The sequence below is a fragment of the Pseudomonas sp. SWRI154 genome (assembly GCF_014268645.1).
Lineage (GTDB): Bacteria > Pseudomonadota > Gammaproteobacteria > Pseudomonadales > Pseudomonadaceae > Aquipseudomonas > Aquipseudomonas marvdashtae.
Genome location: NZ_JABWQW010000013.1, coordinates 1 through 56,637, shown reverse-complemented (window position 1 = coordinate 56,637; position 56,637 = coordinate 1). Strand labels below are relative to the sequence as shown.

The window sequence follows — 56,637 nt, the reverse complement described above, 5'->3', positions numbered from 1 at the left end:
AGCGGTTCGCCGCCGACAGCCTCAACCCAACATCAGCAACTGCCGGATCAGCTTCGGCGTACTACCCGTCCAGCGCTTGAACGAGCGGCGGAAATTGGCCGTGTCGTTGAAGCTCAGGTACTGCGCCACTTCCTCATTGCTAAAGCCCTTGACCTGATACAGGTACAGCGCCACGTGGGTATGCACCCGGTCCACTTGCTGTTGGAAACCGGTGCGATGTTTTTGCAGCTTGCGCTTGAGGGTCGCCGGGCTCATGGCAAAGGCCTGGGCGGTCTGCTCAAGGCTGGGGGTCTGTTGCACGTTTGAGCGTAGGTAGTCGTAGAGACAATCGAGAAAACTGGCGGTAAACCCCAGTTCATCGAGTCGATCCCGGGCTTCGCTCCGTGCGACCTGGCCGGCGGTGGCCGAGACGTTGGGCCAGGGTTGCGCCAGGCAATGGCGGGGCAGGCGCATCAAGTCCAGCGGGCGATTGAATTGGCTGTGCTCGCCCAGGTGAACCCAATACTGCTCGACGTAACGCGGCTCGTCATGACGAAAGCTGCACTGCCAGGGCAAGCGCTCGCCGCTGAGCCAGGCGCTCATCGCCACCATCGACGTCATGCTCGCCTCCAGCACGAAGCGCCATTGCTCATCGGCCCCGCAGCTGTCCAGCCAGTGCACGTAGGCATAATGCTCATCCAGCATCAGGCGCGGCGCAGCCAAGGGGCAGAGCAGGGCTTGTTGCTCGATCAAGGTTTCCAGCGCCTGGTGCAGATTCTGCGCGTGGCGCAAGGCATGGCTGGCCGGCCCGTAATGCCCGGGCAGGAGCCGCTGGCCGAAGAGAAAACTGCTGTCGCTGGCGTCCAGCAGGCGCCGGCTGTTGTCGATCAAACCGAGGAACTGCTGGGGACTGATGCGGCTCTGGCCCGCCAGGATGTCCTCGTGGAACAGCCCGGTTCCGCGCAGCAAACGGTGGCTGTCGATGTCCCGCGACAACGCCAGGTCGATCAACGCGGCCGGTTGATAGTGGCCCGGAATGAAGCGGCTGTCGGTTTCGTACCAGCAGGTCTTGACGGTCATGGGCGGCCTCAGGCGCTTTTCGCCAGGGTTTGCCGGGACTGGGCCAACCTCAGGTTCAGGCGCTTGAGCAGGGCTTGGGGGCTTTCGTCGAACGCCATGACCACCGCCGTGCCGGCACTCAGTTGCAAGCGCTCACCGTGTTGCCGGGTCTTGTGGGCCAAGCTGCGAATCGCCTGTTCAAGCTCCACAGCCAGGCGTTGCGCCTGGCTTTCGCCGGTATCGGGCAACAGCACCACAAAACGATCGCCGGCCAGGCGGCAGAGCAGGTCCTGGCGCCGCAAATTGAGCACCAGCAGCTGGCTGACGGCCTGCAACACCGCATCGCCTTCGCCATGACCGAAGCGCTGGTTGATGGCGCTGAAGTTGTCCAGGTCCAGCGCAAGCAATGACAACGGTTGCTGACGACGTCGACTGTCCTCCAGGCTGGCGGTCAATTCGTGCTTGAGGAAATCCGCGCCGCCCAAGGGAGTGAGTTTGTCGAACAGACGGTGCTCGCGAAACAGTCGCTCGCGCTTTTCCATCTGCCCGTTGATTGCCAATTGCTCGCGGTGCCAATGATAAATCCCCAGCGTCAGCAAGATCATGCCCACCGGCATCGGTCCCGATTCCAGCCAGTGATCCCAAGTGATGCTTTCGGGCAGGCGAATGAACTCATCCAGGCTATCGATCCACCATGAAAAAAAGATACAGCCCAGGCCCATGACCAGGTAGTTGGTCACGCGCCCGGCCGGGCGGCTTTTGAGCACCAGGCCCAGCCAGACCAACGCCAGCAACGCCGAGCCGCCTTCACCGAGGATGTCCAGCCAGACCCATTCCTCCAGCGGCTTGAGCGTTCCGCTGGCCAAGTGCAGGAGCAATCCGAGGTTGGCGGCCAGCAGGAGCAAGGCCAGTTTCAAACGATGAGGGCGGAGCACGGAGAACATGGCCGGAATCCTTTGCCAGAAGCGGAATGCAGCCCAGCACAGCAGATGGATGTGACAGTGCGGTGAAGGCGGGTGAATGAAGTCGAGGGGTCGAATCAGCTCATCGGTCATGCGGATTTTTTCTCAGGCAACCCGATTCCCGTGGCGAGGGAGCTTGCTCCCGCTCGGCTGCGCAGCAGTCGTAAAACCGCTGCCTACGGTGTGCCTGGCGAAACGGGTTGGCTGGGTTGGGGCTGCTTCAACCCAGCGGGAGCGAGCTCCCTCGCCACTAGAACCTCGTATCGCCGGCACGTAGGTCAGGTCACTTCAGCTCATTCCAGTTCCCCACCCCTTGTAAACCAGCCCATTACAGGCCCTACGCCCAAACCCTGTCACAGAACCGTCATTGCCCACCCCTAGCGTGCCCTTCCAATTGCCGGGCGGTTGCCTGGCGGATTTTCGGATTCCTGGGGGAGGACCACTATGCATCACCGCACCAGCACTGCCGGATTCGTCGGCTTCACCTTCACCGCGCTGGCATTGGCCATTGCCAGTGAACGGCTGAGCGCCGCCGAGCAAGCGGCCACGGAGCACGTCGAAGTGGTTGGCCAGGCGGCCAGCATCGATCAGGCGCTGAAGGAACAGCGCAGTTCCGACAGCATCAAGAGTGTGGTGCATGCTGACGGCGTGGCTCAATTGCCGGACGAGAACGTCGCCGAAGCAGTGCAGCGCTTGCCCGGGGTGAGCGTCGAGCGCGACCAGGGCGAAGGCCGATTTGTCAGCGTGCGCGGCTTAGGCCCGGACCTCAACAGTGTGACCATCAACGGCACCCTCGTGCCGGCCCCTGAAAGCGAGCGCCGCGCCGTTGCCCTGGATGTTTTGCCCTCGGAACTGGTGCAGTCGCTCTCGGTGATCAAAACCCTGACGCCGGACATGGACGCCAATTCCCTCGGCGGCACGGTGGACGTCAAAAGCCTCTCGGCTTTCGACCACAAGGGCCTGTTCTACACCGGCAGCAGCGAAGCCAGCTACGACAAGAATACCGGCCAGACCAGTCCGAAATTTTCCGGGGCCATCAGCGACCGCTTCAGCCTCGGCGACGGCATCGACAATTTCGGCGTGGCCGCGGCGCTGAGCTGGCAGAAGCGTGACTTCGGTTCGGACAACGTCGAAACGGGCGGCGCCTGGGACTTCGAGCAGGGCCCACGCCTCGAAGAACTGGAGATGCGTGACTATGACATTCGCCGGGAACGCGCCGGTGGCGGGCTGAACTTCGACTACAAACCCGACGACTTGAGCAGCTATTACCTGCGCACGCTCTACAGCCGCTACAAGGACAGCGAAACCCGCAACGCCGCCAGCATCGCCTTCGACGACCCGCAGGCGGCGGGGGAGCTGGGTGCTGCCGAGGGCGAACGCAAACTCAAGCAACGTGAAGAAACCCAGGAAATCCAATCCTACGTGCTCGGCGGCGAACGCCTGTTCGGCCTCTGGACCTTGAGCGGCCAGGGCGGCTACAGCAAGTCCAGCGAAGACAGCCCCGGACACATCGCCGGCGCCACGTTCAAAGGCATCGATGGATTCGACGGTGGTTTCTACGACAGCGACAAGCCGCGCCCGATCATTGCCCCAGGTTTTTACGACCCGGCCAACTTCAGCCTCGACAAGGTCGATTGGGAACAGCAGAAAACCACCGACACCGAAAAGAACCTGCGCCTCGATTTGGCCCGGGACTACGACCTGAATGGCTACGCCTCCCAGGTCAAATTCGGCGGTAAGGTCAGCCGCCGCGACAAGGACAACGATCTCGAGGCTTGGGTCTACGAGGACTTTGGTGACCTGGGCTTCACCGATGAACAGCTCAATCTCGGCCAATTTCAGAAGGGCAATGTGGATTACCGCCTCGGCCGGTTTGGCCCGGGCATCAGCGCCGACGCCATCAAGCAGTTGCTCGGTGGCCTTGACCGCGACCAGTTCTACGACGCGCAGGAATCGCGGGTCAACGATTTCACCATGAGCGAAGACATCAACGCTGCCTACCTGATGAACACCGTTGATATTGACGACTGGCGCTTCATCGCCGGCATGCGCTACGAGGGCACCGAGTTCGAGGCCAAGGGCACCGGCGCCACCGATGGGGTGTTCACCGACACACAAACCCGTCGTAAGTACCACCATTGGCTGCCAGGCCTGCACGCCCGCTACCAGCTGGACAAGAATACCCAGGTGCGCGCGGCCTGGACCAAGTCCGTGGTGCGCCCGACCTTCGGCCAGCTGGCACCGGGATTTGTCATTGATGATGACGAAGCGACTTTCGGCAACCCGGACCTCAAGCCCCTGGAATCGAGCAACCTGGACCTGGGGATCGAGCATTTCATGGGCCACGCCGGCACCGTTTCGGCCTTTGTGTTCTACAAGGACATCAAGAACTTCGTCTACAACACCGATCTGGCCGGCACCGGGGCCTGGACCGATTTTGCCGAGGCGCACAGTTTCGCCAACGGCGACAGCGCCAAGCTATACGGCCTGGAACTGGCCTATTCGCAGAAGTTCGATTGGCTGCCGGCACCCTGGAACGGGCTGTTGCTGGGCGCCAACACCACCTTCAGTCGATCCGATGCCGAGATCGAGGGTTTCGACCAGGCCAGCGGCACCCAGCGCAAGCGCAGCATCGACCTGCCGAACCAGTCGGACACCGTCGGCAACCTCATGCTCGGTTGGGAAAACGACAAGCTGAGCCTGCGCTTGTCGGCCAACTACAAGTCGGCGTACCTCTACGAGCTGGCATCCATCAGCGACCGAGACCACGACCTGCATGTCGACGCCCAGACCTTCGTCGACTTCAGCGCCCGGTATTCGCTGACCAAGAACCTGCAAGTCAGTCTTGAGGCGCAGAACCTCACCGACGAGTCGTATTTCGTCTACACCGGCCATCGCTCCTATAACGGCCAGTACGAAGAGTACGGGCCGACGTACAAGCTAGGGCTGACGTTTACCCATTTTTGAATACACCACCGACCCTGTGGTGAGGAAGCTTGCTCCGCTTGGCGGGTTGGCGCGCCAGTGCGCAGCGCCTGGAAGGAGGGGCTGCTGCGCAGCCCAGCGGGAGCAAGCTCCCTCGCCACGGGAACGGTGAACACGACTCTATGACAAGGATTTTTTCCGTTGAATACAAAGCTGTCGTTTCCCAAGCGTTATCTTCTGACGATGTGGCTCAGCCTGCTGGCCGGCCAAGCCTTGGCGGCCCCGAGCCTGAAACTGCAACCCTGGGCGCAGGCTTTCCCAGCGACTGCCATGGCATTCCTGCCTGGCAACGGGGCGACCGAACGTTTGGCGGCCGGTCGTGATGGCTTGCTGTTGCTCGATGCCAACGGCCGCGAACTGACGCGCCTGAAGGGCGGCTTTGAGGGCCTCGACACCCGCGCCCTTGGTCGCAACGTGCTGGTCGCCAGCCTCGACAGTCGCCGCCAACAAGCGCTATTGGTCAGCCTCGATCCACAAAAACGTCAGTGGAGCACGCCGCTGTACCTGCCGACACGGGACTTTCCGGTGAACGGGTTGTGCCTGTACCGCGACGAAGCAAGCAACCTGTTCGTGTTTCTCGTGGGGGAAGAGGGCAAGGGTGAACAATGGCTGGTCGGCGCCGACGAGCGGCTGAGCGAAACTGCCCAGCGCGTGCGCGGCCTGCCGCTGCCACCGGATGCCACGACGTGCCAGGTCGAGGACGGCGCGGGCCAGCTATTCGTCAACGAAGAACGCGTCGGTTGGTGGGCCTATCCGGCGGCGGCGGAAGCCGATGCGGTGCGTATCCCAGTGGCGATGCGCAAGCCGTTCGGTGACATCGAGCACGCCGCCGGCGCGATGGCGACACTGCCCGGCGGCATGCTCGGACTCGACCCAGACGCGGCGCAACTTCACCTGTTCCAGCAAGAAGGCACGGCCTGGATTGCGCAGGCCAAGCTACCGCTGACGGGCCTGAAGGAGCCGGAAAGCCTGGCCCTGCGTAAAACCGCAACCGGCGTTGAACTGCTGCTGCGTGACGATGACAACGGTCAGCTGTACCAAGGCCTGATCGACTGGCAACCGACGCCGCTGGCCGTGTCGCCGAAGTTGCCCAGCGTGCCCGCCGCTGCCCAGAGCGAACCCGTGGCGCGCCAGGGCGACGCCGCCGATGACCCGGCGATCTGGGTTCACCCGACCACGCCGGCGTTGAGCCGGGTCTTGGGCACCAACAAGAAGCAAGGCCTGCTGGCCTATGACCTGCAGGGCAAGCTGTTGCAGGAATTGCCGGTGGGGCGCCTGAACAACGTCGATGTCCGCTCGGGTTTCAAACTGGGCACACAGACCGTCGACCTCGCCGTCGCCAGCAACCGTGACCGCAACAGCCTCAGCCTGTTCAGCATCGACCGCGCCAGCGGAGAACTGCGCGAAGCCGGCGAAATACCCACGTCGCTCAAGGAAATCTATGGGATCTGCCTGTTCCAGCCCGCCGAAGGCGAGCTGTACGCCTTCGCCAATGGCAAGGATGGTGGTTATCTGCAATACCGCCTGAGTGCTATGCACGACAGAGTCACGGGTGAGCTGGTGCGCCAGTTCAACGTCGACAGCCAGCCCGAGGGCTGCGTTGCCGACGACCAGCGCCAGCGTCTGTTTCTCGGTGAGGAAGACGTCGGTGTCTGGACCATGGACGCCCGTGCCGATCAGCCGAGCACCTTGACCAGTGTGATCAAGGTCGGCCCGCAGTTGCATGCCGACGTCGAAGGCATCGCCCTGTACCACAACGTCGGGCACGACTACCTCGTGGTGTCCAGCCAGGGCAACGACAGCTATGTGGTGCTCGATGCCGAGCCGCCTTACGCCGTGCGCGGTGCCTTCCGGGTCGGCTTGAACGCGACCGGCGGAATTGACGGGGCTTCGGAAACCGATGGCCTGGAAGTCACCTCGGTGAACCTCGGTGGGCCTTGGAACCAGGGAATGCTGGTGGTCCAGGACGGGCGCAAGCGCATGCCCGAGCAAGCCCAGAATTTCAAGTTCGTGCCGTGGGCCGACGTGGCAAAAGCCCTGGACCTGCCTTGAACGGCGCTGTCATCAACCGGTCACGAACATCTCATGCAATAGCCGCCAGACAGGAGTTCAACCATGCAAGCGACACTGGAACACATGACCATCTGGAGCCTGATCAGCGACGCGAGCCTGCTGGTCAAGGCCGTCATGCTCACACTGCTGCTGGCCTCGCTGCTGAGCTGGTATCTGATCATCCAGCGCACCGCGGTGCTGCAACGCAGTGAGCGTCAGTTCAACGCCTTCATCCAGCGTTTTCGCAGCAGCGCCGATTTGCTGCCGTTGTACCGCGAGTCTGCCCAGGCGCGCGAAGAGGACGGCGGCGTCGCGCCGATTTTCCATGCCGGCTATCAGGCGTTCACCCAGCTGAACCTGCCTTCCGGCAACCCGGCGGTGGTGCTCGAAGGGGTCGAGCGTTCGCTGCACGTGGCGATCAGCGAGCAGGAAGTCCAGCTGGAAAAAGGCCTGCAAGTTCTCGCCACCGTCGGCTCCGTCAGCCCCTACATCGGCTTGTTCGGCACCGTCTGGGGAATCATGAACGCCTTCCTCGGCTTGTCCCAAGTGCAGCAGGCCAGCCTGTCCACCGTCGCGCCGGGTATCGCCGAAGCGTTGATTGCCACCGCCATCGGCCTGTTCGCGGCGATCCCGGCGGTGGTTGCCTATAACCGCTTCGCGGCCCGTGGGCAAACCCTGCTGACCCGCTATTACGCCTTTGGCAACGAGCTGCAGGCGCGTCTGCACCGCAAGCTCCACGGTGCCCCGCTGAACCTGGCCACGGCCGCTTGAGAGGAGAGGGCAGATGCTAGTCAAGCCGCAACGCAAGCACGGGCCGAAGGCCGAAATGAACGTGGTGCCCTACATCGATGTGATGATGGTGCTGCTGGTGATTTTCATGGTCACCGCCCCCATGCTGACCCAAGGCGTGAAAATCGAATTGCCCAGAATCGCCAGCGAAGCCTTGGCCAATGACAGCCAACAGCAGATCCTGACCCTGTCGGTGAAGGCTGAAGGTGGTTATTACTGGAACCTGGGCGGCGAGCTGGACACCCACCACCAGACCGACAGTGCCGTCGACCTGGACCAGATGCGCGTCAAAGTGGCTCAGGTGGTTGCACAGCGCAGCGACACCCAGGTGTATATCCGCGCCGACGATCACGCCGATTACGGTCGAGTGGTGGCAGCGATGGCGGCTTTGCAGCAGGGCGGGGTGAGCAACCTGGGACTGGTGACCGAGGCACCGCGATGACCGCCATGACATTTGACCGGGCTCCCCTGGGTTTTGCGTCGATGCCCGGTCCCGGGCTCTGGCGGAACACGCTGTCGGCGGGCTTCGCCGTGGCGCTGCACGCGGCGGTGGCGGCCTTGCTGATACTGGGGTGGACGGTGGAAAAAACCCAGGTCGAGACGCCTCGGGTATTGCGCACGCAACTGGTCATGCTGCCCTCGGCACCCGTGCCCGAAGCGCCTGCGCCAGCCCCCGTCCAGGACAGACGGGTGGCGCCAGAGCCGACGCCGGCACCGCTGGAAACACCGAGCCCCGCGCCAACCAAACCTGCGATTGACCCTCGGATCCAGGCTCAGAAGTTGGAGCAGGCCGCCCTTGCGCGCAAACGGCTAGAAGCGCAAAAGCAAGAGCAACAGGCTGAACAGCAACGCGAACGCCTGCAAAGCGAGCGGCGCCAGTTGGAAGCCGAGCAACAAGCTGCCGAGCACCAACGCCAGGCGCAAGCGGCGCAAGCACTGGCCCAGCAACGTCGCGCCGAGCAGGCCCGTGCGGCGGCGGCCGACAGTCGCAGCTATCTGCCCTTGAACAAGGAAGCGCCGGACTACCCGCAACGGGCCCTGGACAAAGGTCTCGAAGGCGATTGCACCGTGGAATACAGCGTGACCCCGGACGGACGCATCGATAACCCGAAGGTGCTTGACGGCTGCCACCCGTTATTCATCCGACCGTCATTGGCCGCCGCCCAGACCTTTCGCTACCAGCCGCGAATCGTCGATGGCAAGGCTGTCACGGTGCCAGCGGTGCGCAACACCTTTCACTTCCGGATCAAATAACCACGACTACCCAGGGCGTATACCTGGATCCCCGACGTGGGTGTTTCCGCAAGGATTGGCGTCAGCGGTGGGTCGATGCTGGCGCAATAGTTCGATTTGCTGGGATGGAACCAGGGTTCGCAACGCCTTGTAGAGCGCCCGGGTTTCCAACAGGTTCCAGACGCGCAACATGGTCTCCAGGGCGTCGAGCGGCTTGCTGATGAAATCCCGCGCGCCGAGTGCCAAGGCCCGCAAGCGGGTGTCGCGGGTAGCGTCGGCGGTCAGGACCAGGATCGGCAGGTAGTCGTTGGCCGGAATGCGTCGGTTGAGTTGCTCCAGCACGGCAAAGCCGTCGAAGGCAGGCATGTGCAGGTCGAGGATGACCAGGTCCGGCTCGAAACTGTTGAACAGGTCCAGCGTGCGCAGGGGTTCGGTGCTGCTCAGTACGTTGTGCAGCCCTTCACGGGCCAGCAATTGCTCCATCAGTTCCAGGTTGGGGCGCTGATCGTCGATGATCAGGATGCGCAAATCGTGGTTCATGCAGGCTCCGGTAAATAACGTTCGAGATGGCCCAGGAAGGCCTGGATATGAATAGGCTTGGTCAGGATCGCCGTGGCTCCGGCATCTTGCAGCGCGCGGTGGGCCAGGGCGCTGGTGTCAGCGGTGATCATCAGCACTGGCGTGGACGCGGTGGCTGGGGACTGGCGCAGGCGGCGCAAAACTTCCAGGCCTTCGAGGTCGGGCAAGGTCACGTCCAGCAGGATCAGTTGCGGCGCATGCTGGCGAGCCAGGTCCAGGCCCATCTGGCCTTGCATGCTCGACAACAGTTGGATGCCCGGACGGCGCTGCATCAAGGTCTCGATCAAGGCGAGGCTCGACAGGTTGTCTTCGATGCACAGGACTTTGCCGTCGAACTCGGTGCGCGGACGCGTCACTTCCAGCGCCACCCTGGGCGGCAGGTTGGAGCCGCTGACATGGGCACTGGGCAACCGCAGCGTGAAACAGCAACCGTGTCCCGGTTCGCTGTGCACTTGCAGGCTGCCCTGCATCATTTCCAGCAGGCTCTTGCTCAGGGACAGGCCGAGGCCGGTGCCCTCGACCTGGGGATCCGCGCCGAGGCGTTCGAAAGGCTTGAACAGTTGGCCCAACAGTTCCGGGGCGATGCCATGCCCGGTGTCGCTGATGGCAACGTTTACCGCCGTGCCCTCGACGACGACTTCAATGCGCACCTCGCCACCCGGCTTGTTGTACTTGATGGCGTTGGACAGCAAGTTGAGCAGCACTTGGACCAGGCGCTGGCGGTCGGCAAGCACGCCGCTGCCCTCCGGCAATGGCGCAATTGCGGCCAAGTGGATACCGGCATCGGCGGCCATGGGTGAAACCAGCGTCAAGGCTTCATGGAGCACAGCCGGTAGCGCGATCGGTTCAATGTTCAGCGGCAGCCGGCCGGCCTCGATCCGGGCGATGTCGAGGACCTCGTTGATCAACGCCAACAAGTGCTGGCCGGCGCGCAGGATGTGGCTGACCTGCGGCCGCTGGCCGGCGATGGAATCCATGTCCAGCAATTGCGCGAAGCCAAGGATGGAATTCAGCGGCGTGCGCAATTCATGGCTCATGCGCGATAGAAATTCACTCTTGGCCCGACTGGCGCTTTCCGCTTCTTCGCGGGCGGTGCGCAGGGCGATCTCGGCGGTACGCCGGTCGGTGATGTCCCGGGTAATCTTGGAAAAACCGCGCAAGGCGCCAGTGCCGTCGTACTGCGCGGTGATGACCACGCTGGCCCAGAAGCGGCTGCCGTCCTTGCGACAACGCCAGCCTTCCTCCATGTAGTGGCCGTCGCGTGTGGCCTCGCGCAGGGCCATGTCCGGGTGCTCGGGACACTCTTCTGCCAGGTAGAACAGCGAAAAGTGCCGGCCGAGCACTTCCTGTTCGGTGTAGCCCTTGATCCGCTCGGCGCCAGCGTTCCAGGTGATCACGTGGCCCTTTGCGTCCAGGGCGAAAATCCCATAGTCCTTCACGCCATCGATGATCAGCCGCAGGCGTTCTTCGTTGTCGCGCAAGGCGCGCTCGCGCTCGGCCAGCAACTGCCCGGCTTCCACCAGGCGGGTGCCGAGTTGGCCGATTTCGTCCCGCTCCGGCGGTTGTGGCAACAAGGGTTGACCCAACGCCAGGCGCTGGGCGTTGCCCTGTACTTGCTGGACCCGGGCAACGATGCCCTTGGACAGGAACAGCACGGCGACCACTGCACCGAACAATCCACACACCGCCGCCAGCAGCGTGGCGAACAACAGCCGCATGCGGGTGGCCGAGGCGGCAGCGCTGCGGTCGGCGAGCAGGGCATCTTCGCGGATGCGCATGGCGCTGATCTGTTCGCGCAATACATCCAGCACCTGTTTGTTCTCGATCAAGATCGCAGTAATGGCTGCGGTGTCGTCGGCCTTGCCGGTGCGCAGGGCAAGCAGCCCTTGGAGTTTCTCGCCGATCAGCGGCGTGATGGTCTCGAGGTGCTCGCGCATCCTGGCGTCGCGGATGTTGTGATCCAGGCGCTGCAACGCGGCCTGAATCTTCGGCGTGGCCTGTTCATAGCCGGGCAGGAAGTCTTCGCGCCGGGTCAGCAGGTAGCCGCGCACGCTGGCCGCGGCTTCGGCCAGCAAGGTGTGCACGGCCTGGATATCACCCTGGACCAGCAGCACCCGGCGAACGTCTTCCTCGGCGCGGGCGGTCTGGCGTTCCGTGATGTAGATCAGCACCAGCGACAGCAGCAGGACCACCAGCGGCAGCGAGATCACTACCAATGCTTTGCCACGCAACGGCAGGTCGGCCCAACGGCGGGCAGCGAGAAACCTCATGGCCATTGTCCGCAGGGTTGGGCGACCAGCCCCAGGGCGACACCGCGCACCGCTGCCTGGGTGCGGTCGGCGGCGCCGAGCTTGCCGATGACTCGCTCGACGTGGGCTTTCGCCGTACCGGGAGCGATGCCGAGCTTCTCGCCGATCTCGCGATTGCTGAAGCCACTGGCGACCAGCCCCAGCACCTGGCGTTCACGGGTCGTCAGGGCCTGGACTTGGTTGGTGCCGCTGGCGCCGCGCTCGGCCATGCGCCGCAGGAGGCGCGCGCTGACCGAACTGTTCAGCGCTTCCTCGCCCTGGGCGACCCGTTTCAAGGCATCGAGCATCTCGGCGCGGCTGGCATCCTTGAGCAGATAACCAACGGCGCCGGCGCTGATGGCCGCTTCGAGGTGATCGGGGCTGTCGTCCATCGTGAAGATGATCACTTTGATTTGCGGCTGGCGTTGACGCAGGATCCGCGCCGCACCAAGACCATTGAACACCGGCATGCGGATGTCGAGAATGGCGATGTCCGGTTGCAGCCGTTCGCACAGATCCAGCGCCTCCTGACCGTCGCTGGCCTGGCCGACGACCTCGAACCCCTCGGTGCCGGCCAGCATCGAGATGAATCCGGTGCGGGTGACTTCGTGATCATCGGCCAATAGCAGGCGCAGGGGGCGGTTCATGATTGGGCTCCTTGGGCCGGCAGCGGCACGCTGGCCAACAATCGAGTGCCGCCACCGGGTTCGCTGCAACAGCTCAGCTGGCCGCCGAGCAGACTGGCGCGTTCCTGCATGGCTGCCAGCCCGAGGTGAGAGGTGCCCTGGGTCTCGACAGGTGTTTGCAGGGCAAACCCCCGGCCATCGTCCTCGACCCGCAGCGAGACGTGATCGTCGCGCACCGCCAACCCCAGGACAACATGGCTGGCCTGGGCATGCTTGAGAATATTGTTGATGCCTTCCTGGGCAATGCGGAACAGTGCGATTTCCGCGTTCGGCGACAGGCGCGCCGCGCTGTGCTCGGCCCATTCCACCTCCAGCCCGGCGTCGCGCAGGCGATCGGCCTCCTTGTCGACGGCGGTAAACAAACCGAAATCATCCAGCACATGGGGACGCAGGCCACCGATCAGCTGTCGACTTTCACCGACGCAGCCTTGCGCCAAAGCCAGGATGGCTTGCAGCGCCTCGTCCAGCGCCGGCGGCAGAGGCGGGCAGCGACCGGCAAACCCTTGCAGACGCTGGTGCAGTCCGGCCAGATTCTGCGCCAGGCCATCGTGCAGGTCATACGCGACGCGTTTGCGTTCGTCTTCCTGGGCGCTGAACAATCGATGGACCAGCTCGGACATGGTCCGCTCCCGAGCCTGGAGTGTCTGGAGCAGCCGGCCGTTCTCCAAGTGCGCCGCCAACAGCGTTGCGAGCAATTGCAGTGATTCGATGTCTTCGGCGTCGGGCGCGCCCAGCGGCACGCTGTTGCCCAGCAGCAGCGCGCCGAACACCGCGCCATCGGCACCGCGCAGCGGGATTCGCAAGACTTGCGGCAACGCGCTGCCCGGGCAATCGAGCCATTGCGGGCTGGGCGAGGGCGGATGAGCCAGGTTGGCGAGCACGTCCAGGCCATCGCTACTGCCGTGGCTGGCGACCGTCTGCAGCGGCGTATACGGCGTCCACTCCAGCAGCAGGCCGTGGTCCATGGCGACGAACGCGCACGCGCGTTGCACCGCGCGCTGGCGCATCTGCGCCAATGGCAGCCGGGTCAGTTCATGGCCGGTGCCCAGCAACAGGCCCAGGCGTGCCGCCCGGCTTTGCGATTGGCGGTACTGGCTGCGGATCGCCAGGGCACTGCCAGGGTCATGGGGTGGGCTTTGCATGGGGAAACTCCAGCGTGGAAAGGAACCGGCCCTGTTCGTGATGGGCTCATTAGACCTTGTGATCGACACCGGGCCTATCTGCCGAACGGCATAGGCGATTGGCACCGGTTGGCCGATGGCGAGCACAGCGAACGCCGGCAAAGTGGGCTCATTGAAACCCAAAGGAACGCAACGATGAAAATGAAAACCTGTGCCCTGGCTGCTTTTTTCCTGTTGGCTGCGCCATTTGTCCATGCCGTGGAGACCACGCCCTTCGTCTATCGCACCGTGGCCGAGCAGCCGCAGAACGTGAAAGATCGCGAAATCGCTGGGCTGTTCGACCGTTGGAATGCCGCGTTGCAAACCGGCAGCGCCACCGCGGTGACCGGCCTTTACGCCCCGGATGCGATTTTGCAACCGACCGTGTCGAACAAGGTGCGCAGCACGCCGGCGCAGATCCAGGACTACTTCGACCACTTCCTGGCGGCCAAGCCTGTCGGCGTGATCAACTACCGTGAAATCCGTCACCTGGGGCCAGACGCAGCGATGGACAGCGGCGTCTACACGTTCACGCTGACCCAGGCCGATGGCACCAAGCGAGAAGTCCAGGCGCGCTATACCTTCCTCTATGAGCGTCTCGACGGCCAGTGGAAGATCATCAACCATCACTCCTCGGCCATGCCCGAAGTGCCCAAGACGCTGCACGCCAGTCACTAAGGGGGCTGGTTTCACCTGGCGTGTTCGACATCGAGCCATTAAACCCTTGGATTAGCCCGTGGATATTAATTAGAATCAGTCTCATTTAAGACATTCTTGCCCAGGGCCTCTTTACATGCTTGATGCAGCTAAGCCGGCGGAGCACGCCCTTCATGCGTTATACCGTGACCACGGCGGTTGGCTCGAAGGTTGGCTGAGGCGGCGCCTGGGCAACGCCTGGGATGCGGCCGACCTGCGCCAGGATACGTTTTTGCGGGTATTGTCCAGCGCCCAACCCCTGGCCGACTTGCACGAACCACGCGCTTATCTGCTGACGGTGGGCAAGCGACTGCTGAGTAACTTCTACACCCGTCGCAACCTGGAACAGGCGTATCTCGACGCCTTGGCGAGCTTGCCTGAAGCCTGCGTCCCGTCCCCGGAGCAACGCTGGTTGCTGCTGGAAACCCTTCATGCTCTCGATGAACTGCTCGACGGCCTGCCGCCCTTGGTGCGGCGGGCTTTTTTATGGAGCCAGCTCGAAGGGCTTGGCTATCGGGAAATTGCCGAGCGCTTGCAGGTGTCCGAACGCACCATCAAGCGCTACATGGCCCAGGCCTATGAGCATTGCCTGTTGGTGGAGTTTTGATTCGCCAGGCACCGTCGCCCCAAGCCCGGGAAATCGCCCGGGCGGCGGCCCGCTGGTTGGCAAAGCTCGAATCGGGCGAGGAGGGGATCGATCACGCCGCGCTGCAACGCTGGCGCGAAAGCGACGCCAAGCACGAGGCCGCCTGGCAAAAAGCCCAGCGCTTGCGTCAACGATTCACCGAGGTTCCGCCTTCTCTGGGCATGGCAACGCTCGATCGTCCCGCATTGGCACGCCGCGCCGTGCTCAAGCGCGCCTTGGGCGTCGCCGCTGTGATGCCTGCCGCCTGGTTGCTGGGACGCCAATTGCCATTGGACGCCTGGCGTGCCGACCTGCACACCGCCACCGGCGAGCAGCGTCGCTGGACGTTGGCCGATGGCAGCGCCTTGCAATTGAACACCGACAGCGCCGTGGACCTCGACCTTCGTGCACGTCGCCTGGTGCTGGTACGCGGCGAAATCGCCCTCAAGGTTTCCGGCGCCCAGTCCTTGGCGGTGCAAACTCCCTACGGTGTCATCACGGTCAACCGAGGCGAAGCCTGTATCCGTCTGGATGAGTTGAGCTGCCAGGTGTCGGTACTCAGCGGTTCAGTCCAATTGCAGCCATTGCACGGGCCGACGCTGGGGCTGGAGCAAGGCCAGCAGGTCCATTTTCAAGCCGCCGGCGTGGCCGCGATCAGCGGTTTCGACGTCGTGCAGATGGGCTGGCGTGACGGGGTACTGACGGCACAGAACCAGCCGCTGGGCGACTTTCTTCGAGAGCTGGACCGCTATCGCCCGGGCGTGTTGCGCTGGGACCAGGACCTGGAGCCGCTTCGGGTGACCGGCAGTTTCCGCCTGGAAAACACTGATCGCATCCTCGCGTTGCTCTCGGCCAGCTTGCCCTTGCAAGTGCACATGCGCACTCGCTACTGGGTCACCGTGACCCGGCGCAAAAATATCGCCTGATGCCTGTCCCCTTTTTTTGTCTCGCTTGTCATCCATGGCAACTGAACAAAAACGAGAGCGCTCTTCAATGTCCGCAGTACTACCTTCGCAGTTGCGTCTGGCCACGGCTGGCTGGCGTCCGTTGTTGAACCTGGGCCTCATGCTGAGCCTGAGCGCCAGTCCATTTTTCAGCTCACCCAGCCTGGCCGAAGACAACGCCCGGCGCAGCTATCAGGTTCCGGCCGGCAGCCTCAGCGCCGCGCTGACCCGGTTCGCCGGGCTGGCCGGGGTCAATCTCTCTGTGGACCCGGCTTTGGTGAGCGGGCGCGACAGCGCCGGGCTGGCTGGCGAATATGGTGTAGAGGAGGGCTTTGCCCGCTTGCTGCAAGGTTCCGGGTTGCAACTGCAACCGGTTGGTGAGCAGGCATATACGCTCATGCCAGCGCCGCAGGGCAGTAGCCTGCAATTAGCGCCGACCTCGATTCTTGGCGCCACCGATGCTTCGCAAGGCGAGCCGTACGCAGGCGGGCAAGTGGCGCGTCGTGGTTCCCAGGGTTTGCTTGGTTCGCGAGATTTCATGGAAACGCCGTTCAGCATGACCACCTACACCGGTGAGACGGTCAAGAACCTGCAAGCGCGGACCTTGGGCGATCTGGTCGCCAGCGATCCCTCGGTGCGCGCCACCAACCCGGCGGGTGGCCGCTATGAGCAATTCACCATTCGCGGGTTGAGCCTGTTCAACAGTGACGTTGCCTATAACGGTCTCTACGGTGTCTTGCCGACCTACACGATCGACATGGAAATGGCCGATCGCGTCGACATCCTCAAAGGCCCGACCCAATTGATCAACGGCATCTCGCCGCGCGGCAGCGTCGGCGGCGGGATCAATGTGGTGCCCAAGCGCGCCACCGACAAGCCCATCACCTCCGTCACGGGCAGCTACGCCTCCGACAGCCAACCCGGCGCGGCCGTGGACGTCGGCCGACGGTTTGGCGAGGACAACCAGTTTGGTGTGCGTTTCAACGGTGTGAAACAGTCAGGCGACACGGACTGGGACCACCAGAGCGTCGACCGCCAGATGGCCGTGCTGGGCCTGGATTTTCGCGGCGAACGCCTGCGACTCTCAACGGACATCGGGCACACCGAGCGCGAAACCGACGCGCCGCAGGAACGCGTCCAGGTGGCCGCCACCGCGCCGGTCCCCCGCGCCAGTGATGTCAGTCGCAACTATGCGCAGCACTGGACCAAGGCGCGCACCGAGGACACCTTCGGCGCGGTGAACGCCGAATACGATCTCAACGATTCGGTCATGCTCTACGGCGGTGCCGGGGCACGTAAAAGCAATCACGACTTCCTGCGGCACAACGTGTTGGTCAGCAATGCCGCTGGCGATTTTGCCGTATCGCCCCGTGATTTCACCCGGGACGAAAACGTCCGCACGGCCAACGCCGGGGTGCGCAACTGGTTCCAGACCGGCCCGGTGAGCCATGAGCTCAACCTGGCCGCCAGCTACTTCTACATGGACTTTGAAAACGGCGGCGCCCGTTACGCCAACGGCCGCAGCAACCTCTACGATCCGGTGCAGGCACCGACGCCGAACATCCCCACGCGCCCGGATGCCAAGGTCTACACCGAGAACCACTTCAGCGGCGTGGCGCTGTCCGACACCTTGGGCTTCTTTGATGACCGGCTGTTGTTGACCCTAGGCGCACGCTGGCAGCGGGTGGAGGTCGACGACTGGTCCAACGGCGTCAAAGGCCCCACGGCCTACGACGAGGAAAAAATCTCACCGTCAGGCGGGATCCTGTTCAAGGCCACCGACAAGCTGTCGCTCTACGCCAACTACATGGAAGGCCTGAGCCAGGGCAAGATCGCACCGACGTCTGCCGATAACAGCGACGAAATCTTCCCGCCGTTCATCAGCCGCCAGGTCGAGATTGGCGCCAAGTACGACGCCGGAGCCCTGGCGGTCACCGCCGCGGTGTTTCGAATCAAGCAGCCGGCCTACGCGACCGACGCCACGACGAACGACTTCGGCCCGAACGGCAAACGCGAAAACACCGGTGCTGAATTGAGTGTGTTCGGTGAGCCCATCAAAGGCGTGCGTCTGTTGGGTGGGGTGATGTACATCGACAGCAAGTTGACGGACACCACCAACCCCACCTTCGATGGCAACCGGGCACCGGCCACGCCGGAATATAACGTCAATTTGGGGGCTGAGTGGGACGTGCCGACAGTGCAGGGCTTGACCTTGACCGGTCGGGGTATGTATTCCAGTTCGCAGTATCTGGATCCTTCCAATACCAAGGAAATCGATTCCTGGGAGCGTTTTGACGTGGGCGCGCGTTATGCCTTCAAGGTGGATGACAAGCGCATTACCTTGCGGGCCAATGTCGAGAACGTGGCGGATAAGCGGTATTGGAGTTCGGCGGGGGCTTCGGATGACAGTGAGCCTGGGTTGACGTTGGCTACGCCGCGGACTTATCTGGTTTCGGCTACTGTGGATTTTTGAGGGCTTTGATGGTGTGTATATCCGTTTTTTGGTGATGGCTACTTATGGTTTCGCTTTTACAGCGAGTCACTTTCGAAAGGCCCGGAAGCCGGCCCAGTCGAAAGTAACCAAAGCGCCTTTGCCCCACCACTTGGTGCCTCGCTTGGGCTCGGCATGCCTGAACGAAGGCATTGCTCCGTGGGCCGCCGCGAAGGGCCATCCATGGCCCAGCGCGGCTATCCCGGCATCCATGCCGGGATGCCCACTGCGCAATACCTTCGTTCAGCCAGCGTGGTTAATGGGGCGCCCGAGATCAACGTCCGCCGCGAGGCGGCCTTAGGGCCGACCTGGTTTTGGTTGGGATCGCGTTTCTTCTATGAGTACGGGTTTGCTCGCAATAACGGTGGGTGAGCAGGCATGGCGACGAAAGTGCCCTGATCTTCACTGGCACAAGCAAACGCCGCTTTCGAGAGCAAACGATAAACCTGTGGCGAGGGAGCTTGCTCCCGCTGGGCTGCGTAGCAGACCCAAAACCATTCAGCAAGGTGTATCTGGATAATCGCAGGGTTGCATTTTACGGCTGCTGCGCAGCCGAGCGGGAGCAAGCTCCCTCGCCACGGGGTATCGTTTTTCTTGAGTGACGCAGCAAGCAGGCTCGCACAGGAAAAACGCAGTCCCACCCAAACCAGGTCGGCTCTAAGGCCGCCTCGCGGTGGACGTTGATCTTGGGCGCCCCGTTAACCACGCTGGCTGAACGAAGGTGTGTGGAGTGGGTACCTCGGCATGGATGCCGAGCCTAGGCGAGGCACCAAGTGGTGGGGCAAAAGCGTTTGGGTTACTTTTGCGCTTCTCAAAAGTGACTCGCTGTAAAAGCGAAACCATTAGCAGCCGTTACCGAAAAAATGGATATTCACGCAAAAAAAAGCCCAACCTCAACCACCACCAAACAAATCACGCGAATCCAACAACCGCCAGGCAATCTCAGGCCGCTTCTCCAACCCCCGCCGAATCGCCGCCGGAATCGACTGGCGAATCTTGCGGCACAACCCAGGCTGCTCATCAAACTCGATCGCAATACCGCGCATGGTCCGCACCTCGTTAAAACCAGGCTCAATGGTCAAGCGCACCCCCAGATTCTCAAACAGCCGCTGCTGCAACCGCTCCAGCTCATCCAGGCTCTCGATATTCTCCAACCGCTCAAGCAGACGCTTCTCCTCCTGACGATTCAGGCAAAGGATGCGCAAATCGCTGCCCGGCGTTTGCAGCAAGGCATCACGCCCACAATCACAGACGCCAGGCGGGCAAGGGGGACGGATTGGCATCGACGCGGTCATGGGCTCCACAAGGTCTGCAACACAACAGAATCGCCTTCGATTTAGGGGCGTTCCACGCAATGTGATGCTTGGCGATGCGCCGGTCAACCCTCCCGCGAGGCCACTTGTCCGCACCTCGGCAGGGCCCGCTCGTCAGTTTCGTCACGATCCGATCAAATTTTTCACGGCCAGGCGGGTTCAAGAAGACAGACACGCCGCGGCCCGCTTCGTCAGGTGGCCGCCCGGAAAAAGGAGACCTCATCCGATGCAACCCAATCCGACCACCTTAGCGCTGCTGGAAGAACTGCTGATGGCCCGCGGCCCTGGCGGGCAAGAGCAGGAAGTGCGCGATATCTGCCTGCGCGAGCTCAAGCCGCACTGTGACGAGACCTGGGTCGATCCGGCCGGCAATGTCATCGGCCTGATCAAGGGCGCCCGTTCGAGCACCGAATCGAATTCGCCGATCAGAATCATGGCGCATCTGGATGAGATAGCCATGCTGGTCAAACGCATCGAGCCCGACGGCACCTTGCGGGTGGTGGCGCTGGGCGGTGCCAACCCGATCAATTTCGGGGTATGCCCGGTGGATATTCTTGGCGACCGGGATTTCATCCCCGGCGTGCTGTCGTTCGGGTCGATGCACAGCACGGGCGAAACCCACCAGGGCGCGGATGTGCTGTCGGGCAACGTCAATTGGGGCGACGTTCATGTCATCACCCGTTGTTCAAGTGAGCAACTGCAAGCGCACGGGGTGCGTCCCGGGACGCGGGTGGTGTTAAGCCAGCATTGGCGCCGGCCTTTCCGGGTCGGCGACGCCCTGGCCGCGCATTTCCTCGATGACCGCGCGCCCATGGTTGCTTCCATCCAGGCTGCCACGTTATTAGCCACGCGCCGTCAAGAGCTGGCGAGCGACGTGTATTTCGTCTTCACGACGCAGGAAGAAGAGTCCAATGCCGGTGCGCTCTACGCTGCCAGCCATCTGCCTGGGGATGTCACCGTGGCGGTTGAGGTTGGGCCGGTGGTCGCGGAATACGCGACTCGCCTGAGCGTCGATCCGATCATCAATACAGGCGACCAGAATGGCTGTTACAGCCGCGATGTCGTCGACCAGTTGTACCAGGCCGGCAAACGCTGCGGACTGACGCCGCAGCTCGCGCTGCTGGTGGATTTTGCCAGCGACGCCAGTGCAATCATGAGCAGCGGGATTTCAGCCCAAGGCGGTTGTATTGCGATTCCGACCGAGAACACCCACGGTTATGAACTGATCGTGGACGGCAGTATCGAGGCTTGCGCGGCGACGTTGGTGGAGTTTCTGCTCGATCGCGCAGATGGCTGACACGCCACCGAGCGGAGCGTGGGAGCTAGGCTTGCTCCCACGCTCCGGGCCCTTATAACCCCAGATCGGACAGCCCTGGATGATCGTCCGGGCGACGTCCCAGCGGCCAGCGGAACTTGCGCTCGCTTTCCTTGATCGGCAAGTCGTTGATGCAGGCGAAGCGGTTGGCCATCAAGCCGTTCTCGTCGAACTCCCAGTTTTCATTGCCATAGGAGCGGAACCAGTTGCCCGAATCGTCGTGCCATTCATAGGCATAACGTACGGCGATGCGGTTATCGGTGAACGCCCAGAGTTCCTTGATGAGTCGGTAATCCAGCTCCTTGGCCCATTTGCGGGTCAGGAAGGCCTTGGCTTCTTCCCGGTTGTGAGCGAACTCGGCGCGGTTACGCCATTGCGTGTCGAGGGTGTAGGCCAGCGAAACCTTTTGCGGATCGCGAGAGTTCCAGCCGTCCTCGGCCAGGCGGACTTTTTGAGTAGCCGTTTCGCGGGTGAAAGGCGGCAGGGGCGGGCGAACTTCAGCAGAGGATGACATGGCTTATCTCCAATAAGGAATGAGGAGCTGCACTACTGTTTTTACAGCGTGTTTTTACGGCGGTCCTACGAACGATCCTGCGGTTACGCGTGTCGCTTATTGTCCAGCCAGCAAGGTTTCCAGGACGTCCTGCGCTTGATCGGCGGCGTCGTGATCGCCCATGACCAAGGCTAGGGTGATGGCGCCGTCGATCAGGATCAGCACCTGTCGGGCCAGTACCTGCGGCTGTTCGACGCCGTGGTCAACGCACAGGCGGGTGACGTAGTCGAGCAGCTTCTGCTTGTGCATCTTCGCCACCTGGCGGACCGGGTCCTGCGGATCGCCGGTTTCGCCGCTGGTGTTGATGAATGCGCAGCCGCGAAAGCCTTCACTGGCGAACCAACCCTTGAGCACCGCAAACAGATTGAGCAACCGTGCAGCCGGTGTCGGCGCCTTGTCCACCTCGCTGCTGAACCAATGCATCCAGCGTTCATCACGGCGCTTGAGGGCCGCGACCACCAGATCCTCCTTGTTGGCGAAATAGCGGTAGATGCTTTTCCTTGAGACGCCGGCGGTTTTCACCAGCAGATCCATGCCGGTGGCCGCGATGCCACTTCTGTAGATCAGCTTTTCGGCGACGTCGAGGATGATGTCTCGTGTTTCATAGCCAGTGGTTTCGTTCATGCGGCAAACAGTAGAACGATCGTTCTTCTTGGTCAAATAATTTTTCGTGGGCACGGGAAGGCCCAAAACCCTCGCGTCATGGTGTAAGCTCATCGGCTCTTCGGATTCGACCTTTTGCGAGCCCTATGCCGTCGCTTTTCAAACGTTCCCTGCTGCCCAAGTTGCGCAGCTTTGCACTCACCGCCGATGCCGTGACCATCCTTGATGGTGCCGCCGAATTCCGCCGTTGCCTGCTGGAAAAAATCGCCCAGGCCACCCAGCGCATCTACATCGTGGCGCTGTATCTGCAACAGGATGAGGCCGGCCAGGAAATTCTCGATGCCTTGCATGCCGCCAAAGCTGCGCGCCCCGAGCTGGAGGTGGTCGTGGTGGTGGACTGGCTGCGTGCCCAGCGCGGCCTGATCGGCGCCAAGAAGCAGCCGGGCAATTCGGCGTGGTATCAGCAACAGACCCGCAGCCACGCCAGTGAAGTGCCGATCTACGGCGTACCGGTGCAGACCCGCGAATTGTTTGGCGTGTTGCACTTGAAAGGCTTTGTGATCGACGATTGCGTGCTCTATAGCGGCGCGAGCCTGAACAACGTCTACCTGCACAAATTCGACAAATACCGCTACGACCGCTACCACCTGCTGCACAACACTGCGCTGGCCGATTCGATGCATCACCTGGTGCAACACGGTCTGGTCACCTCCAAGGCCGTGCATCGCCTCGACCTGCCGAACCTGCCCAGCACCCGTAGCTTGCGCAACGACATCGGCGACCTGCGCAGTCGCCTCAAATACGCGACGTACGACACCACGGCTGGCAGCGTCGATAAGAATGGCCTGTCGGTCAGCCCGCTGCTGGGCGTCGGCAAGAACAACCCGTTGAGTCGGGTGATTGGCGAGCTGATCGACAGCAGCCGTCAGCAACTGACGATCTGCACGCCATACTTCAATCTGCCGTTGGCCGTGACTCGGGAAATCAATCGTGCGCTGGCTCGCGGAGTGCGGATCGATATCATCGTCGGCGACAAGACCGCCAACGATTTCTATATCCCGCCCAGCGAGCCGTTCAAGATCATCGCGGCGTTGCCCTATTTGTACGAAATCAGCCTGCGCCGCTTCGCCAAGCGCCACCAACGCTACATCGACAGCGGCCAGTTGAACCTGCATCTGTGGCGTGACGGCGACAATACCTATCACCTCAAGGGCATGTGGGTCGACGAGCGCTACACCTTGCTCACCGGCAACAACCTCAACCCGCGGGCCTTTCGCCTGGACCTGGAAAACGCCCTGTTGCTTGATGACCCCAAGGGCGAATTGCTTGGACCGCGACAGACTGAGCTGGAGCAGATCTATCGGCACACCCGCCGGATCGAAAGCTACCTGGACCTGGAAACCCTGCCGGACTATCCGGCGGCGGTGGGCAAGTTCCTCAAGCGCGTCAGCCGGGTGCGAATAGAGCGTCTGCTTTACCGGATCCTGTGAACGCCCGCGCCATGTTGGAAAAAGACACCATTTCCATCCACTTGGTGCGCGAGGCGCTGCTGCAAAGCTGTGCGCCCGGCGCGGCGACCGATGAGGTGCTGCGCAAGGTAGGCATTGATCCGGCATTGCTCGACGATGCCCAGGCGCGAGTCCCGGCCCACGCCTATGCGCAGCTCTGGCGTTTGCTGGCCAGGCGTCTGGACGACGAATTCTTCGGCATGGACCCGCGCAAGCTCAAGTCCGGCAGCCTGGCCTTCCTGTGCCAGTGCGCCATGGCCCAGCCAACGCTGGCGGCCGGGCTGACCGCGGGGCTGGGTTTCCTGTCGCTGATGCTCGAACACCTGCCGGCCCAGTGGGTCCGCCAGCAAAGCCTGGCGGAAATCGTCCTGCTGGAAGACGAGCAGGACCCGCGCCGGGCGTTTACCTATTTCACCTATTGGATGATCGTCCATGGCGTGGCCTGTTGGCTGGCCGGGCGACGCATTCCGATCCTGTCCGTCGAGTTGCGCTGCCCGGCCCCGGATTTCTGCGACGACTACCGCGTCATGTTCTCCCAGAACCTGCGCTTCGACCGGCCCCGTACCCGGATGATATTCGCCGCCGACTGCCTGGACCTGCCCATTCGACGCAGCCCCGAGGAACTCAAGCGCTTCCTGGCTCGAGCCCCGGCGAACATTCTGGTCAAGTACCGCGACCCGCAAAGCCTCTCCAGCCGCATCCGCCATGACCTGCGTCAGTTGCCCGCCGAACAGTGGCCGGAAACCGAGGCTTTGGCCCAGCAGTTGTGCGTTTCCGCCTCGACCCTGCGCCGACGCCTGGCGGAGGAGGGGCAAACGTACCAAGGCATCAAGGACAGCGTACGCAAGGAGTTGGCAATCGCCTGGCTGGCCGAGCCTGCTATCAGCTTCGTCGAAATCGCCTCGCGCCTGGGGTTTGCCGATGCCAGTTCGTTCTACAAGGCGTTTCGCAAATGGTCCGGGTCCAATCCAGGGCACTATCGCACGTTGATTCTCAACGACCTCAGCTGACCCGGTCCAGTGCCGCCCGACACCATGGCCAAACCAGTCAAGCAATTTGATGGCTTTGACCATTGCCGCCCAGGCCCTTCGGCGCGAGTATTTCCCTGCTATTACGGTTCCCCCAACCAATAAGGTTCCCCCAACCAATAAAAAGTACAGAGGGATTCTGGTCATGCGCGATTACTCGTCCGCCACGTCGCAGTTCGATTACCTGCACACCGTCAATGCCGCCTTGCATGGCTCGCTCGAAGCGCTCAATGCCTGCGTCGAATGTTGCGATCGCCACGCGTTGCCGGGGCGCATCGCCTTGTTCTGGGAGGGCCGTGACGGCAGCGACGCGACCTGGACTTACCGCGACCTGCAGGACAACGCTGCGCGTTTCGCCAACTTCCTGCGAGCCCAAGGTGTGGGCAAGGGCGACAAGGTCGCCGGCCTGTTGCCGCGCAATGCGGAACTGTTGATCGTGGTGCTCGCCACCTGGCGTATCGGCGCGGTGTACCAGCCTCTGTTCACCGCCTTCGGCCCCAAGGCCATCGAGCACCGACTGACCAGCTCGGGCGCGCGGGTGGTGGTGACCGACGCCAGCAACCGGCCCAAGCTCAGTGAGGTTGCCGACTGCCCGACCATCGTCACGGTCGGCGGCGACAAGGGCCAGGGCATTGTTCGCGGCGACTTCAGTTTCTGGGCCGAACTGGCCAACCACTCAAACCAGTGCGAACCGCTGATGCTGACCGGCGAGGATCCGTTCCTGCTGATGTTCACCTCCGGCACCACGGGGCCGGCCAAGGCGCTGTCGGTGCCGCTCAAGGCCATCGTCGCGTTTCAGAACTACATGCGTGACGCCGTGGACCTGCGGCCCGAAGACGCGTTCTGGAACGTCGCCGACCCGGGCTGGGCCTATGGCATTTATTTCGGCGTAACCGGGCCACTGGCGATGGGACATCCGATTACGTTCTACGACGGTCCGTTCACCCTGGAAAGCACCTGCCGAATCATCAACAAGTACGGCATCACCAATCTGGCCGGCTCGCCTACCGCTTATCGCCTGCTGATCGCTGGCGGCGAACAGTTTGCCCGGTCGATCAAGGGCAAGCTGCGCATCGTCAGCAGCGCTGGCGAGCCGCTGAACCCGGAAGTGATCCGCTGGTTCGCCGACAACCTGAACGTGGTCATTCACGATCATTACGGCCAGACCGAATTGGGCATGGTCCTGTGCAATCACCATGGTCTGGAGCATCCGGTGCACCTTGGTGCTGCCGGTTTTGCCTCGCCAGGCCATCGGATCGTGGTGCTGGACGAAAACCACCGGGAACTGGGTGTTGCCCAGCCAGGCATTCTCGCGGTCGACCGTAGCCAGTCGCCCATGTGCTGGTTCGCCGGGTATGAAGGCGGACCGACCAAAGCCTTCGTCGGCAATTACTACCTGAGTGGCGACACAGTCGAGCTCAACCCCAACGGCAGCATCAGCTTCGTGGGGCGCAGCGACGACGTGATTACCACCTCCGGTTACCGCGTCGGTCCGTTCGACGTCGAAAGCGCGCTGATCGAGCATCCGGCCGTTGTAGAGGCCGCGGTGATTGGCAAGCCGGACCCTGAACGCACCGAACTGGTGAAAGTTTTCGTGGTGCTCAGCGCCCAATACCGCGCCGCGCCGGAGCTGGCCGAGGAGTTGCGCCAGCATGTGCGCAAGCGCCTGGCGGCCCATGCCTATCCCCGTGAAATCGAATTTGTCAGCGATTTGCCGAAGACCCCCAGCGGCAAATTGCAGCGCTTTATCTTGCGCAACCAAGAGATCGCCAAGGCTCAAAAGAACGTTTCAGCTTGAATCCAAGGAAACCATGATGCAGATCGACAAGAAGATTTTCCTCGTTAGCGGCGGTGCATCCGGCCTCGGCGCGGCCACCGGTGAAATGCTCGTCAACGCCGGCGCCAAGGTCATGCTGGTAGACCTCAACGCCGACGCCGTGGCCGCCCAGGCGCAAAAGCTCGGTTGCCGCAGCGTGGTCGCGGACATTAGCAACGAAGCCGCGGCCGAAGCGGCGGTCAAGGCCACGGTCGATGCGTACGGTGGACTGAATGGCCTGGTGAACTGCGCCGGTATCGTGCGCGGCGAGAAGATCCTCGGCAAGAACGGCCCGCATGCCCTGGCCAGCTTCAGCCAGGTGATCAACGTCAACCTGATTGGCAGCTTCAACCTGCTGCGCCTGGCGGCCGCAGCCATCGCCGAAACCGAGGCCAACGCCGACGGCGAGCGCGGGGTGATCATCAATACCGCGTCGGTGGCGGCTTTCGACGGTCAGATTGGCCAGGCCGCCTACGCGGCATCCAAGGGCGCGATTGCCAGCCTGACCTTGCCCGCCGCTCGTGAACTGGCACGCTTCGGCATCCGCGTGATGACTATTGCACCCGGCATTTTCGAGACCCCGATGATGGCCGGCATGACTCCGGAGGTGCGCGAATCCCTGGCCGCCGGAGTGCCGTTTCCGCCGCGCCTGGGCAAACCCGCCGAGTACGCGGCGCTGGTCCGGCATATCATTGAAAACAGCATGCTCAACGGCGAGGTGATCCGTCTCGACGGTGCCTTGCGCATGGCAGCCAAGTAGGAGAATGCTCATGTCAAACGATCCGATTGTCATCGTCAGCGCCGTCCGCACCCCAATGGGCGGCTTCCAGGGCGAACTGAAAAGCCTCACCGCACCGCAACTCGGTTCCGCCGCGATCAAGGCCGCCGTGGAGCGAGCCGGCATTTCGCCGGAGGCGGTTGAAGAAGTGCTGTTCGGTTGCGTTCTCGCCGCGGGGCAGGGCCAGGCACCGGCACGCCAGGCGGCACTGGGTGCCGGGCTCGACAAATCGACCCGTTGCACCACGCTCAACAAGATGTGCGGTTCGGGCATGGAAGCGGCGATTCTCGCCCATGACATGCTCGTCGCCGGCAGCGCCGACGTCGTGGTCGCCGGCGGCATGGAGAGCATGTCCAACGCCCCGTACCTGCTGGACCGCGCCCGCAGCGGCCTGCGCATGGGCCACGGCAAGGTGCTCGACCACATGTTCCTCGACGGCCTCGAAGACGCCTATGACAAGGGCCGTCTGATGGGCACCTTCGCCGAAGACTGCGCCGAAACCAATGGCTACAGCCGCGAAGCCCAGGATGCCTTTGCCATCGCGTCCACCACCCGCGCCCAGCAGGCGATCAAGGACGGCAGCTTCGACGCCGAAATCGTCCCGGTGCAAGTCATGGTCGGCAAGGAGCAGGTCACCGTGCGCCACGACGAGCAGCCGCCCAAGGCGCGGATCGACAAGATCGCCACGCTCAAGCCGGCCTTTCGCGAAGGCGGCAGCGTGACGGCAGCCAACGCCAGCTCGATTTCCGACGGCGCCGCCGCGCTGGTGCTGATGCGCCAGAGCCAGGCGCAACAGCGCGGCTTGACGCCGCTGGCGGTCATTCATGGGCATGCGGCGTTTGCCGATGCCCCAGGCTTGTTTCCGACCGCGCCGATTGGTGCGGTGAAGAAATTGATGGGCAAGACTGGCTGGTCGCTGGGCGAGGTCGACCTGTTCGAGGTCAACGAAGCCTTCGCCGTGGTGGGGCTGGTGACCATGGACAAGCTGGAAATCCCCCATGACAAGGTCAACATCCACGGCGGCGCCTGCGCGTTGGGCCACCCGATCGGCGCGTCCGGCGCGCGAATCCTCGTGACCCTGTTGTCGGCCCTGCGCCAGAAAGGTCTCAAGCGCGGCGTCGCGGCCATCTGCATCGGCGGCGGCGAAGCCACGGCCATGGCCGTCGAATGCCTGTACTAAGGAACCACCATGCTTGCGACTGAAGAACAAATCCAAATCCGCGACATGGCTCGGCAGTTCGCCCAGGAGCGGCTGAAACCGTTCTCGGCCGAATGGGACCGCGAACACCGTTTCCCCCGGGAAGCCATTGCTGAAATGGCCGAGCTGGGCTTTTTCGGCATGTTGGTGCCGGAACAGTGGGGCGGCTGTGACACCGGTTACCTGGCCTATGCGATGACCCTGGAAGAAATCGCCGCCGGCGACGGTGCCTGCTCGACCATCATGAGCGTGCATAACTCGGTGGGTTGCGTGCCGATTCTCAAGTTCGGCACCGATGAGCAAAAGCAAAGATTCCTCACGCCCCTGGCCAGCGGCGCGATGCTCGGCGCCTTCGCCCTGACCGAGCCCCAGGCTGGCTCGGATGCCAGCAGCCTGAAGACTCGGGCGCGGTTGGAGGGGGACCATTACGTGCTCAACGGTTGCAAACAATTCATCACCTCCGGGCAGAACGCCGGGGTGGTGATTGTATTTGCGGTGACCGACCCGAGCGCCGGCAAGCGCGGCATCAGCGCCTTCATCGTGCCCACCAATTCACCGGGCTACAGCGTGGCGCGGGTCGAGGACAAACTCGGCCAGCACGCCTCCGACACCTGCCAGATCCTGTTCGAGGACGTGAAGGTGCCAGTGGGCGATCGGCTCGGGGAGGAGGGTGAGGGCTACAAGATCGCCCTGGCGAACCTGGAAGGCGGGCGGGTCGGCATCGCCGCGCAGTCGGTGGGCATGGCCCGGGCAGCGTTCGAAGCCGCTCGCGACTATGCGCACGAACGGCAAAGCTTCGGCAAACCGATCATCGAGCACCAGGCCGTGGCGTTCCGCCTGGCCGACATGGCGACCCAGATCGCCGTGGCGCGGCAGATGGTCCACTATGCCGCCGCGCTGCGCGACGACGGCCAGCCGGCGCTGGTGGAGGCGTCCATGGCCAAGCTCTTCGCTTCGGAAATGGCCGAGAAGGTCTGCTCCATGGCGTTGCAGACCCTGGGCGGTTACGGTTACCTCAACGACTTCCCGCTCGAGCGCATCTACCGCGACGTGCGGGTCTGCCAGATCTATGAAGGCACCAGCGACATCCAGCGCATGGTCATTTCGCGCAATCTTTGAACAGGAGCCACGCATGAATTACGAAACGATTCTATTGGAGATCAAGGACCGCGTCGGCCTGATCACCCTCAACCGTCCCCAGGCATTGAACGCCCTGAATGCGCAGATCGTCAGCGAGCTGAACCAGGCGTTGGACAGTCTGGAGGCCGATCCGAAGATCGGTTGCATCGTCCTGACCGGCTCGAAAAAAGCTTTCGCCGCCGGTGCCGACATCAAGGAGATGGCCGAGCTGACCTATCCGCAGATCTATCTGGACGACCTGTTCAGCGACAGCGACCGCGTCGCCAACCGCCGCAAGCCGATCATTGCCGCCGTGAATGGCTTTGCCCTGGGTGGCGGCTGCGAGCTGGCGTTGATGTGCGATTTCATCCTGGCTGGCGATAACGCCAAGTTTGGCCAGCCGGAAATCAACCTCGGCGTGTTGCCGGGCATGGGCGGCACTCAGCGCCTGACCCGTGCAGTGGGCAAGGCCAAGGCCATGGAAATGTGCCTGACCGGGCGCTTTATCGATGCGCTCGAAGCGGAGCGCTGCGGCATCGTCGCGCGCATCGTTGCGGCTGATGAGCTGCTCGACGATGCATTGAAAACCGCGGCATTGATTGCGTCCAAATCCGTGCCCATCAGCATGATGATCAAGGAAAGTGTCAACCGCGCCTTTGAAGTCAGTCTGTCGGAAGGCGTGCGTTTTGAACGCCGGGTATTCCACGCCGCATTTGCCACGCAGGACCAGAAGGAAGGCATGGCCGCGTTCGTGGCCAAGCGTACGGCAGAGTTCCAGGACAAGTAATAGGGGAAAGTCCACAGTGGGGCGGGGTTGAGCGCCCCCCGTGGCGAGGGAGCTTGCTCCCGCTGGCCTGCGCAGCAGGCCCCTGCGGTTCTTCAGGTGAACCGCATTGAACGATTTGCGACTGCTGCGCAGTGAAGCGGGAGCAAGCTCCCTCGCCACGGGATTTGATTGCCTGTGCGATTGAACTCGCGAAGCTTTACACCAAGTAGTGCTTCAACTCTCGGGCGATGACCATCCGCTGGATCTCGCTCGAACCCTCGTAGATCTGGGTAATCCGCGCATCGCGGTAGTAGCGCTCCACCGGATAATCCTCGAGGTAGCCATACCCACCGTGGATTTGTATCGCCGAGGAGCAGACCTTTTCGGCCATCTCCGAGGCGAACAGCTTGGCCTGGGAGGCTTCCGACAGGCAGGGTTTGCCGGCGCTGCGCAGTCGTGCGGCGTGCAGAATCAGCAGTCGGGCGGCGTTCAGGCGGGTGTGCATGTCGGCAAGCAGGTTGGCGATGCTCTGGTGCTCGATGATCGGCTTGTCGAACTGCACCCGGTCGCGCGAATAGGCCAGGGCCGCTTCGAAGGCAGCTCGGGCGATGCCCAGGGCTTGGGCGGCGATACCGATGCGACCACCTTCGAGATTGGAGAGGGCGATGGCCAGGCCCTTGCCCCGCGCGCCCAATAGATTGGCCTCGGGTACGCTGCAGTCACTCAAGGTGACCGCGCAGGTGTCCGACGCGCGAATGCCCATCTTGTGTTCGGTGCGATCAACGATGAACCCAGGGGTGTCGGTCGGCACCAGGAACGCTGAGATGCCTTTCTTGCCTAGATCCGGGTCCGTCACGGCAAAGACAATCGCCAGTTTCGCTCGCTTGCCGTTGCTGACGAACTGCTTGGCACCATTGATGACCCATTGGCCGTCGCGCAATTCGGCCCGCGTGCGCAGATTGTGCGCCTCGGAGCCGGCCTGGGGTTCGGTCAGGCAGAAACAGCCAATCGCCTGGCCGCTGGCAAGGTCAGCCAACCAGGTCTTTTTCTGTTCGTCGGTGCCGAAATTCAGGACCGGACCGCAGCCCACCGAATTATGGATGCTCATCAGTGCGCCAGTCGCACCGTCGCCCGCGGAGATTTCTTCCACGGCCAAGGCGTAGGCCACGTAATCGACATAGGTACCGCCCCATTCTTCGGGCACCACCATGCCCAGCAGGCCCAGTTCACCCATCTTCGCCACCAGCCCATCGTCGATCCAGCCGGCTTTTTCCCAGGCCTGGGCGTGCGGCGCGATTTCGCCACGGGCAAAATCACGAGCCATGTCGCGGATCATCACTTGTTCTTCGGTCAGCTCAAGGTCATGCATGATTCAATTCCCGTGGTAGTCGAAGCCGTCGAAGAAGCTCGCCACATGATCGGCGTCCAGCGCCTCCAGGGTCGGCGGATTCCAGCGCGGATTCTTGTCTTTATCGATCAGCAAGGCGCGCACGCCTTCGATCAGGTCACCGCGCTCGAACCATTGGCGGTCCAGGTGCAGTTCCAGGGCAAAACAGTCTTCCAGGCTCAGGCGACGGCCCCGACGCAACATCTCCAGCGTCACTGCCATGGCCAAGGGAGAACGGGTTTCCAGCAGTTCGGCGGTCTTCAGCGACCATTCATGGCTGTTGGCGACCGTGACCTGGCGCAACTGCTCGACCATGCTGGGCACATCGGGCAGCGCGAAGAAATGATCGATGACCGGCCTCAAGTCGGCCAGGGGCGGGGCAGGGAGCTGCTGCACCGCCATCTTGGCGAGCAGGCTTTGTAAATCCTTGAGCGGTGCGTCGTGCCATTCCAGGCGATCGAGACGCTCGTCGAGCTGTGCGAGCTTGCGGCTGTCGAGATACCAGTCGGCCAGCCCACAGTACAACGCGTCGGCGGCGCGAATCTGCACGCCGGTGACGCCCAGGTAGATGCCCAGCTCACCGGGGATGCGCGGCAGGAAATAGCTGCCGCCCACGTCCGGGAAGTAACCGATGCCGACCTCGGGCATGCCCAGCCGGCTGCGTTCGGTCACCACCCGCAAGTCGGCGCCTTGCACCAGTCCCATGCCGCCGCCCAGCACAAAACCGTCCATCAGCGCGAGGATCGGCTTGCGGTAGTGGTGAATCGTCAGGTCGAGGGCGTATTCCTCGACGAAGAAATCTTCGTGCAGGGTGTCGCCCTGCTTGTGGCTGTCGTACAGCGAGCGGATATCGCCGCCAGCGCAAAAGGCCTTGTCGCCGGCGCCGCGCAGCACCACGGCGCGGATCTGCGCATCGCTGGCCCAGGTATCGAGTTGCTGCTGCAAGCTGCGCACCATGCCCAGGGTGAGCGCATTGAGGCCAGCGGGGCGGTTCAGGGTCAAGTGGCCGACGTGATTACGGACCTCGACCAGCACTTCGTAAGGCGCGGTTTCGGTACCGCCAGTGGCTTGGGATGAAACCTGAACTGTCATCGCTAACTCCCTGCTTTTATTGTTCTTTGTAAATTTCGTCGCGTGTATCAGGATCGTAACAGCGCAAATTTGCATCGCACAACCGGGATACATGCAGGTCCTTTCTGCATATTTATAGCAGGCATGAGGTCAACCGCGACCCGACAGCACCTCCGTGATGCTGCGGCGCTTGGCGTACCGCTCGCTGGTATGGATTAATTGTTCGAGATCTTCGGGGGTTACGTCGAAAAACGCTTCCATTTCCTCAAGTGCCAGTTTCAAGTCTTCGGCGGTAATGGCCTGGCGATCGATGGGCGGGTGGTCGGCCGGGATGACCGCTACCGGCTCGCTGGCACGCTTGGGGTAGCGCACGCGGGTGAGGTTGTTATAGGCCAATGCGAACGCGAGCAGGCCGCAGCCAGCCAGCATCGCAGCACCGAGCGCCTGCCAGTCCAGCGCAACGATGGACGGATCCGCCAACACCAATGTCGCCGCCAGCGCGCCCGCCGGTGGGTGCAGGCAACGCAGCCAGCACATCAACACCAACGCCATGCCAGCGGCCAGGCAAGCGCTGCCCAGCGTGCGGCCGAGCACATGGGCCACCAGCAACGCCAGGACGGAGGCGCACAGATAACCGCCGAAAATCGACCAAGGCTGGGCGAGGGCACCTGACGAGACCGCAAACAGCAGCACCGCTGAGGCCCCGAGTGGGCCGATCAGGTGTTGCGCCACTTCCAGGCCGAACACTTGGCCACAGAGCCAGACACTGAACATTGTTCCCAAGGCCATGCCGATGGCGGCGCGGCTCCATTCGGTGGGACGGGTATTGATAGCAGCGGGGAACCAGCGAGAAAACATTAAGCGACGATCCAAAAAACGAACAAAAAAAGGGGCTTACGGGAGAATCCCTGAAAGCCCTTTAAGTGTTCCAACAGTTGGGGGGAGGAACAGTGCACAGTGTGCCGCTCGCCACCTTCGCTTACAAATTCATATTAATGCTGCTTGAGTGCACTTATTTTGAGGCAAGTAGGCTCATGCGCGCTTGGACGCTTCAAACCATGCCTGCTGGGCGATGGGCAAGTCCCGCGATTGTCCCCGGCCCATCGGGAAATAGGTAAAGCCTTTGTCGGCCATGCGATCCGGATCGTAGAGGTTTCGGCCATCGAAAATCACCGACGCCTTGAGTCGTTGCTGGATCAGTTCAAAATCCGGCGCCTTGAACGGCTGCCATTCGGTGCAGATGATCAGTGCGTCGGCCCCTGCCAAGACCGATTCCGGCGTGCCCATGAGCATCAGCTTCGATTCATGGGGATAAAGCCGTTGGGTCTGTTGCATGGCTTCCGGATCAAAAGCGCGGACGCTGGCCCCGGCGGCCCACAACGACTCCAGGAGCGTGCGGCTGGGGGCGTCGCGCATGTCATCGGTGTTGGGTTTGAAGGCCAGGCCCCACAGCGCAAAGGTCTTGCCCCGCAGATCGCCGCTATAGAACGCGTTGATGCGTTCGAACAGCTTGTGTTTCTGGCGCAGGTTGACGGTTTCCACCGCTTGCAGCAGGTCGCTTGAGCAATGCGCTTGCTCGGCGGTGTGGATCAGGGCGCGCATGTCCTTGGGAAAGCAGGACCCGCCGTACCCGCACCCTGGGTAAATGAAGTGGTAGCCGATGCGTGAGTCGGCGCCGACGCCCTGGCGCACAGACTCGATGTCTGCGCCCAGGTGCTCGGCCAGTTCGGCGATCTGGTTGATGAAGCTGATCTTGGTCGCCAGCATGCCGTTGGCCGCATATTTGGTCAGCTCGGCGCTGCGTACGTCCATGAACAGGATGCGGTCGTGATTGCGGTTGAACGGCGCGTACAGCTCGCGCATGGTTTCGCGTACGTCTTCGCGCTCGCAACCGATGACGATGCGATCAGGGCGGCGGCAATCGGCGACGGCCGAGCCTTCCTTGAGAAACTCGGGGTTGGAGACAATATCGAACTGCAGCAAACGCCCGGCCTTGAGCAGGCATTTGTCGATGTGGGCCCTCAGGACATCACCGGTGCCCACCGGCACGGTGGATTTCTCCACCACCACGACGGGGCGTACGCGATAACGGGCGACCGCTTCGCCGACGGCCAGGACTTGGCGCAGATCCGCCGAGCCGTCGTCGCGTGAGGGGGTGCCGACGGCGATGAACAGCACCTGGCCATGCTCCACGGCGATCTGTTCGTCACAGGTGAAATGCAAGCGCCCGGCTTCAAGCCCCTCGCGCATCAGCGCCGCCAGCCCCGGCTCGAAAATACTGACCTGGCCCTGGCGCAGGGTTTCGATCTTCTGCGCATCGATGTCCATGCACACCACGTCATGGCCCACTTCGGCCAACACGACGGCTTGCACCAATCCAACGTAACCACTGCCGAACACACTGATTTTCATGGCGGACTCCCTGGACCATCCCGAGCGAGCGCAACCCGCGGCTCGCCGCAGTGCGCCCATTTGAGGATAGGGCGGGGATGTTGCAGTTCACTGACAGGTCCGGGGGCTAACCTTCGTGCAGACGGTATTGCGCCGGCAGTTGCGCGACGAATTCGTCGACCACCTCCCGCGTCAGGCTGACAATGTCTTCGACCCGTTCCATGCCGGCGCCAGTGCGCCAGCTGGCAACGATGTCCATCACCGACGGCAGCGGCACACCGTCTACCAAGGTCAAGGTGCCTTGGCTCAGTTCGCCCACCACCAACGCTGCTGGCATGGCGCCGATACCAAAGCCATCCCGCACCAGGCGGGTGATGGCCGAAGCCGAGTTCACGCAGTTGATGCGCGGCGAGACGACGTTGGCTGAGTGCAGCATGTTGAGAAGGTCCTGGTGCGGTCGTGAGTTGCGCGAAAACGTCACGACGCGTTCCTGGGACAGATCCTCCAGCGAAGCGTAGCGCCGGTCATACACGGAGCCGGTACGCGCCACCCAATGCATGGGGTAGCGCGTCAGGAGGGTGTTGCGCACGCTGTCCAGGCGCAGGATGTCGGTCTGGAAAATGACGTCCTGGTAGCCTTTTTCCAGCTGCGAGCAGAGGTTGCTCGCGGTGTCGGCGGTCAGTTCGATTTCAAGCGCCGGGTAGCGCTCCATCAGCCGCGTCACCAAGGGACTGAGCCATGTGTGGATCACCGTGTCCATGGCGCCGATGCGGATCCGCCCGCGCACTTGCCGCGGATCCTTGATCACGGCTTTCATGCTCTGCATGGTGTCCATGATGCGCTCGGCGTATTCCAGCACGCGCTGGCCTTCGGAGGTCAGCGAGACACCTTTGGAATCGCGCACGAACAGGCGCACGCCCATTTCATCTTCCAGGGCCGCGATCCGGCTGGAGATGGACGCCTGGGTGGTGAACAATTTTTCCGCCGTCAGGCGAAAGCTCTTGAGACGGGCGACCCAGACGAAGGTTTCGAGAAACTTGATATTCACTGGGGCGCTACCTCGCAGCGGTCGTGGAGATTCAAGCCGGGCCCCGAGCGGGGGCGAGGGGATTGATCACGTACTCAAACACCTCTTCAAGCGCGGCTGGATCCGGCGCGTTATCGACCGCCGCTTCCGGGCGGCACCATGGATAATCCAGCCGCGAAGCCCAGGCCATGATCCTCGGCAAATCGGTCGCGGGCAGAGTCTTCATGTGTTCGATGGTGATGGTCAGTCGTTCGGCCAGCCTCGATTGCGGATCGAACGACCAGTCGTACAGGCCACAACCGACTCGCGCTTCACCGCTGTTCTTGTCTGACATCGCCACCAGCCATTTGCACTGGAACGTGTCGGCGTCTGCCAGCGGTGGGGGCGCCAGGCAGAATGTGTAGACGTTTTCGAAGACCTGGCCAAAACGGCTGACCAATACGTCGCCAATCGCGGCGCGGCCTTCGACATGGTCGGGAAACGCGATGGAACCGGTGCGCACGACCATGTCCAGGATAGCCGCCGACGTAAAGGCCTGGCCCAGCAGATGGGGACGATTGCCGTCCTTGGCGCTGATGTAGTGTTGGATCGATAACTGAGCGGTGCTCATCGCGTGTCCTTCAGGTTGAAAAACTGCCTCGTTGGATTTTACAACTCACTGTTCCACAGGTCCGTCACCAGCATGCAACCCGGCGCGTGGGTGATGCACAACGGCGGACGAGACGCCTGGACCACCGATTGGGGCGTTACGCCGCAAGCCCAGAATACCGGTATTTCATCCGCTTCGACCGGCACTGCATCACCGTAGTCCGGCGCGTCCAGCGAGTGGATGCCGATCAGCGCAGGGTCGCCAATGTGTATCGGAGCGCCGTGGACGTTGGGCATGCGCCCGGTGATCTGGATCGCCTCGATCGCCGCGGCGGCTTTCATTGGCCGCATGCTCACGACCATTTTGCCAGACAGCCGCGCGGTCGGGCGTGTGTCGATGCTGGTGCGGAACATGGCGACATTGCGCCCCAGATCGATGTGCCTCAAACGGATGCCGGCCTCAAGCAGCGGTTGCTCGAAGGAGAACGAGCAGCCGAGGGCGAAGGCCACCAGGTCATCCTGCCAGAGGTGTTCGATGTCCAGCGGTTCTTCGCTCAACTCGCCGTGGCGGAAGACCCGGTAGCGGGGCACCTCGTGGCGGATATCGATGGCAACGCCGAGGTTGCGCAGGAACGGGTCGCCGGGTTCGCTGATGTCGAGCACCGGGCACGCCTGGCGATTGAGAGTGCAGAACCGCAGGAATTCGTTGGCCCAGTCACCTGGCAGGATCACGATGTTGGCTTGCACCCGACCCTGGCCCAGGCCGCTGGTATGGCCTTGGTATCGACCGGCCGCGATGTTCTGGCGCAGGGCCTGGGGCGAACACTGTTGCAATTGTTCGAATGTCAGGGCTGACGACGGCATCACGATATCTCCATGAGTTTTTTGTTAGAGCTCCTTTGTAGAAGGCCCGGACGACGGCGTCCAACAAGGAAAACTGGTACCCCCCGACAATAAAAAGTTATCCGATGCCCGAAGGAGCGAAGTCAGATCAACTGCAACCCGCCATGCATCAGATTTTCTTATGCCCGAGCCGGCTTTTTTCCCGTTTGACGCTGTCCCGCGCCGGTGGGAAGAATCCGCCCCGACGTCGATGTTGTTCGTTTGAGCGATTGATATCCCGTGGCGAGGGAGCAAGCTTCCTCGCCACGGTTTCATCGTCTCTCTTGCGAGAACGTCACGCTGCCTCCATGGGCGACGTTCAAGACACTGCCCCAAACAATAAACGAGGCGCGCCAGCCGTCCTCGACGGGACCACTCGCGCCCACAAAAAGGAGCACGCCATGCACCGTTTCATCGCTAATCACTGGAGCCGTAAACCCGTGGGCACCTTGCTAGGCCTGGGTCTGATGAGCGCGTCGAGCGCCCACGCCGACTTCTTGGGCGACAGCAAAGCCAGCCTGGAGGCCCGCAACTTCTACTTCAACCGTGATTTCCGGCAAGAGGGCGCGCGGGACAAGGCCGAAGAGTGGGCGCAAGGCTTCTTGTTGCGCATCGAGTCGGGGTACACCGCCGGCACCTTGGGTTTTGGCCTGGACGCCTTGGGCATGGCAGGTTTCAAACTGGATTCCGGCGGCGGTACGGCGGGCACCAATTTATTGCCGGCCGACTTGTCCGGCGGCTCCCAGGACCGCTACGGCGAAGTCGGCCTGACCGCCAAGATGCGCCTGTCCAACAGCACCCTGAAAGCGGGAACGCTGCAGATCAAGGACCCGGTCGTGAACTCCAACGACACGCGCCTGTTGCCGGGAACCTTCAAGGGTGGGCTGCTGAGCGTCCAGAAAATCGACCGCTTGAAACTCACCGCCGGGCAGCTCACCCAGATCAATTTTGTCGACTCCACCGACTACCAAGACATGACCGCCAACCGCATTGGCGGCACCAGCGACCGGTTCCAGTTCGCCGGAGCCGACTATCAATTCCTGCCGAATTTCACCGCTCAATACCGGTATGGCAAGCTTGCGGACGTCTATCAGCAGAACTACCTGGGCTTCGTCCATACCCTGGATCTGGGCGCCGGGCAGTCGTTGAAAAGTGACGTGCGCTATTCGCGCAGCACCGAGGACGGCAGCTTCCGCTCCATCGATAACCAGGCATTCGGTGCGCTGTTTACCTACAGCCTTGGCAGCCACGCCCTGGGCCTGGGCTATCAACGCATGAGCGGCGACGATCCGTTCCCGTATATCTCGCGTAGCGATCCCTACCTGGTCAACTTCGTGCAAATTGGCGACTTCGCCAATGTCGAGGAGCGCTCCTGGCAGGCCCGGTACGACTACAACTTCGCCGCCCTCGGCGTGCCAGGGCTGACCTTCATGACCCGCTACATCAGCGGAGACAACGTCCAGCGCAGCGCCGCCGGCGAGGGCAAGGAATGGGAACGCAACACCGACATCGCCTATGTCATCCAGGACGGCACGTTGAAAGGGCTGGGTTTGAAATGGCGCAATGCAACGGTGCGCTCGAACTTCGGCAATGACCTGGATGAGAACCGGCTGATTGTCAGTTACACGATGGCGCTGTGGTGACGCCCCGCTGGGCGACCATCATGCCTTGACCCAGCGCTGACGACTCCAACTGCTCAATGTATCGACGGTGAAGACCAGCACCAACATGGCCAGGATCACTGTGCTGCCTTGGGCTTCCTGGAACAGGCTGAGGCTGACATAGAGCATCTGGCCCAGGCCGCCGGCACCGACAAAACCCAATACGCTGGCCATGCGGATGTTGTTTTCCCAGCGATACAGCGTGTAGGCCAATAGCTGCGGCATCAGGTTGGGCAGGGTGCCGTAGCAAAAAGCCCAGAGCGCACTGCCGCCTTGCAGGCGAATGGCGTCGGCGGCTTGCGACGGGGTGTTTTCCAGTGCCTCGGCAAACAGTCGGCCGAGCACCCCGACGGTGTGCAGGGCCAGTGCCAGCGTGCCGGCATTGGGGCCGAGTCCCGCGGCGAACACCATCAACGCCGCCCACACCAGTTCCGGCACCGCGCGCAACGCGTTCAGCAACAGGCGCGACGCACTTTGCAGGGGCCAGCCAAGTCGCCCGGCGGCAGGCAGCGCCAAGGCCAACCCCACCACCGCCGCGAGCAGCGTGCCAACAGCAGACATGGCGATGGTTTCCAGCGCGCCGTGGCCGACCGCCTCCAGATAGGCGGGGCTCAGGTCGGGGCTGAGGAAGCGTTGCGCATAAGCGCCCATTTGCTTCAGGTTGGCGTTGTCAGCCAACGCCCCCAGGTCGATGCCCAGGTAGGCAAACGAGGCAACGATTGCCGCGCCAATGCCCAGCATCACCAGCGTGTTGAGCAAGCGATTCATGCCAGCCTCCAACGCAGCAGGCGACTGAGCTGATCGGCGAGCAGCACCAATGCCAGGAACATCAGCAGCAGGCTGGCGACTTCTCCGCCGGCGAACATGCGCAACGACAGGTCCATTTGCTGCCCCAGGCCACCCGCACCAACGAAGCCCATCACCACCGAGGCGCGGACGGCGCATTCCCAGCGATACACGGTGTACGACAGCAGCTCGGCGACGACGTTGGGCAGGATCCCGTAGCAGAATGCCGCGAGCCGACCGCTACCGGCCTGCATCAAAGCGTGGGCCGGGCGCTGGTCGACCGACTCGTAGATTTCCGCGTAGACCTTGCCGAGCATGCCGCTGTAGGTAATGGCAATGGCCAACACGCCGGCGGTGGGGCCTAGGCCTACGGCCCGGACGAAGAGCAAGGCCCAGACGATTTCCGGCACGCTGCGCAGGAAAATCAGCAGGCCGCGTATCGGCCAACGCAGCCACTGCCCCCATTGACTGGGCCTACCGGCACGGTACGCAGCAGACAATGACAAGGCGCGGCTGGCCAGCAGGCTGGCCGGAACCGCAAGCAAAAGCGCCAGGGCCATACCGGCGGTAGCGATCGCCAACGTCTGCAACGTGGCTTGCAGCAGCATCTCGACGAACGCCTCGTCATGGGCCGGTGGCCAGAACGCGGCGACGAACCGGCCCATTTCGCTCTGGCTGTCGCTGGCCAGCAGCACGCCAAGGTTCAACTCGCTGAATCGCAGGCCTGGCCACAACAGGATAAGAGCCAAAAGGGCCATAAGCAGGCGAGGGCGGGCAGCCGGGTCCCTGGAGTCACGCTTCAGCATCGGGGGATCTGCACGCTCGAGGATGGCGTTGGGCTCGACAAGGACGCCAGTTGTTCATTGGCATACAGCGTGTCGAGCTGCTTGCGGTCGACCGCTTCGGCCGGCAAATCGAAAAGTATCTGGCCGTCTCGCAAGCCAATGATCCGGGAGAAATGCGCGAGGGCCAGCTCCACCGCATGCAAGCTGGTAACCAGGGTCACGCGATGTTCCCGCGCGTGTTGGCAGAGGACTCTAAGGGTGTGCTCGGCCAGCACCGGGTCCATCGCCGATACCGGCTCGTCCGCCAGCAGCACCTCGGGCGCCTGATACAGCACGCGGGCGATGCCGACACGCTGCAGTTGTCCGCCGGACAACTGCTGGCATTGCGCGAACAGCTTGTCGTCCAGGTCCAATCGGGCCAAGGCCGCCCGCGCTCCTGGAATATCCAGCGGGTGCAGCAGGTTCAGCAGGCTCTTGCCCATGCCCCACTGGCCCAGTTTGCCGGCCAGCACCGCCGTGACCACGCGTTGGCGCGGGGGCAGGGGCGGCGCCTGATGGACAAGACCGATGCGCGCGCGCAAGCGTTGACGCTGACGCGCCGAGAGTTCCCAGGCTGACTCGCCCAATACCTGCACCTCACCCCGAGCCGGGCGCAGGGCAGTGGCCAGTACATTGAGCAAGCTGGATTTGCCAGCGCCCGACGGGCCGATGATAGCGACCTGTTCGCCCGCACCAATCTGCAGGTCCACGCCACGCAACGCCTGGGCGCCGTTGGCGTGAATCACACTGGCCTGGGTCAGACGCAGTGTCATTTGAGCAGGTCGGCGGCGCGTGCGGCTTCTTCGATGCCCTTGTAGTTTTCAGGTTTGGTTTCGATGAAGCGGCTGGCGGCTTGCAGGTCGAGGATTTCCTTGTCCTTCGGGTTCGCCGGGTCGAGCGCCAGGAACGCGGCCTTGATCTTGGCCGCCAGCGCCGGGTCGAGGGTGCCGCGCACGGTCCAGTTGTAGTCGAAGTACACCGGGGTGGTGGCAAAGACCTTGACCTTGTTGGTGTCGACCTTGCCGGCAGCCACCAGTTTGTCCCAGACGCTGGCGTTGAGCACACCGGCATCGACCTTGCCCGCCTGGACCCAGGCAGCGGTCGCGTCATGGGCGCCCGAGTAACCTACACGACTGAAATAGCTTTCCGGCTTGATCCCGTCCTTGAGCATGAAATAACGCGGCATGAGGCTGCCCGAGGTGGATGAGATCGAGCCGAAGGCAAAGCTCTTGCCCTTGAGGTCGGCCAGGGACTTGACGGCGGGATCGGCGGTGATGAATTTGCTGGTGAACTGAGCATCCTGCTCACGTTGCACCAAGGGAATGGCGTTGCCGGTCTTCAGGCGTGCCTGCACGAAGGTGAAACCACCCAGCCAGGCCAGGTCGATCCGGTCGGTGGCCAGCGCCTCGACCACCGCGGGGTAATCACTTACCGGTATGAATTCCACTTTCATGCCAGTCTGTTGCTCCAGATAGGCACCCAGGGGCTTGAACTTGCGCAGCAGTTCGGTCGGCGCTTCATCGGGGATCGCGCTGACCTTCAAGGTGTCGGCGGCCTGGGCCAAAATGGAGCTAAAGGACAGGGTCAAACCGACGGCCAGTGCCAGGGTACGCTTGAGCATGAAAATCTCCGGTGCATGAAGGCAGGAATATTCAAGCGCCAGGCATCGGCCGGGCGCAGTGTGAGGGTAGACGAATAGAGGCGATTTTGATCGTTTCTACCGACCAGGTAAATCTCGACGAATTGCAATGCCGGGATCGTACAAGGTCAAACCAGCGATGCAAGCGGTTCTTTGAAGGAATTCGTGAGCGCCCGAATGCCCAATTCTTCACCACGGCTGCAAGTTGCCCATTCGTTATTTATAGTCGCTTGCCCCATCACCTTTCTGGAGCGTCAACAACATGCTCAGCGCCGAGCTGAAGTCTTTCCATATGGTCGCCCGCCTGGCCAGCGTCACCCAAGCGGCGAAGAAACTCGGGCTCAGCCAGCCGACGGTCACCACGCAGATACGCAACCTGGAAGCCCAATACGGCGTGGAGCTGTTCTTCCGGGGAGGCCGGCGCCTGACGCTGAGCGATGAGGGCGCGCAGTTGCTGCCGATGGTGCAGAAGCTGTTGCAGCAGGAGGCCGACATCGATTTTTTCCTGCGCAACAGTGGCCAGGTGCAAGGCACGCTGCGCATTGGCGCCACCGCCCCTTATTACGTGCTCGATATCATCAAGGGCTTTCGCGAGCAGTTTGCGCTTTGCGAAGTGACCCTGGAGATCGGCAATTCGCTGCAGGTCATCGAGGCGCTGGAGGAGTACCGCGTGGACCTGGCTGCGTCCTCGCAACTGGTCGAGGACGCGCGTCTGACGCGGTTGGTGCTGGGGCATGACCCCTTGGTGCTCGCCGTACACCGCAGCCACCCACTTGCCAGCCATGATCGTGTGCCGCCGAGCGCCCTGGCCGGGCACTGCCTGCTGATGCGCGAGAAAGGCTCGACCACCCGCACGCTCACCACGGCGCTGCTGCGAGAGGCGGGCGTGGCGACAGGCCCGCTGTTGGAGATCGGCAGTCGCGAGTCGATTCGCGAAGCAGTCTTGCGCAACATCGGCATCAGCATCATCGCGCGTCATGAAGTGCCGGAGAACCCGCAGCTCAAAGTCGTTGAACTGGAGGGCGCGCCGTTGATCGCGGAATACCTTTACTGTTTGAAAGAGCGCCGCCAGGCCCGGCTGCCCTCGGCATTCCTGGAGTTGGCACGAGCGACAACCGGCTCCTGAACCCGCTACGCAAATTTGCCGATGACACTATCGGCAGCTTTTAGCCAACTGCCATCAAGCCTTCGTACTGCCTGCCTACCATGACTCTCGTCGAGCTGACAGCTCATCGAGGTTACGTCATGACAAGCACACGCTCCGTAGACATGCAGATACGCGACATCCACAAGGGTTTCGGTGCCTTCAAGGCGCTGGATGGGGTGTCGCTGGATATCGCCGCGGGTGAGCTGGTGTGCTTGCTCGGGCCGTCCGGCTGCGGCAAGACCACGCTGCTGCGCTGCATCGCCGGCCTGGAGCGGCAGGATCGCGGGACGATCATGATTGGCGCCCGGGATGTCTCGACCCTGGCGCCCCAGGCGCGTGACTACGGCATCCTGTTTCAATCCTATGCGCTGTTTCCCAACCTGACGGTGGAACAGAACATTGGCTACGGTCTGGCCGGTAATAACCGCGAGACGATTCGCCGGCGGGTCAACGAAATGCTCGACCTCGTCGGGCTGTGCGGCAGCGAGAGAAAATACCCGGGCCAGCTCTCGGGCGGACAGCAGCAGCGGGTCGCCCTGGCGCGTGCCTTGGCCCCGGCACCGTCGTTGCTGCTGCTCGACGAACCGATGTCGGCCCTGGATGCCCGGGTACGCGAACATCTGTGCAGCGAGTTGCGCCAGCTGCAAAAACGCCTGGGCGTCACCACGTTGATGGTCACTCACAATCAGGACGAGGCGATGCTGATGGCCGACCGCATCGCGGTGATCAATCAGGGTCGCGTTGAACAATTTGCCAGCGCTCAACAGATCTACCGCGCACCGGCGACTGCCTTCGTCGCCGACTTTGTCGGGCAGGGCAACTGGCTGCCCTTCGAGCGCGGGCAGGATGGCCAGGTGCGCGTCGGCGGGCACCGCCTCAACCTGCATGGGGCTGACGCGCACCGCAGCGGACGGCTCTTCTGCCGTCCGGAAGCCGTACGGATCAACCCGTCGACGCCGGAAGACAATCTGTTCGATGCACAATTGCGTGAGCTGACCTTCCTCGGCAACCGTTGCCGCTTGCGCTTTGAGCTGGACGCGTTGCCGGGCCACACGCTGCTGGCGGAACTGGAGCCGCACGCCATGCCGCAGCTGACCCATGCGCCGCTGAAGGTCGCGCTGCCGTCCCACAGCCTCCAGGTGTTCAGCTGATATGGAAGGCACGATGACCATCAAGCCGGCCGTGTTGCAGCCACGCCAAGTACCCGGTGATCTGGCAGACCGGGTGTTCATTCGCGGCGGGCAATGGCTGCTTCTGCTGTTGCTGGTGCTCGCGGTACTGCTGCCTTTGCTCGCCATGCTGTGGCGTGCTTTCAGCGGGGACGCCAGCCAGGGCGCCGGCCTGCAGGCGGCGCTGAGGTTGTTCACCAGTGCCCATTTTCATTGGCTGCTGGGCAACAGCCTGACGGCTTCGCTGACCGTCGCGGCAATCGTGGTGCCGCTGGCCTATGCCTTCGCCTACGCCTTGCAGCGCACCTGTATCGTGGCCAAGCCGTTGTGGCGGGGCATCTCGCTGCTGCCGTTGCTGGCACCGTCGATGTTGCCGGGCATTGCGCTGATCTATCTGTTCGGCAACCAAGGGCTGCTGCGCGACCTGGTTACCGACAATATCTACGGGTTCTGGGGCATCGTCCTCGGGCAAGCGATCTACACCTTTCCCCATGCGTTGATGGTGCTGATGTCGGCATTGGCGTTGGCGGACGCGCGGTTGTTCGATGCGGCTGCGAGCATGGGCGCCTCGCCATCGCGAGCCTTTCGCAGCATCACGTGGCCCGGCAGCCGCCAAGGTGTGTTCGCGGCCTTCTGCCTGGTATTCACCCTGTGCATCACCGACTTCGGCGTGCCGGTCACGGTCGGCGGTGATTACCAGGTGCTTGCCTTGGAAGCCTACAAGGCTGTCGTTGGTCAACAGCAATTTGGCCGAGGAGCGCTGATCGGCGTGGTCCTGCTGGTGCCGGCGTTACTCAGCTTTACGGTGGACGCATGGCTGCGTCGTAGTCAGCGCGACACCCTGAGCGGTCGAGCGCAGGTTTATCAGCCGTCGCCGTCACGGGGCAGGGACGCTGCATTCATGAGCATCACGGCGCTGATCTGCTGCGTGCTGATCGGCGTGTTCGGCATGGCGGTGTACGCCTCGCTCGTGCAGTTCTGGCCGTACGACCTGTCGTTGTCGCTGGACAACTATGCCTTTTCCGAGCTGCCCGGCGGTTGGCTGGCTTATCGCAATAGTCTGTTGCTGGCGCTGTGCAGCGCCTTGTTTGGCAGCCTGCTGATCTTCACCGGCACTTATCTGATCGAGAAAACCCGACAGAGTCCGCTGACCCGAATCCTGCGCTTGCTCAGCTTCGTGCCAATGGCCGTACCCGGCCTGGTCCTGGGCCTGGGCTACGTATTTTTCTTCAACGTGCAGGGCAATCCGCTGAACAGTTTGTACGGCAGCCTGGCCCTGCTGGTGGTTTGCACCGTCGCCCACTTCTTGACGACCGCGCACATGACCGCAAGCGCGGCCCTGCGGCAGCTCGACGACGAATTCGAAGCCGCGGCGCTGGCGCTCAAAGTGCCGCTGGCTCGCCACTTTTTGCGGGTGACATTGCCCATGTGCCTGCCAGCGCTGCTCGACATCATCCGTTATCTGTTCGTGTCGGCGATGACTACCGTCTCGGCGGCGATCTTTCTCTACAGCCCTGACAGCGTCCTGGCCGCAGTGGCCGTGTTGAACATGGACGACGCCGGCAATGTCGGCGGGGCCGCCGCGATGTCCACGTTGATCCTGCTGACCTCGGCCGGTGTGTCGCTGCTGCTCGCGACACTCTCGCGCCGGCTGCTGCGCCGTTCCCAAGCCTGGCGCCAGCTGGCACCGGGTCTTTGAAAATCCTGGAGATAGTCATGCATTACCAACCCCCTACACACCTGCAGGCGGCCATTCTCGATTGGGCGGGCACTGTGGTGGACTTCGGTTCGTTCGCGCCGACGCGGATTTTCGTCGAAGCCTTCGCCAGCTTCGACATCGAGATCAGCCTGGAAGAGGCGCGTGGCCCGATGGGCATGGGCAAATGGGACCATATCCGCACCTTGTGCAATCAGCCGGCGGTGGCTGAACGTTTCCATCACCGCTTCGCACGTGCGCCAAGCGATGATGATGTGACCGCAATCTACCAACGCTTCATGCCGCTGCAGATTGCAAAAGTCGCCAACCATTCGGACCTGATCCCCGGCGCATTGGACAGCATTGCCGCGCTGCGCCAGCGCGGTCTCAAGATCGGCAGTTGTTCCGGGTATCCCAGGCAGGTGATGGACAAAGTCGTCGAACTGGCCGCGGCCAAGGGTTATCGACCCGATCATGTGGTTGCCACCGACGACGTTCCCAAGGGTCGGCCAAGCCCGGCGCAGGCGCTAGCCAATGTGATCGCCTTGGGCCTGGACGATGTCGCGGGCTGCGTGAAGGTCGACGACACCGAACCCGGCATTCTCGAAGGCCGCAGGGCAGGGATGTGGACCGTGGCACTGCGCTTTTCCGGCAATTTCCTCGGCCTCGACTGGGAGCAGTTCCAAGCCCTCTCGGCGCAACAGTTGGCGACCGAGCGTAGCCGCATCGACGGTTTGTTTGCTGCCTGCCGTCCGCATTATCTCATCGACACCATTGCCCAATTGCCCGCCGTGATTGACCAGATCAACGCGCAGCTGGCCCGCGGCGTATTGCCGTCCCATACCTGAAAGCCCCACTGACTGACACGGAGCCGTACCATGTCCAAACGCATCGCCTTGGCCGCTGGCTTGCTGGCCGCCTGTACCTTCCAGGCCCAGGCCAATACTGAACTGACTGTCTACACGGCCCTCGAAGTCGAGCAGCTCAAGGCCTACAAGCAAGCCTTCGAACAGCAGAACCCGGACATCGAAATCAAATGGGTGCGCGACTCCACCGGCATCGTCACCGCCAAGCTGCTGGCAGAGAAGGATCGTCCGCAAGCCGACGTGGTCTGGGGACTCGCCGGCTCCAGCCTGGCGATTCTCAAGCAACAAGGTTTGCTCGATACCTACAGCCCGGCGAATCTCAACCAGATCGCCGCCCACTATCGGGATGCCGATACACCGCCGACTTGGGTCGGCATGGACGTCTGGGCCGCCGCGATCTGTTTCAACACGGTGGAAGCACAGAAGCAGGGCCTGCCCAAACCCACACGCTGGGAAGACCTGGCGAACCCGGTGTACCAAGGCAAGATCGTCATGCCCAACCCGGCCTCGTCGGGCACCGGTTACCTGGATGTCAGCGCCTGGTTGCAAACCTTCGGCGAGGCCAAGGGCTGGGCCTACATGGACAAGTTGCACGCCAATATCGGCCAGTACACCCATTCCGGCTCCAAGCCCTGCAAGCTGGCGGCCGCCGGTGAGTTCCCTATCGGCATTTCGTTTGAATACCCGGCCATCCAGCTCAAGCGCAAAGGCGCGCCACTGGACATCGTGCTGCCCACTGAAGGCCTGGGCTGGGAAATCGAAGCCACCGCCATCATCAAAGGCACCCGACACTTGGACGCCGCCAGGAAACTCGCTGATTTCTCGGCCAGCCGCGAGGCCATGGAACTGTACAAAGCCAACTTCGCCGTCCTGGCACAACCGGGCGTCGCCGAGCGTTTGCCGGAGCTGCCGGCGGACTACGAACAACGGCTGATCCGCAACGATTTCGCCTGGGCATCGGAGAACCGCGACAGGGTGCTTGCCGAGTGGCGCAAGCGTTACGACGGCAAGTCAGAACCCGTCGCCAAATAGCTTTCTGTAATGCCTGTCGCAGGCCCGGCGGTGTCGAGCGGGCCTCGTAATATCGATCGTTTCCAAGGAGTTTTCATGTCTGAGCACGACTGCGATCTGCTGATCGTCGGCGCCGGCATTCTCGGGTTGGCCCACGCTTGGGCGGGTGCCAAGCGCGGCCTCAAGGTCAAGGTGTTCGAGCGCAGCCATACGCCGCTCGGTGCCTCGATTCGCAACTTTGGCCAGGCTTTGGTCGGTGGCCAGGCACCGGGCATCATGCTGGACCTGGCACGGGAGGCGAACGGTTTATGGAAGACCCTGGGGCAGGGGGCAGGGCTGCATATGCACCAACAAGGCTCGCTGTTGTTCGCCCGCACTGAAGTCGAAGAAGCGTTGCTCGAGGCCTTCGTGAACGGGCGGGGCGCGACGTTGGGCTATCGCACCGAACTGCTGCGTGGCGAGGCGCTGGCGGCGCTCTATGGCGGCCGTTTTGCCCACCATCGCGCGGCGCTACTCGGCCTGGACGACCAGCAGCTGTATTCCCGCGAGGCCCTTGCGCAGATTGTCGATTACCTGGCCCGGGCCTTGGGTGTCGAATTCCACTTCTCGACGCTGGTGCGCGATGTTGAAAGCAACCGTGCGTTAACCAGTACCGGACGCTTTACCGCGCGGCACATTGTCGTGTGCTCAGGCCATGACTACCAGACGCTGCTGGCCGAGCAAATCGCCGCGCTAAAACCGCAGGTGTGCGGATTGCAAATGCTCCGCGTGCGCCCACGTCAGCCCTTGGCGTTGCGACATGCGCTGCTCACCGGACTGAGCTGCGTGCACTACGGCGCGTTCGCCGATCTGCCTGAAGCGCAGGCCATCCGCACGCAGATCCGCACGAACCAACCGGAGGTGGAGGCGCATGGCATCCATTTGCTCATCAGTCCCACACCGTACGGCGATCTGATCATTGGCGACTCCCATGTCTACGGCAGCGACATCTCGCCGTTCAACGCCGAGCAGGTAGATCGGATTCTGATCGATCTTGCGCAAGATACCCTGGGCGGCGAAATAGAAGTACTGGAACGATGGCAGGGCGTGTATGGCGCGCGCGGACCTGGGCCGTTCAGCGTGCTCGCCGCCGCACCGGGGGTTACCGCTGTGCTGATGCACACCGGGTTGGGGATGAGCGTGGGCCTTGCGCTTGGCGAGCGCACTATTGCGGCCTTGCTGGGTGAAACCCGCCCGCACGGTTCGGCGGCTTGATCTCAGATGCGATTCAAGGGGGCCTCGTGCAGTGGCCCCCCAACGTAGCTGACTTCAATACACCTGGGGCACGATAAGTTCAGGTGGAGTGGGGCTTCGGGAATAGTCTTCTTGCCTGACGCGCTGTGGCAGCTCGATTACCGGCAGCTCCACCTCTTCATAGGCCATCTGTCCGAGAAGATGATTGATGCAGTTGAGCCTGGCTTTCTTTTTGTCATCGGCCTGTACCACCCACCAAGGTGCTTCGGCAATGTGGGTGCGTTCAAGCATGATTCCCTTGGCCTTGGTATAGGCTTCCCACCGCCGGCGCGACTCCAAGTCCATGGGGCTGAGTTTCCACTGCTTGAGCGGATCGTGGATGCGACTCAGAAAGCGCAGGTGCTGTTCCTGGTCGGAAATGGAAAACCAGTATTTGATCAATTGGATGCCGGAGCGGGCGAGCATGCGTTCGAACTCCGGCACGGTACGGAAGAACTCTTCGTACTGATCTTCGTTGCAAAACCCCATCACTTGTTCCACACCCGCGCGGTTGTACCAGCTACGGTCGAACAGTACGATTTCGCCCGCCGCCGGTAGATGCGAGACGTAGCGCTGGAAGTACCATTGGGTACGTTCACGGTCGTTGGGGGCGGGTAGGGCGGCGACCCGGCAGACTCGCGGGTTCAGGCGTTGGGTGATGCGCTTGATGACGCCGCCTTTGCCGGCGGCGTCCCGTCCTTCGAACAGAATCACGACTTTGTGGCCCGTCTTGACCACCCAGCTTTGCAGCTTGACCAGTTCGCCTTGCAGGCGGAACAGTTCGCTGAAATATAACCTGCGAGCATCCTTCTCCGTGCCGTCCGTTACGTGTTCATCGAACAGCGCATTCAGGTCATGCCCGTCTTCGGACAATTCCAATTCCAGCTCTTCGTCACTGTGATCAAGCAGCTCACGGTGGATGCGCTGTATCAAGGTGTCTGGTGCAGAGGACATAGAAGGGGCTCGCGGATTGAGGATGGCAAAGTGTTAGGCGTAATTTGTTACGAACCCATTACATCGAAATGCGTTGCTGCGGTCACAGGACGATAACCGTGCTGCTTGCCATTGAGCTTTCATGAAAACGTAACAAAACTGCTGCAGAGTTCGGGAGCCCGTAATCACAAGGTCTCCCTTAATGAAAAGCTTGATGAAGTCTGCTGCCCTCGCCATTGCGGTTTCTCTTTGTGCCACCTCGGCGTCCTTCGCAGCAGAGAATGTCCGTCTGACGGGGTCCGGGGCGAGTTTCCCTGCACCGATCTACCTCACCTGGTTCAAGGATTTCAGCAAGAAATCCGACGGTATCACCGTTGATTACCAATCCAAGGGCAGTGGCGCGGGCGTACAGGACTTCCTGAACAAAACCGTCGATTTCGCCGCCAGTGACTCGGCAATGAAAGATGAAGATATCGCCAAGGTCGCCGAAGGCGTGCAGTTGCTGCCGATGACCGCTGGGGAAATCGTGCTGGCCTATAACCTGCCGGGCAATCCCAAGGGTCTCAAGCTGCCACGCGACGTGTACTCGAACATTTTCCTGGGCAAGATCACGCGCTGGAACGATCCGCAGATCGCTGCTGCCAACCCGGACCTGAAACTGGCCGATACGCCGATCACCGTCGTTGTACGTGCTGACTCCAGCGGTACGACCGCCGTGTTCACCAAACACTTGGCGACCATCAATCCAGAGTTCAAGCAGGCGCTGGGCGAGGGCAACACCGTCAACTGGCCGGCCAGCGACAAGTTCATCAAGTCGCCGAAGAACGATGGCGTCACCGCTACTGTGCGTCAGACCCCAGGCGCGATTGGCTACATCGAATACGGCTTCGCCAAGCTCGCCAAGGTCGACTTCGCCCAGCTGCAGAACAAGGCCGGCAAGTACGTCGTGCCGAACGCCGAAAGCGGTGCCGAGGCCCTGGCAGCGGTGAAGATGCCGGAAAACCTGGTGGCCTGGCTGCCGGATCCGGACGGTGCCAAGTCGTACCCGATCACGTCCTACACCTGGATGATCTTCCGCAAGGATAACGGCAATCCGGCCAAGGCCAAGGCGATGCGTGAAATGGTCGAATACAGCCTGACCGAAGGCCAGAAGATTGCCGATTCGATGGGTTATATCCCCTTGCCACAATCGGTTGTCGAGCAGGTTCGCAAAGCGTCCGCCAACATCCAGTAATGCCGTGAGGTCTCTCTCGGTGTTGCTCTTGGCACGCCGGGGGAGTTTTCCCCCTTGTTCCGGACTTAGCCAATGAACAAACCTTTTGTCGTACCGGTTAATCCGGACTCCGCCTGCCAACCACCCTCGACGAAGGACTTCCTGGTTGATCGCACGTTTCGTGCGCTTGCGCGCATCGGTGTGGTCCTGATTCTGGCGCTGGTGTTTGCACTGGTATTCGAGGTGGGACGCAAGGCGCTTCCTGGCATGGAGAAACATGGTTTCGACGTGCTTTTGGGAAGTGTCTGGGACGTTAACCAAGGTAAGTACGGCATCCTGCCGGCTATCTGGGGCACGCTCTACAGCGCCCTGATCGCGTTGTTGATCGCAGGCTTCTTCGGCGTCAGCATGGCAATATTCCTGACCCAGGATTTCCTGCCGCCCAAGCTTGCCGCGATCTTTCGCACCATTGTCGAATTGCTCGCGGCCATTCCAAGCGTGGTCTATGGCCTGTGGGGAATCTACGTGGTGATCCCGGCGATTCGGCCGCTGACGACCTGGTTGAACAGCGAGCTCGGCTGGGTGCCTTTTTTCGGTACCTCCCTGAGCGGACCGGGGCTGCTCCCTGCGGCGCTGGTGCTTGCCATCATGATTCTGCCGACCATTGCCGCCGTTTCCCAGGATGCTCTCACCGCCGTACCGATGAAAACCAAGCAGGCCGCCTATGGCATGGGGACGACCCATTGGGAAGCGATTCTCAAGGTGATGGTGCCGTCCGCCGCCACCGGCATTTTCGGCTCCCTGGTTCTCGGCCTGGGGCGCGCGTTGGGAGAAACCATGGCGCTGGCCATGCTGGTAGGCAATGCGAACAACATTTCCCTCTCGCTGTTCGCCCCGGCCAACACACTGGCGGCCTTGCTCGCGCTGAACTTCCCGGAAGCCGGGCCGAACGAGATCGAGGTGTTGATGTATGCCGCGCTGGTGCTGATGTTAATCACCTTGATCGTGAACGTCTTCGGCTCCTTGATCATGATGTATGCCCAACGGGGAAATAGGTGATGACTGATCTCTCTGCTGCAACAGACTTGACCGCTCCTGCAGGCGCGATGCCCAGCCTGCAGCGCAAGTTCGAGGGCCGCGCTCTGCGCAGCCTGATCCTGACCACGCTGGTCTGGACGGGTGCGCTACTGGCCAGCGTGCCGCTGATTTCCGTGCTCTACATGCTGATTACCCGCGGCGGCGCTCGCCTGAACCTGGAAGTCTTTACCGAACTGCCGCCGACAGGCTTCGAGATGGGCGGGGGCTTCGGCAACGCAATGGCGGGTACCTTCGTGATGGTCGGTATCGCGGCGGCAATCGCGGTACCGGTCGGCATCATGGCGGCGATCTTCCTGGCTGAACTGGGGCCGGACAGCAAACTGGCGAACGCCTCGCGTTTTGCCGCCAAGATGCTCACGGGCCTGCCTTCGATCCTGGCCGGGGTTTTCGCCTATGCCTTGGTGGTGATGACTACCGGTACTTATTCGGCACCGGCGGGCGGCGTAGCGCTGGCGGTACTGATGCTACCGATCGTCGTGCTGACGGCGGAAGAGTCGATGCGCATGGTGCCCAAGATCATGAAAGATGCCGCCTACGGCATGGGCTGCACCCGCTCACAAGTGATCTGGAAAATCGTCTTGCCTACCGGCATGCCGGCAATCCTGACCGGCGTCATGCTGGCCGTGGCACGTGCCGCGGGCGAGACGGCACCGTTGTTGTTCACCGCGCTGTTCAGCAACTATTGGATCTATCACCAAGGAAGTCTTGAGGTGATGAACCCGACTGCATCGCTTGCAGTGTTGATCTACAACTTCTCCGGCATGCCTTTCGATAACCAGCTCGAGCTCGCATGGGCGGCCTCGTTGGTGCTGGTGATGATTGTGCTGTTCGTGAACATCATCAGCCGCATTTTCGGCAAGCCTAAGTACTAAGAACGGGAGCATCTGATTTTGAACGTATCCACTGCGCAAATAGCCGCTCCGTTTGTCACCCAGGCGCCTGTAGTCATGGACTGCAAACTGGACAAGATTTTCTACGGAAACTTCATGGCGGTACGTGACAGCCATGTGCCGATCGAGAAGAACAAGATCACCGGATTCATTGGGCCTTCGGGCTGCGGCAAGAGCACTGTGCTGCGCAGCCTCAACCGGATGAATGACCTGGTGAAGGGTTTCCGTTTCGAAGGGCACGTCCATTTCCTCGGACAGGACGTCTACGGCAAGGGCGTCGATCCCGTGGTCGTGCGACGCTACATCGGCATGGTGTTCCAGCAGCCGAACCCGTTTTCGATGAGTATTTTCGACAACGTCGCGTTTGGCCTGCGCCTCAATCGCTACAAGGGCGATATCGGTGACCGGGTCAAGCACGCGCTGCAAGGCGCCGCGCTGTGGGATGAGGTCAAGGACAAGCTCAAGGTCAGCGGCCTGTCGCTCTCCGGTGGCCAGCAGCAACGTCTGTGCATTGCCCGCGCCATCGCCACCGAGCCGGAAGTCTTGCTGTTGGATGAGCCGTGTTCGGCGCTCGATCCGATCGCTACCCGGCGGGTCGAGGAACTGATGGTCGAGTTGAAGAAGGACTACACCATCGCGCTGGTGACCCACAACATGCAGCAAGCCATCCGTGTCGCCGACACCACGGCGTTTTTCTCCGTGGATATTTCCCAGGGCACGCGCACCGGCTATCTGGTCGAGATGGGCCCGACGACGCAGATTTTCGATAACCCGCGTGAACAGATGACCGGGGATTACATCAGCGGTAAGTTCAGCTGAGCACCACGCCCGGTCAAGGCCGTATACCTGCAGAAGCCAAATGGATTTGGCGGGCATCCGGTAGACATTTACCCGCGTTTCCAAGGAGCATCAATGCCCGCAACACATCGCCTTGATTTGCCAGCAATTGAACGCGCACTGCGCGAAGTACAGAGCCGCTTCGCCGAACTTAGCCGGCATTTCACGGAGCCCCGAGATCCCCTGACCGACGAAGTGCTGCACAACGTGCTTGAAGGTTACGCATTGGTTGACGAGTATGTTGCCCGCGGCGTTGACCTGTTCGATCTTCAGCAACTGAACCTGATGCTGGAGATCAATGCCACGGTACTCTGTGGCCGAGACCCGGCACGCCGCTTGGAATATGCCCAGCACCTGGCAGCGACCGAGGAGCATTTCTTCAACAACGTTGAAGGAGGCATCAAGGATTTGTTCAATTGGTACTGCGCGTATCGCAGCGAATCAGTCTGGAAACGTGCGGCTGGCGTCTATGTCCGCATCCTCAGCAAGCCGCAGTTGTTCATCGAGGGTAACAACCGCAGCGGGTCGCTGATCGTCAGCTATTTGCTCATGCGCGCTGGATTGCCTCCTTTCGTGCTGACGCTGGAGAATGCCGAGGGCTACTTCAACCCGTCCTCGGTCATACGCAACTCGGCCAAGCATGGCGTCAAGGCATTGTACGAATTGCCCAAGATCAAGAAAAAATACGCAGCTTTTTTAGAAGAACAGGCACCTGATCCGATGAAGTTTTTTCTTAAAGGCAAGTCCTTGCCCCTTTATCAAGGTGGTCATTGATGAGCGGATCTCCAACGCTTGCCAAGTGCAAAACCTTCAGCAGCCGGGCAGGGCAGGCCATTCGCTGCGCGCTGCCGACGCAGATGTTCAAGCGTCAGCGCATACGAATCTCGTTTGATATCGACGACACACTCGCGTGCCAACTTCACCACTGCGCAGTCGAACAAAGCAGACTGCCAGCCTGTGTTCATCGGTGGTTGGGTGAGCCGTTGCGCGAAGGCACACGTTCCCTGATCCGAGAGCTGCGCCGTCAGGATTGCAGCATCTGGGTCTATACGTCGTCCGGTCGCACGCCGTCCTACATCAGGCGTTGGTTGCTGCTATACGGTATCCGCGTCGATGGAGTGGTCAACAGCGTGCTGCACAATCGCGCATTGACGGTGCATGGGCTAGCGAATTCGCCTTCAAAGTATCCGCCGGCGTTCGATATCGACTTGCACGTCGATGATTCCGAAGGCGTGCAGATTGAAGGTAATGACCATGGCTTTCGCGTTGTCGTGGTGCATCCGGAGGATGACCGCTGGGCACAGAAAGTCCTGGATGCGGTTGCCACGGTCCAGGCGCAGCTCGTTTGGCAGCAAATGCGCAGACAAGAAGAACCGGTCTATCAACGAGCACAAGCTTTCCTTGAAGAAGCGGTCAGTTCTCCATGAGGAGATGGAGCCCCAGGAACTGATCCAGCGGTGCGCATAATGTATATTATGTTAAACAAGATGTGTAATCTTGTATACCGCTTTACGTGTAGCCGCCTTCACCAATCTATAGCCTCCCTTTCACGAAACCCGAGCTTCAGTCCCCTCATTGCATTACCTCCCAGTCCTCACCCTAAATCTCAAGTCCCGTTTCTCAAACGCCTAGCTGTCAACACCGGTTGAAAACTGACCCACCCTACCGAAGTAAAACTGACCCACCCCGGCGGTAGTTAAAGTCTGTTTATAGCTTCGGCGAAG

The 56,637-nt window shown here is 62.0% G+C and carries 51 protein-coding genes and 1 pseudogene; 31 read left to right on the top strand and 21 right to left on the bottom strand.

Going from position 1 to position 56,637, the window contains the following annotated elements; genetic code table 11:
- Positions 1 to 21: 21 nt before the first annotated feature.
- Entirely contained in the window at positions 22 to 1,059 is a 1,038-nt protein-coding gene (locus HU806_RS13885) for an AraC family transcriptional regulator (RefSeq protein WP_186611923.1), read from the bottom strand.
- An 8-nt stretch (positions 1,060 to 1,067) separates the two neighbouring features.
- Positions 1,068 to 1,982 carry a GGDEF domain-containing protein gene (locus HU806_RS13880; RefSeq protein ID WP_186611922.1) on the bottom strand — a complete coding sequence of 305 codons (915 nt, stop codon included), beginning with the start codon at positions 1,980 to 1,982 and terminating at the stop codon, positions 1,068 to 1,070.
- 462 nt (positions 1,983 to 2,444) lie between these two features.
- On the opposite strand from HU806_RS13880, the gene HU806_RS13875 reads away from it, so the two are divergent.
- The 5 genes from HU806_RS13875 to HU806_RS13855 all read left to right on the top strand — a co-directional run bounded on the left by HU806_RS13875 (position 2,445) and on the right by HU806_RS13855 (position 9,080).
- A complete protein-coding gene (locus HU806_RS13875; RefSeq protein WP_186611921.1) occupies positions 2,445 to 4,967 on the top strand; it encodes a TonB-dependent receptor in 2,523 nt (840 codons plus the stop codon).
- Between the two features lie 201 nt (positions 4,968 to 5,168).
- Positions 5,169 to 7,037 (top strand): phytase, encoded by a 1,869-nt coding sequence (locus tag HU806_RS13870; protein ID WP_186612007.1) that lies wholly within the window; start codon positions 5,169 to 5,171, stop codon positions 7,035 to 7,037.
- Positions 7,038 to 7,100: 63 nt separating this feature from the next.
- A complete protein-coding gene (gene tolQ / locus HU806_RS13865) occupies positions 7,101 to 7,808 on the top strand; it encodes a protein TolQ (RefSeq protein ID WP_186611920.1) in 708 nt (235 codons plus the stop codon).
- 13 nt (positions 7,809 to 7,821) lie between these two features.
- Complete coding sequence (gene tolR / locus HU806_RS13860) at positions 7,822 to 8,268, top strand: protein TolR (protein ID WP_186611919.1); 447 nt, start codon at positions 7,822 to 7,824, stop codon at positions 8,266 to 8,268.
- Entirely contained in the window at positions 8,265 to 9,080 is an 816-nt protein-coding gene (locus HU806_RS13855) for an energy transducer TonB (RefSeq protein ID WP_186611918.1), read from the top strand. Before tolR ends, HU806_RS13855 begins: the two co-directional genes overlap by 4 nt.
- 6 nt (positions 9,081 to 9,086) lie before the next feature.
- On the opposite strand, the gene HU806_RS13850 is transcribed toward HU806_RS13855, so the two are convergent.
- The 4 genes from HU806_RS13850 to HU806_RS13835 are packed head-to-tail and all read right to left on the bottom strand — an operon-like array spanning position 9,087 to position 13,754.
- Positions 9,087 to 9,599 (bottom strand): response regulator, encoded by a 513-nt coding sequence (locus tag HU806_RS13850; protein ID WP_186611917.1) that lies wholly within the window; start codon positions 9,597 to 9,599, stop codon positions 9,087 to 9,089.
- Positions 9,596 to 11,908 (bottom strand): ATP-binding protein, encoded by a 2,313-nt coding sequence (locus tag HU806_RS13845; RefSeq protein WP_186611916.1) that lies wholly within the window; start codon positions 11,906 to 11,908, stop codon positions 9,596 to 9,598. Before HU806_RS13845 ends, HU806_RS13850 begins: the two co-directional genes overlap by 4 nt.
- On the bottom strand, positions 11,905 to 12,573 hold the full coding sequence (locus HU806_RS13840; protein WP_186611915.1) for a response regulator: 669 nt from the start codon (positions 12,571 to 12,573) through the stop codon (positions 11,905 to 11,907). The genes HU806_RS13845 and HU806_RS13840 overlap by 4 nt, the downstream gene beginning before the upstream one ends.
- Entirely contained in the window at positions 12,570 to 13,754 is a 1,185-nt protein-coding gene (locus HU806_RS13835; protein ID WP_186611914.1) for a sensor histidine kinase, read from the bottom strand. Before HU806_RS13835 ends, HU806_RS13840 begins: the two co-directional genes overlap by 4 nt.
- A gap of 174 nt (positions 13,755 to 13,928) precedes the next feature.
- Between HU806_RS13835 and HU806_RS13830 the strand changes: the two genes are divergently transcribed.
- The 5 genes and pseudogenes from HU806_RS13830 to HU806_RS26720 all read left to right on the top strand — a co-directional run.
- Positions 13,929 to 14,450, top strand: a complete 522-nt coding sequence (locus HU806_RS13830; RefSeq protein WP_186611913.1) for an SgcJ/EcaC family oxidoreductase — start codon at positions 13,929 to 13,931, stop codon at positions 14,448 to 14,450.
- 115 nt (positions 14,451 to 14,565) lie between these two features.
- The gene (locus tag HU806_RS13825) at positions 14,566 to 15,075 is read left to right on the top strand and encodes a sigma-70 family RNA polymerase sigma factor (RefSeq protein WP_186611912.1); all 510 of its coding nucleotides are present in this window, start codon (positions 14,566 to 14,568) and stop codon (positions 15,073 to 15,075) included.
- Positions 15,075 to 16,019: a FecR domain-containing protein gene (locus tag HU806_RS13820; RefSeq protein WP_186612006.1), complete on the top strand. Its 945-nt coding sequence runs from the start codon at positions 15,075 to 15,077 to the stop codon at positions 16,017 to 16,019. The genes HU806_RS13825 and HU806_RS13820 overlap by 1 nt, the downstream gene beginning before the upstream one ends.
- A 67-nt stretch (positions 16,020 to 16,086) precedes the next feature.
- Positions 16,087 to 18,510, top strand: coding sequence for a TonB-dependent receptor (locus HU806_RS13815; RefSeq protein ID WP_186611911.1), 2,424 nt, complete (start codon positions 16,087 to 16,089; stop codon positions 18,508 to 18,510).
- Positions 18,511 to 18,711: 201 nt separating this feature from the next.
- Positions 18,712 to 18,825 (top strand): annotated as a pseudogene (locus HU806_RS26720) (nucleoid-structuring protein H-NS); the annotation flags it as partial.
- A gap of 596 nt (positions 18,826 to 19,421) precedes the next feature.
- On the opposite strand, the gene HU806_RS13810 reads toward HU806_RS26720, so the two are convergent.
- Entirely contained in the window at positions 19,422 to 19,823 is a 402-nt protein-coding gene (locus tag HU806_RS13810; RefSeq protein ID WP_186611910.1) for a hypothetical protein, read from the bottom strand.
- A gap of 244 nt (positions 19,824 to 20,067) precedes the next feature.
- On the opposite strand from HU806_RS13810, the gene HU806_RS13805 reads away from it, so the two are divergent.
- On the top strand, positions 20,068 to 21,138 hold the full coding sequence (locus HU806_RS13805; protein ID WP_186611909.1) for a M28 family peptidase: 1,071 nt from the start codon (positions 20,068 to 20,070) through the stop codon (positions 21,136 to 21,138).
- A 52-nt stretch (positions 21,139 to 21,190) separates the two neighbouring features.
- On the opposite strand, the gene HU806_RS13800 is transcribed toward HU806_RS13805, so the two are convergent.
- Together HU806_RS13800 and HU806_RS13795 are read right to left on the bottom strand one after the other, a co-directional pair.
- Positions 21,191 to 21,670, bottom strand: a complete 480-nt coding sequence (locus HU806_RS13800) for a nuclear transport factor 2 family protein (RefSeq protein WP_186611908.1) — start codon at positions 21,668 to 21,670, stop codon at positions 21,191 to 21,193.
- Positions 21,671 to 21,766: 96 nt separating this feature from the next.
- Complete coding sequence (locus HU806_RS13795) at positions 21,767 to 22,333, bottom strand: TetR/AcrR family transcriptional regulator (protein ID WP_186611907.1); 567 nt, start codon at positions 22,331 to 22,333, stop codon at positions 21,767 to 21,769.
- 125 nt (positions 22,334 to 22,458) lie between these two features.
- On the opposite strand from HU806_RS13795, the gene pssA reads away from it, so the two are divergent.
- The 7 genes from pssA to HU806_RS13760 all read left to right on the top strand — a co-directional run bounded on the left by pssA (position 22,459) and on the right by HU806_RS13760 (position 30,546).
- On the top strand, positions 22,459 to 23,802 hold the full coding sequence (pssA, locus tag HU806_RS13790; RefSeq protein WP_186611906.1) for a CDP-diacylglycerol--serine O-phosphatidyltransferase: 1,344 nt from the start codon (positions 22,459 to 22,461) through the stop codon (positions 23,800 to 23,802).
- 11 nt (positions 23,803 to 23,813) lie between these two features.
- The gene (locus tag HU806_RS13785; RefSeq protein ID WP_186611905.1) at positions 23,814 to 24,830 is read left to right on the top strand and encodes an AraC family transcriptional regulator; all 1,017 of its coding nucleotides are present in this window, start codon (positions 23,814 to 23,816) and stop codon (positions 24,828 to 24,830) included.
- A 163-nt stretch (positions 24,831 to 24,993) separates the two neighbouring features.
- A complete protein-coding gene (locus HU806_RS13780; RefSeq protein WP_186611904.1) occupies positions 24,994 to 26,646 on the top strand; it encodes an AMP-binding protein in 1,653 nt (550 codons plus the stop codon).
- A 16-nt stretch (positions 26,647 to 26,662) separates the two neighbouring features.
- Positions 26,663 to 27,424, top strand: coding sequence for an SDR family NAD(P)-dependent oxidoreductase (locus tag HU806_RS13775; RefSeq protein WP_186612005.1), 762 nt, complete (start codon positions 26,663 to 26,665; stop codon positions 27,422 to 27,424).
- Positions 27,425 to 27,428: 4 nt separating this feature from the next.
- Complete coding sequence (locus tag HU806_RS13770; protein ID WP_186611903.1) at positions 27,429 to 28,622, top strand: acetyl-CoA C-acyltransferase; 1,194 nt, start codon at positions 27,429 to 27,431, stop codon at positions 28,620 to 28,622.
- Positions 28,623 to 28,631: 9 nt separating this feature from the next.
- Complete coding sequence (locus HU806_RS13765; RefSeq protein WP_186611902.1) at positions 28,632 to 29,759, top strand: acyl-CoA dehydrogenase; 1,128 nt, start codon at positions 28,632 to 28,634, stop codon at positions 29,757 to 29,759.
- Positions 29,760 to 29,772: 13 nt separating this feature from the next.
- Complete coding sequence (locus HU806_RS13760) at positions 29,773 to 30,546, top strand: enoyl-CoA hydratase (RefSeq protein WP_186611901.1); 774 nt, start codon at positions 29,773 to 29,775, stop codon at positions 30,544 to 30,546.
- 196 nt (positions 30,547 to 30,742) lie between these two features.
- Here the strand turns inward: HU806_RS13760 and HU806_RS13755 are convergent, their stop codons facing one another.
- From HU806_RS13755 to HU806_RS13725, 7 genes are all read right to left on the bottom strand, one after another.
- Positions 30,743 to 31,894: an acyl-CoA dehydrogenase family protein gene (locus HU806_RS13755; RefSeq protein ID WP_186611900.1), complete on the bottom strand. Its 1,152-nt coding sequence runs from the start codon at positions 31,892 to 31,894 to the stop codon at positions 30,743 to 30,745.
- Positions 31,895 to 31,897: 3 nt separating this feature from the next.
- A complete protein-coding gene (locus tag HU806_RS13750; protein WP_186611899.1) occupies positions 31,898 to 33,004 on the bottom strand; it encodes an enoyl-CoA hydratase/isomerase family protein in 1,107 nt (368 codons plus the stop codon).
- 129 nt (positions 33,005 to 33,133) lie between these two features.
- Positions 33,134 to 33,841, bottom strand: a complete 708-nt coding sequence (locus HU806_RS13745) for an HPP family protein (protein ID WP_186611898.1) — start codon at positions 33,839 to 33,841, stop codon at positions 33,134 to 33,136.
- 174 nt (positions 33,842 to 34,015) lie between these two features.
- A complete protein-coding gene (locus tag HU806_RS13740) occupies positions 34,016 to 35,395 on the bottom strand; it encodes a UDP-glucose dehydrogenase family protein (protein ID WP_186611897.1) in 1,380 nt (459 codons plus the stop codon).
- 106 nt (positions 35,396 to 35,501) lie between these two features.
- The gene (locus tag HU806_RS13735; protein WP_186611896.1) at positions 35,502 to 36,422 is read right to left on the bottom strand and encodes a LysR substrate-binding domain-containing protein; all 921 of its coding nucleotides are present in this window, start codon (positions 36,420 to 36,422) and stop codon (positions 35,502 to 35,504) included.
- Between the two features lie 31 nt (positions 36,423 to 36,453).
- A complete protein-coding gene (locus tag HU806_RS13730) occupies positions 36,454 to 37,011 on the bottom strand; it encodes a hypothetical protein (protein ID WP_186611895.1) in 558 nt (185 codons plus the stop codon).
- A 38-nt stretch (positions 37,012 to 37,049) separates the two neighbouring features.
- Positions 37,050 to 37,853: a putative hydro-lyase gene (locus HU806_RS13725; RefSeq protein WP_186611894.1), complete on the bottom strand. Its 804-nt coding sequence runs from the start codon at positions 37,851 to 37,853 to the stop codon at positions 37,050 to 37,052.
- A 419-nt stretch (positions 37,854 to 38,272) separates the two neighbouring features.
- Here HU806_RS13725 and HU806_RS13720 point away from each other — a divergent pair, with 419 nt between their 5' ends.
- On the top strand, positions 38,273 to 39,514 hold the full coding sequence (locus tag HU806_RS13720; RefSeq protein WP_186611893.1) for an OprD family porin: 1,242 nt from the start codon (positions 38,273 to 38,275) through the stop codon (positions 39,512 to 39,514).
- An 18-nt stretch (positions 39,515 to 39,532) separates the two neighbouring features.
- Here HU806_RS13720 and phnE read toward each other — a convergent pair whose 3' ends face one another.
- The 4 genes from phnE to HU806_RS13700 are packed head-to-tail and all read right to left on the bottom strand — an operon-like array spanning position 39,533 to position 42,763.
- Positions 39,533 to 40,300 (bottom strand): phosphonate ABC transporter, permease protein PhnE, encoded by a 768-nt coding sequence (gene phnE / locus HU806_RS13715; protein ID WP_186611892.1) that lies wholly within the window; start codon positions 40,298 to 40,300, stop codon positions 39,533 to 39,535.
- Positions 40,297 to 41,124 carry a PhnE/PtxC family ABC transporter permease gene (locus HU806_RS13710; RefSeq protein WP_186611891.1) on the bottom strand — a complete coding sequence of 276 codons (828 nt, stop codon included), beginning with the start codon at positions 41,122 to 41,124 and terminating at the stop codon, positions 40,297 to 40,299. The genes phnE and HU806_RS13710 overlap by 4 nt, the downstream gene beginning before the upstream one ends.
- On the bottom strand, positions 41,118 to 41,915 hold the full coding sequence (locus tag HU806_RS13705; protein WP_186611890.1) for a phosphonate ABC transporter ATP-binding protein: 798 nt from the start codon (positions 41,913 to 41,915) through the stop codon (positions 41,118 to 41,120). Before HU806_RS13705 ends, HU806_RS13710 begins: the two co-directional genes overlap by 7 nt.
- Entirely contained in the window at positions 41,912 to 42,763 is an 852-nt protein-coding gene (locus HU806_RS13700) for a putative selenate ABC transporter substrate-binding protein (RefSeq protein WP_186611889.1), read from the bottom strand. Before HU806_RS13700 ends, HU806_RS13705 begins: the two co-directional genes overlap by 4 nt.
- A gap of 280 nt (positions 42,764 to 43,043) precedes the next feature.
- Here HU806_RS13700 and HU806_RS13695 point away from each other — a divergent pair, with 280 nt between their 5' ends.
- From HU806_RS13695 to HU806_RS13670, 6 genes are all read left to right on the top strand, one after another.
- On the top strand, positions 43,044 to 43,907 hold the full coding sequence (locus tag HU806_RS13695; protein ID WP_186611888.1) for a LysR substrate-binding domain-containing protein: 864 nt from the start codon (positions 43,044 to 43,046) through the stop codon (positions 43,905 to 43,907).
- Positions 43,908 to 44,026: 119 nt separating this feature from the next.
- Positions 44,027 to 45,079, top strand: coding sequence for a putative 2-aminoethylphosphonate ABC transporter ATP-binding protein (locus HU806_RS13690; RefSeq protein WP_238350174.1), 1,053 nt, complete (start codon positions 44,027 to 44,029; stop codon positions 45,077 to 45,079).
- 13 nt (positions 45,080 to 45,092) lie between these two features.
- The gene (locus HU806_RS13685; RefSeq protein ID WP_238350173.1) at positions 45,093 to 46,796 is read left to right on the top strand and encodes a putative 2-aminoethylphosphonate ABC transporter permease subunit; all 1,704 of its coding nucleotides are present in this window, start codon (positions 45,093 to 45,095) and stop codon (positions 46,794 to 46,796) included.
- Positions 46,797 to 46,813: 17 nt separating this feature from the next.
- On the top strand, positions 46,814 to 47,641 hold the full coding sequence (gene phnX / locus HU806_RS13680) for a phosphonoacetaldehyde hydrolase (RefSeq protein ID WP_186611886.1): 828 nt from the start codon (positions 46,814 to 46,816) through the stop codon (positions 47,639 to 47,641).
- A 30-nt stretch (positions 47,642 to 47,671) separates the two neighbouring features.
- On the top strand, positions 47,672 to 48,691 hold the full coding sequence (locus HU806_RS13675; protein ID WP_186611885.1) for a putative 2-aminoethylphosphonate ABC transporter substrate-binding protein: 1,020 nt from the start codon (positions 47,672 to 47,674) through the stop codon (positions 48,689 to 48,691).
- Positions 48,692 to 48,766: 75 nt separating this feature from the next.
- Positions 48,767 to 49,924, top strand: a complete 1,158-nt coding sequence (locus HU806_RS13670; protein ID WP_186611884.1) for a TIGR03364 family FAD-dependent oxidoreductase — start codon at positions 48,767 to 48,769, stop codon at positions 49,922 to 49,924.
- A gap of 54 nt (positions 49,925 to 49,978) precedes the next feature.
- Here the strand turns inward: HU806_RS13670 and ppk2 are convergent, their stop codons facing one another.
- Entirely contained in the window at positions 49,979 to 50,896 is a 918-nt protein-coding gene (gene ppk2 / locus HU806_RS13665) for a polyphosphate kinase 2 (RefSeq protein ID WP_186611883.1), read from the bottom strand.
- Between the two features lie 181 nt (positions 50,897 to 51,077).
- On the opposite strand from ppk2, the gene pstS reads away from it, so the two are divergent.
- The 6 genes from pstS (at position 51,078) to HU806_RS13635 (ending at position 56,340) form a co-directional block, all read left to right on the top strand.
- A complete protein-coding gene (gene pstS / locus HU806_RS13660; RefSeq protein WP_186611882.1) occupies positions 51,078 to 52,109 on the top strand; it encodes a phosphate ABC transporter substrate-binding protein PstS in 1,032 nt (343 codons plus the stop codon).
- Between the two features lie 72 nt (positions 52,110 to 52,181).
- A complete protein-coding gene (gene pstC / locus HU806_RS13655; RefSeq protein ID WP_186611881.1) occupies positions 52,182 to 53,147 on the top strand; it encodes a phosphate ABC transporter permease subunit PstC in 966 nt (321 codons plus the stop codon).
- Positions 53,147 to 54,058 (top strand): phosphate ABC transporter permease PstA, encoded by a 912-nt coding sequence (gene pstA / locus HU806_RS13650; protein WP_186611880.1) that lies wholly within the window; start codon positions 53,147 to 53,149, stop codon positions 54,056 to 54,058. The genes pstC and pstA overlap by 1 nt, the downstream gene beginning before the upstream one ends.
- Positions 54,059 to 54,133: 75 nt before the next feature.
- Entirely contained in the window at positions 54,134 to 54,895 is a 762-nt protein-coding gene (gene pstB / locus HU806_RS13645; protein ID WP_025214260.1) for a phosphate ABC transporter ATP-binding protein PstB, read from the top strand.
- 93 nt (positions 54,896 to 54,988) lie between these two features.
- On the top strand, positions 54,989 to 55,687 hold the full coding sequence (locus HU806_RS13640) for a hypothetical protein (RefSeq protein ID WP_186611879.1): 699 nt from the start codon (positions 54,989 to 54,991) through the stop codon (positions 55,685 to 55,687).
- Complete coding sequence (locus HU806_RS13635) at positions 55,687 to 56,340, top strand: hypothetical protein (RefSeq protein ID WP_186611878.1); 654 nt, start codon at positions 55,687 to 55,689, stop codon at positions 56,338 to 56,340. Before HU806_RS13640 ends, HU806_RS13635 begins: the two co-directional genes overlap by 1 nt.
- The last annotated feature ends 297 nt before the right edge of the window (positions 56,341 to 56,637 follow it).

Coding starts and splice junctions, on each gene's coding strand:
- HU806_RS13885 (WP_186611923.1), bottom strand. CDS start 1,059: ATGACCGTCAAGACCTGCTGGTACGAAACCGACAGCCGCTTCATTCCG.
- HU806_RS13880 (WP_186611922.1), bottom strand. CDS start 1,982: ATGTTCTCCGTGCTCCGCCCTCATCGTTTGAAACTGGCCTTGCTCCTG.
- HU806_RS13875 (WP_186611921.1), top strand. CDS start 2,445: ATGCATCACCGCACCAGCACTGCCGGATTCGTCGGCTTCACCTTCACC.
- HU806_RS13870 (WP_186612007.1), top strand. CDS start 5,169: ATGTGGCTCAGCCTGCTGGCCGGCCAAGCCTTGGCGGCCCCGAGCCTG.
- tolQ (WP_186611920.1), top strand. CDS start 7,101: ATGCAAGCGACACTGGAACACATGACCATCTGGAGCCTGATCAGCGAC.
- tolR (WP_186611919.1), top strand. CDS start 7,822: ATGCTAGTCAAGCCGCAACGCAAGCACGGGCCGAAGGCCGAAATGAAC.
- HU806_RS13855 (WP_186611918.1), top strand. CDS start 8,265: ATGACCGCCATGACATTTGACCGGGCTCCCCTGGGTTTTGCGTCGATG.
- HU806_RS13850 (WP_186611917.1), bottom strand. CDS start 9,599: ATGAACCACGATTTGCGCATCCTGATCATCGACGATCAGCGCCCCAAC.
- HU806_RS13845 (WP_186611916.1), bottom strand. CDS start 11,908: ATGAGGTTTCTCGCTGCCCGCCGTTGGGCCGACCTGCCGTTGCGTGGC.
- HU806_RS13840 (WP_186611915.1), bottom strand. CDS start 12,573: ATGAACCGCCCCCTGCGCCTGCTATTGGCCGATGATCACGAAGTCACC.
- HU806_RS13835 (WP_186611914.1), bottom strand. CDS start 13,754: ATGCAAAGCCCACCCCATGACCCTGGCAGTGCCCTGGCGATCCGCAGC.
- HU806_RS13830 (WP_186611913.1), top strand. CDS start 13,929: ATGAAAATGAAAACCTGTGCCCTGGCTGCTTTTTTCCTGTTGGCTGCG.
- HU806_RS13825 (WP_186611912.1), top strand. CDS start 14,566: ATGCTTGATGCAGCTAAGCCGGCGGAGCACGCCCTTCATGCGTTATAC.
- HU806_RS13815 (WP_186611911.1), top strand. CDS start 16,087: ATGTCCGCAGTACTACCTTCGCAGTTGCGTCTGGCCACGGCTGGCTGG.
- HU806_RS13810 (WP_186611910.1), bottom strand. CDS start 19,823: ATGACCGCGTCGATGCCAATCCGTCCCCCTTGCCCGCCTGGCGTCTGT.
- HU806_RS13805 (WP_186611909.1), top strand. CDS start 20,068: ATGCAACCCAATCCGACCACCTTAGCGCTGCTGGAAGAACTGCTGATG.
- HU806_RS13800 (WP_186611908.1), bottom strand. CDS start 21,670: ATGTCATCCTCTGCTGAAGTTCGCCCGCCCCTGCCGCCTTTCACCCGC.
- HU806_RS13795 (WP_186611907.1), bottom strand. CDS start 22,333: ATGAACGAAACCACTGGCTATGAAACACGAGACATCATCCTCGACGTC.
- pssA (WP_186611906.1), top strand. CDS start 22,459: ATGCCGTCGCTTTTCAAACGTTCCCTGCTGCCCAAGTTGCGCAGCTTT.
- HU806_RS13785 (WP_186611905.1), top strand. CDS start 23,814: ATGTTGGAAAAAGACACCATTTCCATCCACTTGGTGCGCGAGGCGCTG.
- HU806_RS13780 (WP_186611904.1), top strand. CDS start 24,994: ATGCGCGATTACTCGTCCGCCACGTCGCAGTTCGATTACCTGCACACC.
- HU806_RS13775 (WP_186612005.1), top strand. CDS start 26,663: ATGCAGATCGACAAGAAGATTTTCCTCGTTAGCGGCGGTGCATCCGGC.
- HU806_RS13770 (WP_186611903.1), top strand. CDS start 27,429: ATGCTCATGTCAAACGATCCGATTGTCATCGTCAGCGCCGTCCGCACC.
- HU806_RS13765 (WP_186611902.1), top strand. CDS start 28,632: ATGCTTGCGACTGAAGAACAAATCCAAATCCGCGACATGGCTCGGCAG.
- HU806_RS13760 (WP_186611901.1), top strand. CDS start 29,773: ATGAATTACGAAACGATTCTATTGGAGATCAAGGACCGCGTCGGCCTG.
- HU806_RS13755 (WP_186611900.1), bottom strand. CDS start 31,894: ATGCATGACCTTGAGCTGACCGAAGAACAAGTGATGATCCGCGACATG.
- HU806_RS13750 (WP_186611899.1), bottom strand. CDS start 33,004: ATGACAGTTCAGGTTTCATCCCAAGCCACTGGCGGTACCGAAACCGCG.
- HU806_RS13745 (WP_186611898.1), bottom strand. CDS start 33,841: ATGTTTTCTCGCTGGTTCCCCGCTGCTATCAATACCCGTCCCACCGAA.
- HU806_RS13740 (WP_186611897.1), bottom strand. CDS start 35,395: ATGAAAATCAGTGTGTTCGGCAGTGGTTACGTTGGATTGGTGCAAGCC.
- HU806_RS13730 (WP_186611895.1), bottom strand. CDS start 37,011: ATGAGCACCGCTCAGTTATCGATCCAACACTACATCAGCGCCAAGGAC.
- HU806_RS13725 (WP_186611894.1), bottom strand. CDS start 37,853: ATGCCGTCGTCAGCCCTGACATTCGAACAATTGCAACAGTGTTCGCCC.
- HU806_RS13720 (WP_186611893.1), top strand. CDS start 38,273: ATGCACCGTTTCATCGCTAATCACTGGAGCCGTAAACCCGTGGGCACC.
- phnE (WP_186611892.1), bottom strand. CDS start 40,300: ATGAATCGCTTGCTCAACACGCTGGTGATGCTGGGCATTGGCGCGGCA.
- HU806_RS13710 (WP_186611891.1), bottom strand. CDS start 41,124: ATGCTGAAGCGTGACTCCAGGGACCCGGCTGCCCGCCCTCGCCTGCTT.
- HU806_RS13705 (WP_186611890.1), bottom strand. CDS start 41,915: ATGACACTGCGTCTGACCCAGGCCAGTGTGATTCACGCCAACGGCGCC.
- HU806_RS13700 (WP_186611889.1), bottom strand. CDS start 42,763: ATGCTCAAGCGTACCCTGGCACTGGCCGTCGGTTTGACCCTGTCCTTT.
- HU806_RS13695 (WP_186611888.1), top strand. CDS start 43,044: ATGCTCAGCGCCGAGCTGAAGTCTTTCCATATGGTCGCCCGCCTGGCC.
- HU806_RS13690 (WP_238350174.1), top strand. CDS start 44,027: ATGACAAGCACACGCTCCGTAGACATGCAGATACGCGACATCCACAAG.
- HU806_RS13685 (WP_238350173.1), top strand. CDS start 45,093: ATGACCATCAAGCCGGCCGTGTTGCAGCCACGCCAAGTACCCGGTGAT.
- phnX (WP_186611886.1), top strand. CDS start 46,814: ATGCATTACCAACCCCCTACACACCTGCAGGCGGCCATTCTCGATTGG.
- HU806_RS13675 (WP_186611885.1), top strand. CDS start 47,672: ATGTCCAAACGCATCGCCTTGGCCGCTGGCTTGCTGGCCGCCTGTACC.
- HU806_RS13670 (WP_186611884.1), top strand. CDS start 48,767: ATGTCTGAGCACGACTGCGATCTGCTGATCGTCGGCGCCGGCATTCTC.
- ppk2 (WP_186611883.1), bottom strand. CDS start 50,896: ATGTCCTCTGCACCAGACACCTTGATACAGCGCATCCACCGTGAGCTG.
- pstS (WP_186611882.1), top strand. CDS start 51,078: ATGAAAAGCTTGATGAAGTCTGCTGCCCTCGCCATTGCGGTTTCTCTT.
- pstC (WP_186611881.1), top strand. CDS start 52,182: ATGAACAAACCTTTTGTCGTACCGGTTAATCCGGACTCCGCCTGCCAA.
- pstA (WP_186611880.1), top strand. CDS start 53,147: ATGACTGATCTCTCTGCTGCAACAGACTTGACCGCTCCTGCAGGCGCG.
- pstB (WP_025214260.1), top strand. CDS start 54,134: ATGGACTGCAAACTGGACAAGATTTTCTACGGAAACTTCATGGCGGTA.
- HU806_RS13640 (WP_186611879.1), top strand. CDS start 54,989: ATGCCCGCAACACATCGCCTTGATTTGCCAGCAATTGAACGCGCACTG.
- HU806_RS13635 (WP_186611878.1), top strand. CDS start 55,687: ATGAGCGGATCTCCAACGCTTGCCAAGTGCAAAACCTTCAGCAGCCGG.